This window comes from Nocardioides sp. Z50_6, assembly GCF_058215755.1.
This window is the reverse complement of sequence record NZ_JBZAJB010000002.1, coordinates 556194-612109: the sequence shown is the minus strand read 5'-3', so window position 1 is coordinate 612109 and position 55916 is coordinate 556194. Positions and strand designations below refer to the sequence as shown.

At 73.3% G+C, this 55916-nt stretch carries 53 protein-coding genes and 1 tRNA gene (2 of these 54 cut by a window edge); 23 read left to right on the top strand and 31 right to left on the bottom strand.

The window, feature by feature from the left end; genetic code table 11:
* Both AC4BGE_RS07665 and AC4BGE_RS07660 read right to left on the bottom strand, forming a co-directional pair.
* Positions 1 to 910 carry the 5' portion of a Gfo/Idh/MocA family protein gene (locus tag AC4BGE_RS07665; RefSeq protein ID WP_490572066.1) on the bottom strand. The gene continues 44 nt to the left of window position 1, outside the view, so 910 of the gene's 954 nt are visible here — the first part of the coding sequence; its start codon is at positions 908 to 910; its stop codon lies off the left edge, out of view.
* Between the two features lie 74 nt (positions 911 to 984).
* Entirely contained in the window at positions 985 to 2319 is a 1335-nt protein-coding gene (locus tag AC4BGE_RS07660; protein WP_490572065.1) for a hypothetical protein, read from the bottom strand.
* Between the two features lie 36 nt (positions 2320 to 2355).
* Here AC4BGE_RS07660 and AC4BGE_RS07655 point away from each other — a divergent pair, with 36 nt between their 5' ends.
* On the top strand, positions 2356 to 3261 hold the full coding sequence (locus AC4BGE_RS07655) for a glycosyltransferase family 2 protein (RefSeq protein ID WP_490574874.1): 906 nt from the start codon (positions 2356 to 2358) through the stop codon (positions 3259 to 3261).
* Here the strand turns inward: AC4BGE_RS07655 and AC4BGE_RS07650 are convergent.
* Genes AC4BGE_RS07650 through AC4BGE_RS07635 form a run of 4 tightly spaced genes read right to left on the bottom strand, consistent with a single transcriptional unit; the run spans position 3244 to position 8670 of the window.
* Positions 3244 to 4548 carry a glycosyltransferase family 2 protein gene (locus AC4BGE_RS07650; protein ID WP_490574873.1) on the bottom strand — a complete coding sequence of 435 codons (1305 nt, stop codon included), beginning with the start codon at positions 4546 to 4548 and terminating at the stop codon, positions 3244 to 3246. The genes AC4BGE_RS07655 and AC4BGE_RS07650 overlap by 18 nt on opposite strands.
* A 21-nt stretch (positions 4549 to 4569) precedes the next feature.
* Positions 4570 to 5145 (bottom strand): SACE_7040 family transcriptional regulator, encoded by a 576-nt coding sequence (locus tag AC4BGE_RS07645; RefSeq protein WP_490572062.1) that lies wholly within the window; start codon positions 5143 to 5145, stop codon positions 4570 to 4572.
* Between the two features lie 56 nt (positions 5146 to 5201).
* Positions 5202 to 5915 carry an SWIM zinc finger family protein gene (locus tag AC4BGE_RS07640; RefSeq protein WP_490574872.1) on the bottom strand — a complete coding sequence of 238 codons (714 nt, stop codon included), beginning with the start codon at positions 5913 to 5915 and terminating at the stop codon, positions 5202 to 5204.
* A 7-nt stretch (positions 5916 to 5922) separates the two neighbouring features.
* Complete coding sequence (locus AC4BGE_RS07635) at positions 5923 to 8670, bottom strand: DEAD/DEAH box helicase (protein WP_490574871.1); 2748 nt, start codon at positions 8668 to 8670, stop codon at positions 5923 to 5925.
* 51 nt (positions 8671 to 8721) lie between these two features.
* Between AC4BGE_RS07635 and AC4BGE_RS07630 the strand changes: the two genes are divergently transcribed.
* Entirely contained in the window at positions 8722 to 9213 is a 492-nt protein-coding gene (locus AC4BGE_RS07630; protein ID WP_490574870.1) for a glutathione peroxidase, read from the top strand.
* Between the two features lie 57 nt (positions 9214 to 9270).
* Positions 9271 to 10833, top strand: a complete 1563-nt coding sequence (locus AC4BGE_RS07625; protein WP_490574869.1) for a DHA2 family efflux MFS transporter permease subunit — start codon at positions 9271 to 9273, stop codon at positions 10831 to 10833.
* 74 nt (positions 10834 to 10907) lie between these two features.
* Here the strand turns inward: AC4BGE_RS07625 and AC4BGE_RS07620 are convergent, their stop codons facing one another.
* Positions 10908 to 13076, bottom strand: coding sequence for a RecQ family ATP-dependent DNA helicase (locus AC4BGE_RS07620; protein ID WP_490572057.1), 2169 nt, complete (start codon positions 13074 to 13076; stop codon positions 10908 to 10910).
* 335 nt (positions 13077 to 13411) lie between these two features.
* Here AC4BGE_RS07620 and AC4BGE_RS07615 point away from each other — a divergent pair, with 335 nt between their 5' ends.
* Positions 13412 to 13921 (top strand): hypothetical protein, encoded by a 510-nt coding sequence (locus AC4BGE_RS07615; protein WP_490574868.1) that lies wholly within the window; start codon positions 13412 to 13414, stop codon positions 13919 to 13921.
* A gap of 12 nt (positions 13922 to 13933) precedes the next feature.
* Here AC4BGE_RS07615 and AC4BGE_RS07610 read toward each other — a convergent pair whose 3' ends face one another.
* Positions 13934 to 15889 (bottom strand): M13 family metallopeptidase, encoded by a 1956-nt coding sequence (locus AC4BGE_RS07610; protein ID WP_490572055.1) that lies wholly within the window; start codon positions 15887 to 15889, stop codon positions 13934 to 13936.
* Between the two features lie 63 nt (positions 15890 to 15952).
* Between AC4BGE_RS07610 and AC4BGE_RS07605 the strand changes: the two genes are divergently transcribed.
* On the top strand, positions 15953 to 16390 hold the full coding sequence (locus AC4BGE_RS07605) for a hypothetical protein (RefSeq protein ID WP_490572054.1): 438 nt from the start codon (positions 15953 to 15955) through the stop codon (positions 16388 to 16390).
* 38 nt (positions 16391 to 16428) lie between these two features.
* Here AC4BGE_RS07605 and AC4BGE_RS07600 read toward each other — a convergent pair whose 3' ends face one another.
* On the bottom strand, positions 16429 to 17883 hold the full coding sequence (locus AC4BGE_RS07600; protein ID WP_490572053.1) for a sensor histidine kinase: 1455 nt from the start codon (positions 17881 to 17883) through the stop codon (positions 16429 to 16431).
* A gap of 4 nt (positions 17884 to 17887) precedes the next feature.
* On the bottom strand, positions 17888 to 18613 hold the full coding sequence (locus AC4BGE_RS07595; protein WP_490572052.1) for a response regulator transcription factor: 726 nt from the start codon (positions 18611 to 18613) through the stop codon (positions 17888 to 17890).
* Between the two features lie 171 nt (positions 18614 to 18784).
* On the opposite strand from AC4BGE_RS07595, the gene AC4BGE_RS07590 reads away from it, so the two are divergent.
* Positions 18785 to 20536, top strand: coding sequence for a CotH kinase family protein (locus AC4BGE_RS07590; RefSeq protein ID WP_490574867.1), 1752 nt, complete (start codon positions 18785 to 18787; stop codon positions 20534 to 20536).
* A gap of 57 nt (positions 20537 to 20593) precedes the next feature.
* Here the strand turns inward: AC4BGE_RS07590 and AC4BGE_RS07585 are convergent, their stop codons facing one another.
* The 6 genes from AC4BGE_RS07585 to AC4BGE_RS07560 all read right to left on the bottom strand — a co-directional run bounded on the left by AC4BGE_RS07585 (position 20594) and on the right by AC4BGE_RS07560 (position 25991).
* On the bottom strand, positions 20594 to 21571 hold the full coding sequence (locus tag AC4BGE_RS07585) for an NADPH:quinone oxidoreductase family protein (RefSeq protein ID WP_490572050.1): 978 nt from the start codon (positions 21569 to 21571) through the stop codon (positions 20594 to 20596).
* Positions 21572 to 21647: 76 nt separating this feature from the next.
* A complete protein-coding gene (locus AC4BGE_RS07580) occupies positions 21648 to 22064 on the bottom strand; it encodes a DUF3592 domain-containing protein (RefSeq protein WP_490572049.1) in 417 nt (138 codons plus the stop codon).
* A 29-nt stretch (positions 22065 to 22093) separates the two neighbouring features.
* Positions 22094 to 23299, bottom strand: coding sequence for a M15 family metallopeptidase (locus AC4BGE_RS07575; RefSeq protein ID WP_490574866.1), 1206 nt, complete (start codon positions 23297 to 23299; stop codon positions 22094 to 22096).
* A gap of 83 nt (positions 23300 to 23382) precedes the next feature.
* Entirely contained in the window at positions 23383 to 24147 is a 765-nt protein-coding gene (locus AC4BGE_RS07570; protein ID WP_490574865.1) for an ABC transporter permease, read from the bottom strand.
* The gene (locus AC4BGE_RS07565) at positions 24144 to 25199 is read right to left on the bottom strand and encodes an ATP-binding cassette domain-containing protein (RefSeq protein WP_490574864.1); all 1056 of its coding nucleotides are present in this window, start codon (positions 25197 to 25199) and stop codon (positions 24144 to 24146) included. The genes AC4BGE_RS07570 and AC4BGE_RS07565 overlap by 4 nt, the downstream gene beginning before the upstream one ends.
* Before the next feature lie 153 nt (positions 25200 to 25352).
* The gene (locus AC4BGE_RS07560; protein WP_490574863.1) at positions 25353 to 25991 is read right to left on the bottom strand and encodes a PadR family transcriptional regulator; all 639 of its coding nucleotides are present in this window, start codon (positions 25989 to 25991) and stop codon (positions 25353 to 25355) included.
* A 65-nt stretch (positions 25992 to 26056) separates the two neighbouring features.
* Here AC4BGE_RS07560 and ppgK point away from each other — a divergent pair, with 65 nt between their 5' ends.
* The gene (gene ppgK / locus AC4BGE_RS07555; RefSeq protein ID WP_490572039.1) at positions 26057 to 26818 is read left to right on the top strand and encodes a polyphosphate--glucose phosphotransferase; all 762 of its coding nucleotides are present in this window, start codon (positions 26057 to 26059) and stop codon (positions 26816 to 26818) included.
* A gap of 1 nt (position 26819) precedes the next feature.
* Here ppgK and AC4BGE_RS07550 read toward each other — a convergent pair whose 3' ends face one another.
* The gene (locus AC4BGE_RS07550) at positions 26820 to 27668 is read right to left on the bottom strand and encodes a siderophore-interacting protein (protein WP_490574862.1); all 849 of its coding nucleotides are present in this window, start codon (positions 27666 to 27668) and stop codon (positions 26820 to 26822) included.
* A gap of 114 nt (positions 27669 to 27782) precedes the next feature.
* On the opposite strand from AC4BGE_RS07550, the gene AC4BGE_RS07545 reads away from it, so the two are divergent.
* The 4 genes from AC4BGE_RS07545 (at position 27783) to AC4BGE_RS07530 (ending at position 31540) form a co-directional block, all read left to right on the top strand.
* On the top strand, positions 27783 to 28748 hold the full coding sequence (locus AC4BGE_RS07545; RefSeq protein WP_490574861.1) for a siderophore ABC transporter substrate-binding protein: 966 nt from the start codon (positions 27783 to 27785) through the stop codon (positions 28746 to 28748).
* A 77-nt stretch (positions 28749 to 28825) separates the two neighbouring features.
* On the top strand, positions 28826 to 29722 hold the full coding sequence (locus tag AC4BGE_RS07540; RefSeq protein WP_490572036.1) for an ABC transporter permease: 897 nt from the start codon (positions 28826 to 28828) through the stop codon (positions 29720 to 29722).
* A complete protein-coding gene (locus AC4BGE_RS07535) occupies positions 29712 to 30725 on the top strand; it encodes an iron chelate uptake ABC transporter family permease subunit (protein WP_490574860.1) in 1014 nt (337 codons plus the stop codon). Before AC4BGE_RS07540 ends, AC4BGE_RS07535 begins: the two co-directional genes overlap by 11 nt.
* Positions 30722 to 31540: an iron ABC transporter ATP-binding protein gene (locus AC4BGE_RS07530; protein ID WP_490574859.1), complete on the top strand. Its 819-nt coding sequence runs from the start codon at positions 30722 to 30724 to the stop codon at positions 31538 to 31540. Before AC4BGE_RS07535 ends, AC4BGE_RS07530 begins: the two co-directional genes overlap by 4 nt.
* Here the strand turns inward: AC4BGE_RS07530 and AC4BGE_RS07525 are convergent, their stop codons facing one another.
* Positions 31541 to 32143, bottom strand: coding sequence for a MarR family winged helix-turn-helix transcriptional regulator (locus AC4BGE_RS07525; protein WP_490574858.1), 603 nt, complete (start codon positions 32141 to 32143; stop codon positions 31541 to 31543).
* Between the two features lie 109 nt (positions 32144 to 32252).
* Here AC4BGE_RS07525 and AC4BGE_RS07520 point away from each other — a divergent pair, with 109 nt between their 5' ends.
* Entirely contained in the window at positions 32253 to 34418 is a 2166-nt protein-coding gene (locus AC4BGE_RS07520; protein ID WP_490574857.1) for an MMPL family transporter, read from the top strand.
* 35 nt (positions 34419 to 34453) lie between these two features.
* The gene (locus AC4BGE_RS07515; protein WP_490574856.1) at positions 34454 to 34777 is read left to right on the top strand and encodes a GNAT family N-acetyltransferase; all 324 of its coding nucleotides are present in this window, start codon (positions 34454 to 34456) and stop codon (positions 34775 to 34777) included.
* Between the two features lie 31 nt (positions 34778 to 34808).
* Here AC4BGE_RS07515 and AC4BGE_RS07510 read toward each other — a convergent pair whose 3' ends face one another.
* From AC4BGE_RS07510 to purU, 6 genes are all read right to left on the bottom strand, one after another.
* Positions 34809 to 35303, bottom strand: a complete 495-nt coding sequence (locus AC4BGE_RS07510; RefSeq protein WP_490572030.1) for a glutathione peroxidase — start codon at positions 35301 to 35303, stop codon at positions 34809 to 34811.
* Between the two features lie 38 nt (positions 35304 to 35341).
* A complete protein-coding gene (locus AC4BGE_RS07505) occupies positions 35342 to 35752 on the bottom strand; it encodes a nuclear transport factor 2 family protein (RefSeq protein WP_490574855.1) in 411 nt (136 codons plus the stop codon).
* 27 nt (positions 35753 to 35779) lie between these two features.
* Positions 35780 to 36430, bottom strand: coding sequence for a maleylpyruvate isomerase family mycothiol-dependent enzyme (locus tag AC4BGE_RS07500; protein WP_490574854.1), 651 nt, complete (start codon positions 36428 to 36430; stop codon positions 35780 to 35782).
* Positions 36431 to 36439: 9 nt separating this feature from the next.
* Entirely contained in the window at positions 36440 to 37501 is a 1062-nt protein-coding gene (locus AC4BGE_RS07495; RefSeq protein ID WP_490574853.1) for an enoyl-CoA hydratase/isomerase family protein, read from the bottom strand.
* 241 nt (positions 37502 to 37742) lie between these two features.
* A tRNA-Leu gene (locus AC4BGE_RS07490) sits at positions 37743 to 37826 on the bottom strand.
* 65 nt (positions 37827 to 37891) lie between these two features.
* On the bottom strand, positions 37892 to 38758 hold the full coding sequence (gene purU / locus AC4BGE_RS07485) for a formyltetrahydrofolate deformylase (RefSeq protein ID WP_490574852.1): 867 nt from the start codon (positions 38756 to 38758) through the stop codon (positions 37892 to 37894).
* 388 nt (positions 38759 to 39146) lie between these two features.
* Between purU and AC4BGE_RS07480 the strand changes: the two genes are divergently transcribed.
* The 7 genes from AC4BGE_RS07480 to pknB are packed head-to-tail and all read left to right on the top strand — an operon-like array spanning position 39147 to position 48032.
* On the top strand, positions 39147 to 39866 hold the full coding sequence (locus AC4BGE_RS07480) for an FHA domain-containing protein (RefSeq protein ID WP_490572025.1): 720 nt from the start codon (positions 39147 to 39149) through the stop codon (positions 39864 to 39866).
* Positions 39867 to 39870: 4 nt separating this feature from the next.
* Positions 39871 to 40335, top strand: coding sequence for an FHA domain-containing protein FhaB/FipA (locus AC4BGE_RS07475; protein WP_490572024.1), 465 nt, complete (start codon positions 39871 to 39873; stop codon positions 40333 to 40335).
* Positions 40336 to 40343: 8 nt separating this feature from the next.
* Entirely contained in the window at positions 40344 to 41735 is a 1392-nt protein-coding gene (locus AC4BGE_RS07470; RefSeq protein ID WP_490572023.1) for a PP2C family protein-serine/threonine phosphatase, read from the top strand.
* A 21-nt stretch (positions 41736 to 41756) separates the two neighbouring features.
* On the top strand, positions 41757 to 43160 hold the full coding sequence (locus AC4BGE_RS07465; protein ID WP_490572022.1) for an FtsW/RodA/SpoVE family cell cycle protein: 1404 nt from the start codon (positions 41757 to 41759) through the stop codon (positions 43158 to 43160).
* Positions 43157 to 44623, top strand: coding sequence for a peptidoglycan D,D-transpeptidase FtsI family protein (locus AC4BGE_RS07460; protein ID WP_490574851.1), 1467 nt, complete (start codon positions 43157 to 43159; stop codon positions 44621 to 44623). Before AC4BGE_RS07465 ends, AC4BGE_RS07460 begins: the two co-directional genes overlap by 4 nt.
* Positions 44620 to 46236 carry a serine/threonine protein kinase gene (locus AC4BGE_RS07455; RefSeq protein ID WP_490574850.1) on the top strand — a complete coding sequence of 539 codons (1617 nt, stop codon included), beginning with the start codon at positions 44620 to 44622 and terminating at the stop codon, positions 46234 to 46236. Before AC4BGE_RS07460 ends, AC4BGE_RS07455 begins: the two co-directional genes overlap by 4 nt.
* Positions 46236 to 48032: a Stk1 family PASTA domain-containing Ser/Thr kinase gene (gene pknB, locus AC4BGE_RS07450; protein ID WP_490574849.1), complete on the top strand. Its 1797-nt coding sequence runs from the start codon at positions 46236 to 46238 to the stop codon at positions 48030 to 48032. Before AC4BGE_RS07455 ends, pknB begins: the two co-directional genes overlap by 1 nt.
* Before the next feature lie 41 nt (positions 48033 to 48073).
* Here the strand turns inward: pknB and AC4BGE_RS07445 are convergent, their stop codons facing one another.
* The gene (locus AC4BGE_RS07445; RefSeq protein WP_490572018.1) at positions 48074 to 48826 is read right to left on the bottom strand and encodes a DUF881 domain-containing protein; all 753 of its coding nucleotides are present in this window, start codon (positions 48824 to 48826) and stop codon (positions 48074 to 48076) included.
* A gap of 49 nt (positions 48827 to 48875) precedes the next feature.
* Between AC4BGE_RS07445 and AC4BGE_RS07440 the strand changes: the two genes are divergently transcribed.
* On the top strand, positions 48876 to 49343 hold the full coding sequence (locus AC4BGE_RS07440) for a cell division protein CrgA (RefSeq protein ID WP_490572017.1): 468 nt from the start codon (positions 48876 to 48878) through the stop codon (positions 49341 to 49343).
* Between the two features lie 155 nt (positions 49344 to 49498).
* On the opposite strand, the gene AC4BGE_RS07435 is transcribed toward AC4BGE_RS07440, so the two are convergent.
* A complete protein-coding gene (locus tag AC4BGE_RS07435) occupies positions 49499 to 50437 on the bottom strand; it encodes a rhomboid family intramembrane serine protease (RefSeq protein ID WP_490572016.1) in 939 nt (312 codons plus the stop codon).
* 22 nt (positions 50438 to 50459) lie between these two features.
* Positions 50460 to 50972, bottom strand: a complete 513-nt coding sequence (locus AC4BGE_RS07430) for a peptidylprolyl isomerase (RefSeq protein ID WP_490572015.1) — start codon at positions 50970 to 50972, stop codon at positions 50460 to 50462.
* Between the two features lie 145 nt (positions 50973 to 51117).
* Between AC4BGE_RS07430 and AC4BGE_RS07425 the strand changes: the two genes are divergently transcribed.
* Positions 51118 to 51792, top strand: coding sequence for a hypothetical protein (locus AC4BGE_RS07425; RefSeq protein ID WP_490574848.1), 675 nt, complete (start codon positions 51118 to 51120; stop codon positions 51790 to 51792).
* Positions 51793 to 51875: 83 nt separating this feature from the next.
* Here the strand turns inward: AC4BGE_RS07425 and AC4BGE_RS07420 are convergent, their stop codons facing one another.
* Genes AC4BGE_RS07420 through AC4BGE_RS07405 form a run of 4 tightly spaced genes read right to left on the bottom strand, consistent with a single transcriptional unit; the run spans position 51876 to position 55126 of the window.
* A complete protein-coding gene (locus AC4BGE_RS07420; protein ID WP_490574847.1) occupies positions 51876 to 52901 on the bottom strand; it encodes a 1-acyl-sn-glycerol-3-phosphate acyltransferase in 1026 nt (341 codons plus the stop codon).
* Between the two features lie 10 nt (positions 52902 to 52911).
* The gene (locus AC4BGE_RS07415) at positions 52912 to 53736 is read right to left on the bottom strand and encodes a patatin-like phospholipase family protein (protein WP_490574846.1); all 825 of its coding nucleotides are present in this window, start codon (positions 53734 to 53736) and stop codon (positions 52912 to 52914) included.
* Positions 53737 to 53742: 6 nt separating this feature from the next.
* Positions 53743 to 54156: a DUF3817 domain-containing protein gene (locus AC4BGE_RS07410; RefSeq protein WP_490572011.1), complete on the bottom strand. Its 414-nt coding sequence runs from the start codon at positions 54154 to 54156 to the stop codon at positions 53743 to 53745.
* A 10-nt stretch (positions 54157 to 54166) separates the two neighbouring features.
* Positions 54167 to 55126 (bottom strand): SURF1 family cytochrome oxidase biogenesis protein, encoded by a 960-nt coding sequence (locus AC4BGE_RS07405; RefSeq protein ID WP_490574845.1) that lies wholly within the window; start codon positions 55124 to 55126, stop codon positions 54167 to 54169.
* A gap of 167 nt (positions 55127 to 55293) precedes the next feature.
* Between AC4BGE_RS07405 and AC4BGE_RS07400 the strand changes: the two genes are divergently transcribed.
* Positions 55294 to 55916: the 5' portion of a sulfite exporter TauE/SafE family protein gene (locus AC4BGE_RS07400; RefSeq protein WP_490574844.1), read on the top strand. Its footprint extends 322 nt past the window's final position; 623 of the gene's 945 nt are visible here — the first part of the coding sequence; its start codon is at positions 55294 to 55296; its stop codon lies off the right edge, out of view.

The window sequence follows — 55916 nt, the reverse complement described above, 5'->3', positions numbered from 1 at the left end:
GGAGGATCGAGTCGCGCTCGGCGTCGACGTCGCCCTCGCCGCGGACCAGGGTGACGAAGTGGGCCAGCTGGCTGGCCAGCGGCTCCGCGCCGATCACCTCCGGCACCTCGATCTCGGTCATCTGGCGGAAGCCGTCGCGCCCCGGGTCGCCGGCGATCGAGGAGTGGCGGTAGGCGGTGACACCGCGGCGCAGCAGGTCGACCTCGATCATCCGGTCGATCTCCTGGACCACCAGCTGGCGCACCTTGCGCTGCCCCAGCCGGCTGGCCGAGACCGACGCGATGCCGCCGTCCTCGAAGCGCAGGGTGGCCTCCACGATGTCCTCGGCACCCTCGACCGAGTCGGGGTGGAAGTGGCCGACCTGCACGTCGGCGCGGCCCGGGCGGTCACCGCCGAAGGCGCGGACCACCAGGTCGACGTCGTGGACCAGCAGGTCCCAGGCGACGCCGGTGGCGATCCGCGGCACGTACGGCGAGTGCCGCTCGGCGCGGACGTAGAGCGGCGCCTCCATCATCTTCATCGCCACCACGACGGCGGGGTTGAAGCGCTCCAGCAGGCCGCACATCAGGGGGGTGCCGGCGCGCTCGGAGGCGGCCACCACCTCCATGGTCTGCGCCAGCGAGGGGCAGACCGGCTTCTCCACCAGCAGCGGCAGCCCGGCCCCGATGATCTGCAGGGCCAGCGTGTGGTGCTGCTCGGTGGGAGCCGCGATCACGGCCGCGTCGACGTCGCCGAGGCCGTCGAGGTCGCGTGCCCAGCGGGCACCGTAGGCGTCGGCCACCTTGCGGCCGTTCTCCTCCAGCGGGTCGACGACGACAGCCAGCTCGGTGTCGGGGCCGGCCGCGATGGTGCGGGCGTGGTTCAGGCCCATCGAGCCGGAGCCCACCAGGGCGAGACGCAGGACGGACAACGGAAGACTCCTCGTTCGGGGCGACAGCGGACACAGACTAGGTGCTCAGGCCGCGAAGCGCTCCGGAAGGCGGCTCATAGCGCGAGCGACTGGGCGAGGCTGACCGACCAGGCGACCGCCGCCAGGGCGGCGAGCGACCACTGCATCGCGCGGCCGCGGCCCAGCGCCAGGGCGAGCGGGGCCAGCAGCAGCACCATCAGCGGCAGCCCGTAGCGCGGCTGGGTGCCGGTGGCGCCGTGGACGATGAAGAAGGCGGTCGGCAGCAGCACCACGGTGAGCAGCCAGGCGCCGAGTCCGGTGAGCGCGAGCACCCGCACCGGCGAGGTCAGCGGCCAGCGCGAGGAGAAGGCGACCAGCGCGGCGCCACCGAGGAAGAAGATCTGCAGCCCGGAGGCGAGGGCGCCCAGGAAGGGCGAGGAGTTGAAGGAGAAGAAGGTCAGGGGGGCCATCAGCGCCTGGGCGGCGCCCAGGATCTCGCCCCACAGGTCGCTCTGCGAGGCCAGCGACTCGCCCATCCCCCCGTCGGGGGAGGCACCGGCGGGCAGGCTCGCCGACCGCCACTCGGTGATCCCCAGGGTGGCCACCGCGAGGAGGGCCGCGGCGCCGGCCAGCAGCGCCGTACGACGCAGCAGCAGGCCGCGGTCCAGCTCGCGGGGAGTCCAGGGGCGGCCCACGCCGGGCCACAGAGCCGCCAGCAGCAGCACGTAGCAGGCGATCGGGACGTAGCTGAGCTTGACCTGGGCGATGACCAGCGCGAGGCCGAACGCCCACGCCATCCGCCGCCCCCACGAGCCGGCGACCCACGGGTGCCGCACGGTGACCAGCAGCAGCCCGGCCGCGCCCGCCAGGAGCGCCGCCCCGTCGGGGGTGACCGTCGCGCCCTGCCAGAGCACCGCCGGCACGCTGACCAGCAGCACCGGCAGCGCCACCGAGAGAGGCCCGGGCGCGCCGAGACGCCGCAGCGCCAGCGTGGTCAGCGCCGCGCCCAGGGCGAAGAGGAGGGCGATGCTGAGCCTGGCCGACTCGAAGAGGGAGAGCGGGGAGAGCGCCTCGAGGACCAGGGCGCTGCCCGCCAGGCCGGCGTAGAAGAGCGGGGAGTAGCTGAGCACGTAGGAGACGCCGGCCGGCGCGATCTCCCGGACGTCGCGCAGCTCGGGGCAGATCGGGTCGAGCTCGGTCTCGGGCAGGTAGAGCCCGCGGCACGACATCTCGCGCACCGTCTCGCGGCCGTAGAGGTCGCCCACCCTGGGCAGGTCGCCCGAGCGGGCGATCCGGGCGCTGTAGTCGAAGTGCGCCTGCTCGTCGTAGGGGGAGACCCGCTCGAAGGAGAGCGCGGTGACCGTGGCCAGCACCAGGCTCGCCACCAGGGTGAGCAGACATGCGAGTGCCGTGCCGCGCCTGGTTCGCATGGGAGGGAGCCTAGCGACGCTCGATAGGGTGCGCCCATGCCGGTCCCACCCCTCAGCTTCGCGATCCCCTACTACGCCGGCCGGGACTACCTGCGCGAGGCGATCGAGTCGGTGCTGGCCCAGACCCACGACGACTGGGAGCTGCTCGTCGTCGACGACCGTGGCCCCGAGCCCGCCGCCGACCTGGTGGCCGAGTACGCCGACCCGCGGATCCGCTACGTGGTCAACGAGGAGAACCTCGGGCTCGCCGGCAACTGGAACGAGTGCGTCCGGCTGGCCCGCGCCCCGTGGGTCACCCTGCTGCACGGCGACGACCGCCTGCTGCCGGAGTACGCCGAGCGGGTGCTGGCCGCGACCTCCCGGGTCGCCGACGACGTCTCGGTGGTCTTCACCGACGCCGCCGTCATCGGCGCCGACGGCAGCCCGACCAGCACCCCCGCCGACGTCGCCAAGACCGTGCTGCGCGGCCGCGGCGGCGACCACGACGTGCGTGGCGACGCCGGCCTGGCCGGCCTGCTGCGGGGCAACTACATCGTCTGCCCGACGATGTGCCTGCGCCGCTCCCTGCTCGGGGAGGCGCCGTTCACCACCCGGTGGCGGTTCGTGCCCGACTGGGAGCTCACCTGCCGCCAGCTGCTCGAGGGCCACGCCCTGCACAGCATCCGCACCCCGCTGCTGGAGTACCGCCGGCACGGGGGCAGCCAGACCTCCCTGCTGACCGCCGACGCCTCGAGGTTCGCCGAGGAGCTGGGGTTCCTCCAGGAGATGGCCGACGCCGCGGGCCGGCGGGGCTGGCGCCGCTCGGAGCGTGCCGCCCGCCGCCGGCCGGTCACCCGGGCGCACCTGGCGCTGCAGGCGTTGGCCGACGTGCTCCGCGGCCGGCTGACGGCCGGCCGGGAGAAGGCCTCGATGCTGCTCGCGGACCTACGCGGTCGTCGCTGACCCGGGCGCTGCGCCGGTCGCTGTGCCGGTCGCTGTGCCGGTGGTGGGGCCGGCGACGACGGGGACGGGGTCGGTCGGGTGGGGGCCGGTCGGGCTGGGGCGCGAGATGCGGATCCGCAGCAGCGAGATGAAGAGCCCCGCCATCATCGTCTGCGCGCCCAGCACGAGCCCGAGCACCGCGGGCACGCTGAGGCGCACCGAGGTGGAGGTGTCCAGCCGGCCGAAGCCCGCGTCGCCCCAGTTGAGGACGGCGACCAGGGTCATCGCGACGCCGGCGACGAAGAAGGCCAGGCCGACGATGATGCCGGTCTCGAAGTTGAGCCGCTGCTCGAAGGCCCGGAACCGCCGGCTGCCCGGTGGCAGCAGCCCCTCCGCGGCCGCGTACACCCGGGAGAGCACCGAGAAGATCACCCCCTGGTAGCCGACGATCGCGGCTCCCATCCCGAAGAGCAGCGTGCCGACGTCGAGCCCGACCCCGCCGATCCGGACGCTGCCGGTGAGGAGCACGCCGGTGGTCAGCAGCCCGAGCAGCGCCAGCGCCATGCCGGGGTAGAAGAAGAGCCAGCGCGGGCTGTAGAGGAGCAGGAAGCGCAGGTGCCGCCACCCGTCACGCCAGCTGCGCAGGTGGGGCGGACGGCTGCGGCCGTCGGGGCGCAGCGTGGTGGGCGCCTCGCTGACCTTCAGGTCGGCCAGGCTCGCCTTGACCACCATCTCGGAGGCGAACTCCATCCCCGTGGTGCGCAGGTCGAGCGCCAGGATCGAGGCCCGGTTGAAGGCGCGGAGACCGCAGTGGAAGTCCCGCGAGGGGGTCCGGAAGAAGAGCCGGCCGACGAAGGTCAGCACCGGGTTGCCCAGGTAGCGGTGGAGCGGCGGCATCGCGCCCTCGGCGATCCCGCCGAGGAAGCGGTTCCCCATCACCAGGTCGTCACCGGCGCGGAGCCGCTCCAGGAACGGCATCAGCGTCCCGAAGTCGTAGGAGTCGTCGGCGTCGCCCATCGCGACGAAGCGGCCCCGGGCGGCGGTGATGCCGCCGATGAGGGCGGCGCCGTACCCCTTCTCCGGGATCTCGACGACCCGCGCGCCGTTGTCCAGAGCGATCTGCTGGGAGCCGTCGGTGCTGCCGTTGTCGGCGATCAGCACCTCACCGACCACGCCGTGGTCGTCGAGGAACGCGCGCGCCTGCCGGATGCAGGTCTCCAGGGTCTCCGCCTCGTTGAGGCACGGCATCACGATGCTGAGCTCGACGGGCGCGGTCGCGGCGGTGTCCGGCTGGGAGGGTGAAGGCACGGCTGGCATTGTAGGCGTCCCTCATCCGCCGGCCGCGGGGCGCGAGGCCGTCGGCACGCCCAGGGCACCGTGGGCCATCGTGACCAGCAGGTCGCGCATCTCCTCGTCCGGGAGCAGCCGGCTGTGCGGGGTGGAGTTGAGCAGGCCGAACGCCGCGTGCGCCATCGCGCGGGCCCGGTCGGCGCCGAGGTCGCGGTGGTGGTGCCGCAGCTGCTCGGCCCACAGGTCGACGTAGGCGCGCTGCAGCCCGCGGACCTGCTCGCGGGCCTGCGGGGGCAGCGACTCCCAGTCGCGGTCCTGCACCACGATCAGCGCCTGGTGGCGCAGCGCGAAGTCGGTGTGCCACTCGACCAGGGCGGCCACGGCGGCCGCCGGCCCCTCGGCCGACTCGACCCGCTCGCGGCCCACCGCGAGGAGCTCCTCGCTGATCCGCACCAGCATCTCGGCGAGCATCGCGTCCTTGGACGGGAAGTGCTTGTAGAGCGCCGGCCCGCTGATCCCGCAGGCGGCGCCCAGCTCGGCCACCGAGACCCCGTGGAAGCCGCGGGCCGCGAAGAGCCCGGCGGCGGTCTCCAGGATCTGCTCGCGACGGGTCATCGGCACAGGTTAGCGCCGGTTCACCCCGGCGCGGCGGGCGTCGGTGGGACGCGTCCTCACTCGGAGGTGGGGTCCCACTCGGCCAGCGCGACCCGGGCGCGCAGGGCCGCGTCGGTCCCGGTCTCCAGGTCGCTCTCCAGCGGCCCGTCGCTCTCGCCGTCCTCGTCCGGCCACTCACCGGCCGGGGCGCCGCGCCCCGGAGACCGCACGGTCATCGCGTGCACCTGGGCCAGCAGCTCCTCGCGCGGCACCCCGCGCAGGTGCAGCAGCACTAGCGGGTCGGCCTCGACCAGCCAGCCGACCTGGGCCGCGACGGCGACCGCGTGCCGGCACGGGTCGACCCAGTGGTCGCAGCTGCAGGTCCAGGCCAGGTCGCCGGCGTACGGGACCAGCTCGACGCCCACCTCCTCGCAGTCCTCCACCATGTCCAGGGGGAGGTCCCCGGAGAGCAGCGCCGGGATCCGTCCCGTGCTGGCGGCGGCCACCTCGGCGAAGAGCAGCCGGCTCGCCTCGTCCAGGGTCTCCACGGTGCCGCTGACCGTCCACGCGTCGTCCCGCTCGGCGACCGCCGCGAGGTAGCCGCCGACACTCACCGAGATGGCACCCACCGCGCCCTCGCGCGCCAGGCGGCGGCCGCGGGTGAGGTCCTGCTCGCCGTACGCCGCCTCCTCCAGGCTCCGCGCCCAGGCCTTGCCCCACCAGGTGGAGGTCGCCCGGCCGCGCCGCGGCGCCAGCCGGGGGAAGGTGACCGGTGGGGCGGACGCCGTCATCGCCGGCTCACCTGAGGGCCACCAGGTCGCGCAGCTCCTCGTCGCCCAGCTCGGAGAGCGCCGTCTCCCCGCGGGCCAGCACGGCGTCGGCGACCCCGCGCTTGCGGGCGAGCAGCTCCGCGACGCGCTCCTCGACGGTGCCCTGGGTGATCATCCGGTGCACCTGGACGGGGCGGGTCTGCCCGATCCGGTGCGCCCGGTCGGTGGCCTGGTCCTCCACCGCCGGGTTCCACCACCGGTCGAAGTGGACGACGTGGTCGGCGCGGGTCAGGTTGAGCCCGGTGCCGCCGGCCTTGAGGGAGAGCAGGAAGACCGGCACGTGGCCAGGGTCCTCGGGGCCGGCCTGGAAGCGCCGCACCATCGCCTCGCGCTCGGCCACCGGGGTGCCGCCGTGCAGGAACTGGTGCGGGATGCCGGAGCGCGCCAGGTGCTGCTCGAGCAGCCGGGCCATCGCCACGAACTGGGTGAAGACCAGCACCGCGCCGTCCTCGGCCAGCACCGTGCCGATCAGCTCGTCGAGCAGGTCGACCTTCTCCGAGCGACCGGCCAGGTTGGTCGCGGGCTGCTTGAGGAAGTGGGCCGGGTGGTTGCAGATCTGCTTGAGGCCGGTGAGCATCGCCAGCACCAGGCCGCGGCGCGCCTCGGCGTCGGCGCGCTCGATGCGCTCCATCCGGTCGCGGACGAACGCCTCGTAGAGGACGGCCTGCTCGCGGGTCAGCCCCAGCAGGTGGTCGGTCTCGGTCTTGGGCGGCAGCTCGGGGGCGATCCCCGGGTCGGACTTGCGGCGGCGCAGCAGGAACGGCGCGACCAGGTCAGCGAAGCGGGCGGTGAGCGCCGGGTCGACCCCGGCCTCGATCGGGGAGGCCCAGGTGCGGCGGAAGGCCAGCCGGCTGCCCAGCAGCCCGGGGATCGCCCAGTCGAGGATCGCCCACAGCTCGGTCAGGTTGTTCTCCACCGGGGTGCCGGTCAGGGCGACCCGGGCCCGGCTGTCGATGGTGCGCAGCGCCTTCGCGGTGCCCGACCGGGCGTTCTTGACGTGCTGCGCCTCGTCGGCGACGACGAGGTCCCAGTCGACCCCGGCCAGCACCGCCGCGTCGTTGCGCATCGTGCCGTAGGTGGTGAGCACGAAGCCGCCCTCGAGCCCTTCGAGCGACCTGGCCCCGCCGTGGAACCGACGGACCGGGACGCCGGGCGCGAAGCGCTGCACCTCGGCCTCCCAGTTGCCCAGCAGCGAGGCGGGGCAGACCACCAGCGTCGGTCCGCCGACGGTGCCACCAGTGCCCGAGGCGCCCACCGCGGCCTGACCGGTCTCGGCGCGGTGGAGGTGGAGCGCGATCAGGGTCACGGTCTTGCCCAGCCCCATGTCGTCGGCCAGGCAGGCCCCCAGGCCGAGCGAGGTGAGCTCGGCCAGCCAGGTGAGGCCGTGGCGCTGGTAGTCGCGCAGCGTCGCCTTCAGCGAGGCCGGCACCGGGACGGGCTCGCGGGTGGCCGCGGTGCGCAGCCGCTCGCGGACCTTGAGCAGCGAGGCGCCCACCACCACCTCGACGTCCGGGGAGCCACCCTCGGGGCCGGCCTCCACCTGGGTCACCCCGGTCAGCGCCGCGGCGAGGGCGGCGGCGGGCTTGACCGTCCGGATCAGCCGCTTGCGCGCCCGGTCGGCGGTCGCGGGGTCGACGACGACCCAGCTGTCGCGCAGCCGCACCACCGAGGCCGCCGACTCGGCCAGCAGCGACATCTCCTCCTCGGTGAGCGGGTCGCCGTGCAGCGAGACCTGCCACTTGAAGGCGAACAGCGCCTCGGCCCCCAGGGTGGAGCTCTGCAGCGGCTCGTCGGGCGACAGGCGCGGCGAGGTCTGCTCGAGCACCGCCCGTGAGGTCAGCTCGCGGCCCAGCTCGCGGGGCCAGTGCACCTCGACGCCGATCGCCTGGAGCGCCCCCAGGCCCCCGGAGAGCAGGTCGACGACCTCGTCCGCGGCGAGGGTGATCCGGTCGGGGACCCGGACGTCGAGCAGCCGCTCCAGCACCGGCCACGCGTCGGCCGCCTGCCGCAGCGCCAGCCCGGCGTGCACGCGCGCGCGGTCCCCGAAGCCGTGGCTGGCCTCCGGGCCCGACTCCAGCCACAGCTCGGCGGCGTCGGCCACCAGGTGGACCCCACCCTCGGCGTGCACCTGGGGCACGAGCCGCAGCTCACCGGCGTAGAGCTCCTCCTCGGCCGCCTCGACGCGCAGCGAGAGGCGCACCAGCTGGGGCCGCTCGTCGGCCTGGGCCTCCTCCTCCTTCAACCGGGCCAGGCGCTCCTGGAGGCGGCTGGGATAGCTCGGCACCGCAGTCGGGCGGGTGGGGGTGCGTCGCGGCATCGCGTCGACCACCGCCTCCAGGACGGCACGCACGATGCCCTCCGCGGCGGCCGCGTCGAGGTCGCCGTAGGCACGGGAGCGGGCGAGCTGGGTGATCCTGTCCTCGGTGGCGCTGTCGAGCGGGGCGACCTGCCACCAGGGCTGGCTGGGGTGCGGCTCGAAGCGGCCCTCGGCGACCAGGCGCAGCCCCAGGTGGGCCGCGCCGGCGAGCAGGGCGACGCTCGGGTGGACGGGGCGGCCCCCGGTGGCGCCGAGCTCCCGCTGGGCTCGGGCCAGCACCGGCATGGCCGCGGAGATCGGCATCGAGACCGAGCGGCCACCCGTGAACTCGATGGTCGACCGGCGCGGCGGCCTCCCGGCACGGAAGGTCGCGGGGCCGGTGATGGGGACGAAGCTCACCCCACGACGCTAGCCCCCACCTCCCACCGGCCTGCGGCTAGTGTGCCTGGGATGAGCATCCTGGACGCCCCACTCGCCCGTCTCGACGGCACGCCCGGCTCCCTGCGCGACCTGACCGGGGGCCGCCCGGCCCTGCTGGTCAACGTGGCCAGCAAGTGCGGGCTCACCCCGCAGTACGCCAAGCTCGAGGCGCTCCACGAGCAGTACGCGGACCGCGGCTTCACCGTCGTCGGCCTGCCCTGCAACCAGTTCATGGGCCAGGAGCCGGGGACGGCGGAGGAGATCGCGGAGTTCTGCTCCGCCACCTACGGCGTCACCTTCCCGATGGCCGAGAAGATCGAGGTCAACGGCGAGGGCCGCCACCCGGTGCTGGAGCCGCTGGTCGAGCTCGCCGACGACAACGGCCACACCGGCGACGTGCAGTGGAACTTCGAGAAGTTCCTGGTCGCCGCCGACGGCCGGCCCGTGGCCCGGTTCGGGCCCACCACCGAGCCCGACGACCCGGCCCTGGTGGCGGCCGTGGAGGGTCTGCTGGCGGGGTGACGCAGCACACCTCTTAACCAGGTGATCGTTGACCGGGGCAAGCACTAGCCTTCCCCGGTGAGCACCCAGACCGAAGCAACGACCCCGGACCAGCCGTCCGCCGACGACCGGCTCGACAAGAACGTCCTCCTCGTCGCCGGCGTGGTGGTGCTCGGCGCCATCATGTCGATCCTGGACATCACCGTCGTGTCGGTGGCGCTGGAGACCTTCCAGAACGAGTTCGAGGCGACCTCCGCAGAGGTCGCCTGGACGATGACCGGCTACACGCTGGCGCTGGCCTCGGTGATCCCGCTGACCGGGTGGGCGGCCGACCGGTTCGGCACCAAGCGGCTCTACCTGCTGGCGGTCGGCCTCTTCACCGCCGGCTCGGTGCTCTGCGCGGTGGCCGACAGCCTGCAGACCCTGGTGATCTTCCGGGTCCTGCAGGGTCTCGGCGGCGGCATGCTGATGCCGCTCGGCATGACGATCCTGACCCGCGCCGCCGGCCCGCACCGGGTCGGCCGGGTGATGGCCGTGCTGGGGATCCCGATGCTGCTGGGCCCGATCTTCGGCCCGATCGTGGGCGGCTGGCTCATCGAGGCGGCCTCGTGGCACTGGATCTTCCTGATCAACCTGCCGATCGGCGGCCTGGCCCTCGTCTACGCCGTCATCGTGCTGCCCAAGGACAACGTCGAGCCGTCGGAGACCTTCGACTGGATCGGCATGCTGCTGCTCTCCCCCGGCCTGGCGCTCTTCCTCTACGGCGTCTCCTCGATCCCCGAGCACGGCACCTTCTTCCACGCCGAGGTCGGCGTCACCGCGACGCTCGGCCTGCTGCTGGTCGCCGCCTTCGTCCCGTGGGCGCTCAACCGCCGCAACGAGCACCCGCTGGTCGAGCTGCGTCTCTTCTCCAACATGAAGATGACCGTCGCGGTGATCGCGATGGCCTTCTTCGCCATCGCCTTCTTCGGCGCCTCGCTGCTCTTCCCGCTCTACTTCCAGCAGGTCCGCGGCGAGGACGCCCTCGGGGCCGGGCTGCTGCTGGCCCCGCAGGGGATCGGCGCCATGGTCACCATGCCGATCGCCGGGTTCCTGGCCGACAAGAAGGGCCCCGGCAAGGCGGTGCTCGTCGGCATCTCGCTGGTCACCCTCGGCATGGCGATGTTCACCCAGCTCGAGGCCGACACCTCCTACACCTTCATCCTGAGCTCGCTCTTCGTCATGGGCCTCGGCATGGGCGCGACCATGATGCCGATCATGGGCTCGGCGCTGCAGACGCTGACCGACCACAACATCGCCCGCGGCTCCACGCTGATGAACATCACCCAGCAGGTCGCCGCCTCGATGGGCACGGCGCTCTTCTCGGTGATCCTCACCAACCAGATCAAGGCCTCCGACTCCGCCGGCAACTACCTGGGCCTGAAGGGGATGCTCTCGCAGGTCGGCGGCGCCGAGGCCGCCGAGCTGAAGGCCAAGCTGGAGGCGCTGGCGCCGGTCGCCCTGCCGGAGCTGGCCGACGCGTTCGCCACCGTCTTCGTGATCGGCACCATCCTGGTCGGCTGCGTGCTCATCCCGGCGTTCTTCCTGCCCCGCAAGCCCCCCGAGGAGCCGGTCGACCCCACCGCGATGATGGGTCACTGACCCCGGGCGGGCGAGCGTCCGCGGAGCCCGTTCACCCACACCCGCGGGCGACGGCGGGGGCGGCCGGGGCCGGCTCAGCCGTTGACCGCCAGGGTGAGCGGCAGCACCTCGGTGGCGCCGGCCGCCCTGATCGCCCGGGCAGCGAGGGTGAGGGTCCAGCCGGTGACCACCAGGTCGTCGACCAGCAGCACCGGCCCCGCCGGGACGTCGGCCCGCAGCGCGGAGCGGCGGCCGACCGCGGCGACCCGCTGGGCGGAGTTGGCCGCGCCCTTGCCGGCCGGCACCTCGGGGTCGACGATCGCCCAGGCTCCGACGACGGGCACCTTGAGGTAGCGCGAGAGCCCTTCGGCGAGGTCCCGGGTCAGCGTCGGGCGGCGGGCGGACTCGACGAAGACGATGGCCTCGACCCGGGGTCGCCAGTCGTTGAGCACCTCGACCACGGCCCGGACCAGCGGCACGGGCACGGGACCGTCGAGCGCCTCGCCCTCGGGGCCGGTGCGGAAGAGGTCGCGCAGCTGAGAGCCGTAGCCGAGGTCGGTGAGCCGGTTGACCGCCCGGCCGTCGGCGGCGCCGTCGGCGATCTTGCCCTTGAGCTCGATCCCGAGGTTGGCCAGGCCGCTGGGCCACATCTTGCGGGGCTCGATCACCACGCCGGGCCGGGCCAGTCGCTCGTGCGCGGCCTCGACCGACTGCTCGGAGACCGACGTCGAGAGCCGGAGCCCGCCGCAGTTGTCGCAGCGCCCGCACCGCTCGCTCACGTCGGGGTCGTCGAGCTGGTCGCGCAGGAACCACATCCGGCACCTGTCGGTGGTGATGTAGTCGAGCATCGCCTGCTGCTCGCGCTCCCGGGCCGCGGCCACCCGGGCGTAGCGCTCGGCGTCGTAGCTCCACGGCTGGCCGGTGGCGGTCCACCCGCCCTGGACCCGGCGGACCGCGCCGTCCACGTCGAGCACCTTGAGCATCTGCTCGAGCCGGGAGCGGCTCAGGTCGACGTAGGTCTCCAGCGCGGCGGTGCTCAGCGGCCGGTCGGCACCGCCGAGCACCTCCAGGGTCTGGCGCACCAGCTCCTCCCGCGGGAAGGACAGCGAGGCGAAGTAGGCCCAGATGTCGCGGTCCTCGGTGGCGGGGAGCAGCACCACGGTCGCCTCGTCGGTGCCACGGCCGGCGCGGCCGACCTGCTGGTAGTAGGCCACCGGGGAGGCCGGCGCCCCCATGTTGACCACGAAGCCGAGCCGGGCGTCGAAGCCCATCCCCAGGGCGCTGGTGGCGACCAGGGCCTTGACCCGGCCCTCGACCAGGTCCTGCTCGAGCGCCTGGCGCTCGCTCGCCTCGGTCTGGCCGGAGTACGCCGCGACCTGGAGGCCGCGGGAGCGCAGGTAGTCGGCGATCTCCTGGGTGGCGGCCACGGTGAGGCAGTAGACGATGCCGGAGCCCGGCTGCTCGGCCAGGTGGTCGGCGAGCCAGGCGAGCCGCTGCTCGGCGGTCTTGAGCCGGACCACGCCCAACCGCAGCGACTCGCGGTCGAGGGAGCCGCGGAGCACCAGGACGTCGGAGCCGAGCTGCTCGGCGACGTCGGCGGTCACCCGGGCGTTGGCGGTGGCGGTGGTGGCCAGCACCGGGATCCCGGTGGGCAGGTCGCCGAGGAGGGTGCGGATGCGGCGGTAGTCGGGCCGGAAGTCGTGGCCCCAGTCGGAGATGCAGTGGGCCTCGTCGATCACCAGCAGGCCCGCGGAGGCGGCCAGCCGGGGCAGCACCTCGTCGCGGAAGCCGGGGTTGTTCAGGCGCTCCGGGCTCACCAGCAGGACGTCGACCTCGCCGGCGTGGATCGCGTCGTGGATCGGCTGCCACTGCTCGATGTTGGTGGAGTTGAGGGTGACCGCCCGGATGCCGGCCCGCTCGGCGGCCGCGATCTGGTTGCGCATCAGGGCCAGCAGCGGGGAGACGATCACCGTCGGCCCCGCGCCCTGGGCCCGCAGCAGCAGGGTGGCGACGAAGTAGACCGCCGACTTGCCCCATCCGGTGCGCTGGACCACCAGCGCCCGGCGGCGGTCGACGGCCAGCGCCTCGATCGCGGACCACTGGTCCTCGCGGAGCACGGCGTCGTCGCTGCCGACCAGGGCACGCAGGTGACGCTCGGCCTCCGCCCGGACGCCGCGGCGCGCCTCGTCGGACACGGACGGGTCGGTGAGGCTGCCGGCTGGGCTGCCGGTCGAGCTGCCCGCGGGGCTTCCGGTGGGGGTCATGCCCCCTGTCTAGCAACCGTCGCCGACACGTGGCTCCCCAGGACCCCCGTTCCGGGCGAACCCGCACCTCGTCGCGCACCCAGCGCCAGGGCCGGGGGGCGTCGCGGTCATCGGCAGCGCCCTCGAGGTGGAACCGCTTGCCGTGCCAGCGTGGCAGGCCGACCAGGCCCAGCCCGGCCGGGGCCACCCGCTTCAGCGGCGCCGCGAGGTCGGCGTCGTCCTGCCGTGCCCCCTTCTCCAGGAGCACCACCCGATGACCGGCCGAAAAGGCCACACGCGGGGCGTCGGCGGAGTAGACAAGGGGCCACGACCCGCCCTCCCAGGAAGCCACCACCATGACCGCCCTGCCCACGCTGCGCCGCAGCCTGCCCACCATCGCCGTCGCCGGCGCCCTGCTCGCGCTCTCCGCCACCACCGGGGCCAGCGCCGCGTTGGTCGTCACCGGCCAGCACATCAAGGACGGCACCGTCACCACCAAGGACGTCAGGGACGGTTCGCTGACCACCAAGGACCTCCACCGGCGCAGCGCGGCCGCCCTGCGGGGCCGCACCGGTCCGGCCGGGCCCGCCGGGCCGGCGGGGCCGGCGGGGGCACCCGGCGTCACCGGCTACGAGGTGGTCACCTTCACCGGCACGGTCGGCCCCGCGAGCGGCGGGGAGGTGAGCGCCGAGTGCCCGGAGGGAAAGCGGATCCTGGGTGCGGCCAGCTACTTCGACGGGATCCTCGACGGCACCCAGGAGGAGATCGGGCGGGACGGCAAGCAGGCCTGGGCCTACGGCTACAACTCCGACCCCGAGACCCCGGACGTGCTCAACCTGGACCTGGTCTGCGCCCGGGTGGGGTGAGCCCGCCCGGGATCACCAGATCCGGATGCGGTCCTGCGGCTCGAGCCAGAGGCCGTCGCCCGGGGCGGTGCCGAAGACCTCGTGGAACTCGTCGAGGTTGCGCACGATGTTGGCGCGGAACTCCGGCGGCGAGTGCGGGTCGACGGTGAGGTACTGCTGCTCCTGCTCCTTGCGCCGCTTGGTGCGCCAGCAGTAGGCCCAGTTGAGGAAGAGCGTGCGGCGCTCCTCGGGCGTGGCCGCTCCCTGCGTCGCGATCATGTAGGCCTTGTGGCCGATGGTGAGGCCGCCGAGGTCGCCGATGTTCTCGCCCACGGTGAGCGCGCCGTTGACCTTCTCGCCGGGGAGCGCCCGGGGCTCGAAGGCGTCGTACTGGGTGATCAGCGCCTTGGACTTCACCTCGAAGGCGGCCTTGTCGGCGGCCGTCCACCAGTCGTTGAGGTTGCCCTCGCCGTCGTACTGGGCGCCCTGGTCGTCGAAGCCGTGGCCGATCTCGTGACCGATGACCGCGCCGATGCCGCCGTAGTTCTCGGCCGGGTCGGCGTCGGGGTCGAAGAACGGCTTCTGCAGGATGCCGGCGGGGAAGCAGATCTCGTTGGTGCCGGGGTTGTAGTAGGCGTTGACCGTCTGCGGGAGCATGAACCACTCGTCGCGGTCGACCGGCCCGCCGAGCTTGCCCAGCTCGCGGTCGGTCTCGAACTCCGCGACCGCCGCGACGTTGCCCAGCAGGTCGTCGGCCGAGACCTGGAGCGCGGAGTAGTCGCGGAAGCGGTCGGGGTAGCCGATCTTGGGGCGGAAGGTGGCCAGCTTGTCGAAGGCCCGCTGCTTGGTCTCGTCGGTCATCCAGTCGAGGGCGGCGATGGACTGCCGGTAGGCCTCGAGGAGGTTGGCGACCAGGTCGTCCATCAGCTCCTTGGAGCGCGGCGGGAAGTGGCGGGCGACGTACTCGCGGCCCACCGCCTCGCCGATCGCGCCCTCCACGAACCCGACCCCGCGCTTCCACCGCTCGCGCAGCTCGGGGGTGCCGTTCAGGGTGCGGCCGTAGAAGTCGAAGTTGGTCTCGACGAAGTCGTCGGTCAGGTAGGCGGCGCGGGAGCGGAGCACCTTGGCGGCCAGCCACGGGCGCCACCGGTCGAGCGGGACCTCGACGATCACCTTGGCCAGGTGCTCGAGGTAGGAGGGCTGCCGCACGCAGGTCTCGGCGATCAGCCCGTCGCTGCCCTCGCGGCCGCCGGCCAGGGCGCTGATCCACTGCCCCCAGTCGAAGGTGGGCGCCAGCCGGTCGAGCTCCTCGCGGGTGGTGAGGTTGTAGGTCTTCTGCACGTCGCGGGTCTCGGCCCGCTCCCAGTGGCCCTCGGCCAGCCGGGTCTCGAGCTCGAGCACGGCCTTCGCCGAGGCCTCCGGCTCCGGTCGCCCGGCGAGCTCGAAGAGGCGGGTGAGGTAGGCGAGGTACTTGTCGCGGATCTCGGCGAACTTCTCCTCGCGGTAGTAGCTCTCGTCGGGCAGGCCGAGACCGCCCTGGGTCAGGTTGAGCAGGTAGCGGTCGGACTGCCTGGCGTCGGTGTCGACGTAGGAACCGAAGAGACCGCCGCCGCCCAGGCGCTCGAACCCGCCGAGGAACCCGGCCAGCTCCCCCTCCTGGAGGGCGTCGACCGCCGCGAGCAGCGGCTGCACCGGGGCTGCCCCCCGGGCGGCGATCGTCCCGGTGTCCATGAAGGAGGCGTAGAGGGCGGCGATCTTGCGGGCGTCCTCCGGCTCCGCGCCGCGCGACGGGTCGGCGGTCAGCTCCTCGATGATGGCCCGGACCTGGGCCTCCGCGGCGTCGGCGAGCATCACGAACGGACCCCAGCTGCTGCGGTCGCTGGGAATCTCCACGGACTCCAGCCAGGCCCCGTTGACGTGACCGAAGAGGTCGTCCTGGGGGCGGGTGTCGCGGTCCATGCCGTCACGGGCGTCGTCGAGGATGCTCACGCCGCCACCATAACGGCCGGGTCCGACGAGACCTGGCTACCGCGCGTGCGGCACCATGTGCCCATGACCAGTCGCGCCTACTCGCCCCCGACGACGACGCGGAGCAGGGTCCCCCTCCTGCTGCTGGTCGGGGCGCTGCTGCTGCTGGCGGCACTGCTCCCGGCGGCCATGTGGCTGGACCGCGGGCTCGACGAGGACCGGAAGATGTACCTGGACCGCCAGGACATGGCCTGGCTCCAGTACCAGCTCGTCCTCAACCAGGTCGAGCCGGTGGCCCTCGTGCTCGAGGGCGCGGAGGCCGAGATCGGCGCCGCCACCTTCTCGCCGCGCGAGGGGGTCACGGTCGAGGTGACCACCGATACGGACACCGGGGAGGACGGCGTGCCCGTCTACAGCTACTGCGTCCGGGCCGGCAACGAGGAGGGCGAGTGGATCCCCTGGCTCTGCCACGACGCCGCCTACCCGCCGGCCCAGCCGACCGGCGACCCGCTCGCCGAGTAAGGCGCTCGCTGGGGGGTGAGGTCGCGGCGTCGCCCGGGTCACCGCGGAGCCGGCAGGGTGAGGACGAACCTGGTCCGCCCCGGCTCGGAGGTGACCACCAGCTCCCCGCCGTGGCCGCGCGCGATCGCCCGCGCCAGCGCGAGGCCGAGGCCCACGCCGCTGTCGTCGCGTGACCGGGCCGCGTCGCCGCGGGTGAAGCGGGTGAAGACGTCGGGCAGCAGCGCCGGGTCGATCCCGGGGCCGTCGTCGGTCACCGCCACCGTGACCGCCCCGTCGGCCCGCTCGACCGAGGAGACCACGGTGGTGCCCGGCGGAGTGTGCCGCCGGGCGTTGCTGAGCAGGTTGACCAGCACCTGGTGCAGCCGCTCCTCGTCGCCCACCACGGTGACCGCCCGGGCCGGCAGCTCCAGCAGCCACCGGTGGTCGGCGCCGGTGACCCGGGCGTCCTCGACGCACTCCATCACCAGGCGGGTGAGGTCGACCTCGTCGCGGGCCAGCGGCCGCCCGGCGTCGAGCCGGGCCAGCAGCAGCAGGTCCTCGACCAGCGAGGTCATCCGCGCGGCCTCGCCCCGCACCTTGCGCATCGCGTGCGTGAGGGTCTCGGGCTCCGGGTCGCGCAGGCTCAGCTCGGCATAGCCGGTGATGGTGGCCAGCGGGGTGCGCAGCTCGTGCGAGGCGTCGGCCACGAACTGCCGCACCTGCTGCTCGCTGCGCTCCCGCTGGGCCAGCGCCGACTCGACGTGGCCGAGCATGGTGTTGAGGGCGGCGGCCACCTCGCCGACCTCGGTGCCGGAGTCGACGAGCCGGTCCGGGACCCGGGCGGTCACCCCGATCTCCCCGCTGGTCAGGTCGGTGGCCGCGACCCGGCGTGCCGTGGCGGCGACCTGGCTCAGGGGCCGCAGCTGACGACGGACGACGGCGACCGCGACGCCGCCGGCCACCGCCACCACCACCAGGGTGAACAGCGCCTCCCAGCCGACCAGGGTGCGGACCGTCTCGCTGACGCCGCTGGTGGGCAGCCCGGTGGTCACCACGACGCCGCCCACCTCGCTGACCCGCACCCGGTAGTCCCCGGACTCCGGCAGCTCGACCGTCGCCACCTGCTCGCCCGGCTCCAGCCCGGCGAGCACCGCCAGGTCCTCCTCGCCCAGCATGCGCAGCGCCCCGCTCTCCTCGATCACCCAGCCGGAGCTCTCGTCCCCCGACCTCGCCGCGCTGAGCGTGCCCGCGTCCTGGCCGCGCACCTCCGGCCCCCCGCCGGGTCGCCGGTCCCGGGGCGGCTCGCCCGGGGCGCCGGCGGCCAGGGCGCCCACCGCGCGCTCGTGGGACTGCGCCACCTTCTGGTCGAGCTCGTCGGTGAGCCGGTCGTAGATCGCCGCGGTGGTCAGCGCGGAGATGACCACGCTGACCAGCGCGACGAGCACCACCACCGTGGCGGTCAGCCGTGCGGTCAGCGACGACGGGCCGACACCGGCGCGGGAGGGGCGGCTCACGGCGCTACTCCGCCGGCTTCAGCACGTAGCCGGCCCCGCGCATGGTGTGGATCATCGGCTTCCGCCCGGCGTCGATCTTCTTGCGCAGGTAGGAGATGTAGAGCTCCACCACGTTGGACTGACCGCCGAAGTCGTAGTTCCAGACCCGGTCCAGGATCTGGGCCTTGGAGAGGACCCGCCGAGGGTTGCGCATCAGGTAGCGGAGCAGCTCGAACTCGGTCGCGGTCAGGCTGATCTCCTCACCCCCGCGCCGCACCTCGTGGCTGTCCTCGTCGAGCTCGAGGTCGCCGACCACCAAGGTGGAGGTGCTGGTGCGGGCCAGGGCCCCGGAGCGACGCAGCTGGGCGCGGACCCGGGCCACCACCTCCTCGAGGCTGAAGGGCTTGGTCACGTAGTCGTCGCCGCCCGCGGTGAGACCGGAGACCCGGTCCTCGACGGCGTCCCGGGCGGTCAGGAAGAGCACCGGCACCTCGGGGTGGCGCCGCCTGATCCGGCGCATCACCTCCAGGCCGTCGAAGTCGGGCAGCATGATGTCGAGGACGACCGCGTCGGGCTGGAGCTCGTCGGCCCGCTCCACCGCCGTCCGCCCCGTGTGCGCGACGCCGACCTGCCACCCCTCGTAGCGCATCGCCATCGCGAGCAGCTCGGTCAGGTTGGCCTCGTCGTCGACGACCAGGACCCGCAGGGGGCTGCCGTCGGCGCGGGTGAGCGGAGGCGCGCTGTCGGTCACCCCTCCAGGGTGCACCCGATCCGTCCTGCTGCACCTGTCAGAGGGCTGTGCATTTCCTGTGCGCTCAGGCGATGTGGGCTCACAGCGGATCCACAGCCACGACCCAGGAGCCGGACAGCCGGGCGACGCATCGTGGTGGACATCCGAGGACCACACCCACCGAGGAGGGACATGTCCACCCGATCACTGAAGAGGACGACGCTCGCGTCCACCGTCGGGCTCGCCCTGCTGATGAGCGGCTGCCAGGCCGGCAACGCCGCCGGCTCCGGCTCCGGCTCCGCGGACGACGCGGACGTCTTCGACCAGTCCACGCTGCACGACATCGACGTCCAGGTCGACCCCGACGAGGTCACGGCGATGATCGACACCTACCTGCGCGACGGCGAGAAGGAGTGGCTCAAGGCCGACGTCACCATCGACGGCGAGAAGTTCACCGACGCGGGCCTCCGGCTCAAGGGCAACTCCTCGTTGCGCGGCATCGACGCCGACTCCGAGCCCACCGAGCTGCCCTGGCTGATCCGGCTCGACGAGTTCGTCGACGGGCAGTCCCTCGACGGCTTCACCGAGTTCGTCGTCCGCGGCAACGAGACCGAGACCTCCCTCAACGAGGCGGTCGCCCTCGACCTCCTCGAGGAGAGCGGCCTGGCCAGCGAGCACGCGATGGCCACCTCCTTCTCCGTCAACGACGCCGACGAGGAGCTCCGGCTCGTCGTGCAGGACCTGGACGAGACGTGGGCCGAGGAGAACTTCGACGGCGACGGGATCCTCTACAAGGCCGAGTCCGAGGGCGACTGGTCCTACCGGGGCGACGACCCACAGGCCTACGAGGACGTCTTCGACCAGGAGACCGGGGACGAGGACGACCTGACCCCGCTGATCGAGCTGCTCGACTTCGTCAACAACTCCTCCGACGAGGAGTTCGCCGAGGAGCTGCCGGAGCGGCTCGACGTCGAGTCCTTCGCGACCTACCTGGCCTTCGAGGACCTGATCGGCAACGTCGACGACATCGACGGGCCCGGCAACAACGCCTACCTGTGGTGGGACGCCGACGCCGAGCGCTTCACCGTCGTCGCCTGGGACCACAACCTGGCCTTCGGCCTGACCCCGGACGGCCCGGTCGCTCGCGGCGCGGACGACGACCGCGCCGGCTCCGCGCCCGAGGGGATGCCCGAGGCGCCCGAGGGGATGCCGCAGCAGCCGGAGGAGGGAATGCCCCAGCCGCCCGAGCGGCCGGAGGGCGCGCCGGGGATGCCCGAGGGGATGCCCGAGGGGACGCCCGAGACCCCCGAGGGGATGCCCGAGCTGCCGGAGGGCTTCACCCCGGACGGACAGGACGGGCTCGGGGGACCCGGCCAGGACGGCCGGCGCGGCCCCGGCGGCCGCGACAACCCGCTGGTGGAGCGGTTCCTGGAGGTCGAGGAGTTCGCGGACCTCTACGACGAGGCGCGGGAGCGCCTGCAGGCCGAGCTCTACGACAGCGGTCAGGCCACCGAGGTGCTGGACCGGTGGGTCGCGGTGCTCACCGAGCAGGCCGACGACCTGGTCGACCCCGACACCGTGGAGCAGGAGGCGGACGCCATCCGGGACATGATCGAAGGAGCGCAGGAGAGCGCCGACCCGGACCGCGCCGCCGAGCCCGGGGCCGGGCCTGACGCGAGGCCCGGCACGGAGCCCGAGGCCGGGCCTGACGCGAGGCCCGACACCGGGTCCGAGATGAGGCCCGACCAGCCCGGCCGGGAGGACCGGTTCGGCTCGGACGACCGGCACGACCAGGGTCGGGACCGGAGCCACACCGGTCAGGACGACCGGCACGACGACCGACACGACGACCGGCACGACGACCGACACGACGACCGGCACGACGACCGGCACGACGACCGGCACGACGACCGGCACGACCAGGACGACCTGGGCCGCGCCTGAGCCGACGTACGACGTCCCGGGTCCCTCCGCGCGGAGGGGCCCGGGACGTCCCGCGTCTCAGGGACGCAGGTGCACCACCAGCTTGCCCAGCGCCTTGCGGCCCTCGAGGTCGGCGAGCGCCCGGCCGAACTCCTCGAGCTCGTAGGTCGCGCCGACCGGCGGCTTCACCACGCCGCTGGCCAGCATCGGCTCGAGCGCGCGCCACTGCTGCTGCATGAAGCCGGGGCGGGTCATCGCGTAGGCGCCCCAGCCCACGCCCCGCACGTCGACGTTGTTGAGCAGCAGCCGGTTGACCTTGACCTCCGGGATGCCCTGGCCCGCGGCGAAGCCGACGACCAGCAGCCGCCCCTGGGGCGCCAGCACCCGCAGCGAGTCGGTGAAGGCGTCGCCGCCCACCACGTCGAGCACCACGTCGACCCCGCGGCCTCCGGTCAGCTCACTGACCGCGGCCCGGAACCCGTCGAGCAGCACCGCTTCGTCCGCGCCGGCGGCCAGCGCCACCTTGGCCTTCTCGTCGGTGGAGACCACCGCGATCACCCGGGCGCCCATGCCCTTGGCCACCTGGACGGTCGCGGTGCCGACGCCGCCCGCGGCGCCGTGCACCAGCACGGTCTCGCCCGCCTCGAGCCCGGCCCGCTCGGCGAGGGCGAACTGCGCGGTGAGGTAGTTCATCGGCAGCGCCGCGCCCTCGTCGTACGTCGTGTGGTCGGGCAGCGCGAAGACGAAGTCGGCCGGCACCGCGACCAGGTCGGCGGCGCCGCCGTGCGGCAGCACCCCGGCGACCCGTTGACCCACCGCGAACCCCTCGACGCCCTCGCCGAGCGCCGCGACCGTCCCGGCCAGGTCGACCCCCAGGGTGAACGGGGGCTCGGGCTTGAGCTGGTACTCGCCCTTGGAGAGCAGCAGGTCGGGGAAGGCGACGCCGACGCTGTGCACCTCGACCAGCACCTGGCCGGGCCCGGCGGTCGGATCGGGCACCTCGCGGACCTCGACGTCGGCGGGACCGGTGGGGGTGACGACCTGGAGTGCGCGCATGGCGGTCAGCCTAGGCGGAAGCGCGCGACGAGCGGATGGGCATCGAGCCCAGCACTCCTGGGCGCGCTGCCCGGAGTCAGCCCTTGTAGGTCAGGCCGATCACCACCAGGACCCCGCCCGCGAGGAGGAAGGACGCCGCGATGGTCAGCTCCCCCCACAGCGGCGTCGCGACCTCGCTCATCGCGGGGTTCTCGGGGTCGTAGCGGACCCACACCTTGCTCTTGCGCTTGGGCTTGCGGAACCACGGCTCGTCCTGGCCGACGCGCTCCTGCCCGGAGGCGTCGGTGTAGCGGTACTTGACGACGGTGCCGCTGTTGCCGCCCGAGGCCGAGTTGTCCCTGAACCGGACGCTGCCGACGGTGGCCTCGGCGAGGGTCCAGGTCCGGCGTCGCCGCCAGGCGAACTGCAGGTACCAGACCGGGAACAGGATCAGGAAGACGCCGAAGGCGACCGTGATCCAGTTCCATCCCACGTGGGCCAGGGCTTCAGGCATACCGCGACCCTAGTGCCTGAGGCCGGGCCTCAGCGGGGCTCGACCAGGCGGTCCATCTCGAAGTGCATCGGGTCGGTCCACGCCCACCGGCCGCCCCAGGCGAAGCCCCACTTCTCGAAGATGCCGACCACCCGCGGGTCCAGCTCGCCCGGGGTGCCGCGCTGGTTGCCCGGCACGTTGAGGTCGAGCGCGATCCCGAAGGAGTGCAGCGAGAGCGTGCTGGAGCCCGCGATCAGCCGCGGGTGGTAGCAGCCGGCGTACTCCTCGGGGTGGATCTCGTCGGCCAGGCCGCTGGTCTCGACCTCCGTGAGCGCCGCCCGCAGCTGGGGCAGCACCACCCGGTGGCAGGTCACCGAGCCCAGCAGCGGCACCGTCTCGGTGCGGATGTGGGCCGCGACCCACTCCTCGTCGGGCCGGATACGCCCCCCGCCGAGCAGCCGGTAGGAGAAGGAGCCGACCGCCGCCGCCACCGAACCGCCGGTGAGGAACGCCGTCCGGACGGCCGAGACGTCCAGGTCGGGGCCGAGCACCTGCACCGAGACCTCCTGCCCCAGCAGCCGGCCGAGCAGGCGTTCGAGCCGGGGGCGGACCACCTGCGGGGCCGACGCCGCCGTGGAGACCAGGAGGGCGTTGTCCGGCGGCAGGCCGAGGCGCTCCCCCCACCCGGCGTTGAGCACCGCGTCGACCTGCGGCACCTGGGCGGCGTGCGCACCGATCCGCGCGACCGGGGCGTCCTCCTCGTGGCCGATCCGCAGCTCCTCGCCCAGCCGGAGGCGGCGGACGACGCCGGGATCGACCGCGGCGTCGCCGGCGGCCACCCGTTCCCAGACCGCCTGGTGCTGGGCGGTGCGGCGCTCGGTGAACCGCCGGTACTCCGCCGGGTCGACCGCGGCGACCGAGAGGGCCCGGTCCTGGACCCCGACCTGCCCCAGGGAGAGCGCCAGCACGTGGTCGACCCCCGGCACCTCGCCGACGCGGGCGATCTCCTGCGCGCTCAACGAGCGTTGGGCGTGCACGAGCAGGTCGGCGGGGAGCAACGGCGCGGCCAGCGGCCCCGGTGGCGCAGTCGTGGGGGCGGCGGCCTCGCCCGACGGGACGGGACGGCTCTGTCCCACCGCCGGCGAGCTCGGGCCGGACGGAGCCGGCGCCTCCTGCGGCGCCCCCGGCACGGCACCCGCGCACCCGCCCAGCAGCAGGACGGCGACGAGCACTGCGATCGGCGCCGGCCCCCTCACGCGTCCGCTCCGTGGTGACCGCACGCCTCCACGCTACCGAGCGGGCGGGGCCGGGCCCGGGCCACGAACGAGCACCTCTCGGCTCAGGCGTTCTCGCGCCGGAACGTCGCGGTCCCCCACCACAGGGCCAGCGCGCAGAGCACGACCGACCAGCCGACGCCCCAGGCCAGCCCGGAGGAGGCAAGGTCCCCGGCGAAGGTGTCGCGCACGCCGGTGACGACCCACTTGAACGGCATGAAGTCGCTGAGCCGCTGGAGCCAGGCGGCGCCCAGCGTCATCGGCAGCAGGATCCCGCTGAGCAGCAGCACCGGCATCATCACCATGTTGATCAGCGGGGCCATCACGTCCTCGCTCTTGGTGGCCAGCGCCAGGGCATTGGACGCCGCCGCGCAGGCCGCCCCGATCATCAGGGTCAGCCCGATCCCGAGCACCACGCCGCCGACCGGCGCACGCATCCCCATGGCGTAGCCCAGCCCGACCAGGATCAGCGCCTGGACCAGGAACTGCAGCAGGTCGCGCATCAGCCGCCCGACCAGCAGCGCCGACCGGTTGGCCGGGGTGACCCGCTCGGCCTCGATCACCCCCTCGCGCCACTCGGCGATCAGGCCGAAACCGGCGAAGAACGCCCCGAAGATGCCCAGCTGGACCAGCAGGCCCGGCACCAGGAACGTGTACGCGTTGTCCGGGGCACCGGGGAACTGGCCGACGATCGGCTTGAGCAGCGGCCCGAAGAGCACCAGGTAGAGGATCGGCTGCATCACCCCGATCACCACCCAGGCGGGGTTGCGCAGGTTCATCCGCAGCTGGCGCCGGAAGACGATGGTGGAGTCACGGAAGAAGGACGTCATCGCTCGGCCCCCTGCAGGCTGGTGCCGGCACCCGCGACGGGACCGGTCTCCTGCGGCGTGGGATCGCCGCCTGTCTCCGGCCGCTCCCGAGGCGCCTCGGCCTCGCGCAGCGAACGCCCGGTGAGGCTGAGGAAGACGTCGTCCAGCGTCGGCCGGTGCACCTCGATCGAGTCCAGCAGCACGCCGGCCCCGTCCAGGTCGCGCAGCAGCCCGGGGACCGCCCGGCCGGCCCGGCCCACCCGGCCGCTGACCCGGCGCCCGTCCACCTGGACCGACGCCGCGACCGAGGCGAGCTTGTCGCGCGCGGTGGCGACGTGCTCGTCGGCGGCCAGCTCGAGGTCGACCAGGTCGCCGGCCACCTGCGCCTTGAGGTTGTCGGCGGTGTCGCTGGCCACGATCCGGCCCTGGTCGATGATCACGATCCGGTCCGAGAGCGCGTCCGCCTCGTCCAGGTAGTGGGTGGTGAGGAAGACCGTCGCCCCGCGCCGCTCGCGCAGGCCGGCGATGTGCTCCCACAGGTTGGCCCGCGCCTGGGGGTCGAGCCCGGTGGTGGGCTCGTCCAGGAAGACCAGGGTCGGGTCGTGGACCAGGCCCATGGCGATGTCGAGCCGGCGCTTCTGCCCACCCGACATGTTGCGCGGGCGCCGCTTCCACAGGCCCGGCAGGTCGAGCTGCTCGAAGAGCTCCTTGCCCCGGGCGGTGGCGTCGCGTCGCGACATCCCGTAGAGCATCCCGTGGTCGACCACCTCGTCGCCGGCGAGGGCGCCGGAGAAGGTGGAGCCGACCTGGGAGACGTAGCCGATGCTGCGTCGCACCTGCTCGGACTGGGTCACCACGTCGTACCCGGCGACCGTCGCCGTCCCCGCGGTCGGGCGCAGGAGCGTGGTCAGCATCCGCAGCGTGGTGGTCTTGCCCGCACCGTTGGGGCCGAGGAACCCGACTACCTCGCCCTCGGCGATGTCGAGGTCGACGCCGTCGACGGCGCGCACCTCGGTCTTCTTCTTCCCCTGTCCTGTGTGGAAGGTCTGCACGAGTCCCCGTGCCTCGATCATCTGCTCTCCCTCGTCCCTGTGTTCAAACTTGAACAGAGGATCAATGCTCCTCCTCCCGGGACCGCTCGTCAACAGGTTTCCGGGGCGGTGCCTGGCCCCGGCTGACGACGGCCATCGCCGTCGCCACCTCGAGCCCCCGCCCTGGGTCGCGGGTCAGCGACCCAGGAGCGCGCGATACTTCTCCCGGTCGACCTGCATCTGCCAGCCCTCGTCGTCGTCGGGCGGCGCCCAGTCCCACTGGTCCGGCGCGATCCGCAGGGCGCCGGACTCCAGGTCGGCGAGCACCCCGCGCAGCCACAGCAGCTCGGCGATCGCCAGCTCGCGCCACAGCACCAGCCCGCGGCGGGCGTGCGGCGGCCCGGCGTACGGCGAGTGCTGGTCGACGGCGAGCGCCTCGACCTGCCCCTCCAGCCCGGCGGCGCGGGTGCGCAGGGCTCCGACCGCCGTGGCGGTGCCCAGGTTGGAGAGCATCCCGAAGGCCGCCTGGAAGGCGACCCGGTCGTGCAGGTCCACCGTCTCCAGCGCCTCGACCTGGAGCCGTTGCAGCTCGGTGCGACCGGCTTCGGTGATCTCGTAGACCGCGACCTCCCGAGCCCCGTCGAGCACGTCGTTGCGGACCAGCAGCTCCTGCCGGGTCAGCGTGGCCAGGCCGTGGTAGATCGAGCCGGGGTTGACGTGCGCCCACTCGTCGACGTGCCAGGAGAGCAGCTCGCGCCGGATCTGGTAGCCGTTGACGGGCGCGAAGAGGCTCACCGCGCCGAGCAGCAGCATGCGGGTCTCCTGGCCGGCCATGACGCCATCGTAGGTCGGCCCGCGACCACGCCGCGGCGACGCGCACCTGTGGTCTCATGTGCGGCATGGAGACCCGCATCGAGCACCCCTTCGGCATCGACTTCGGCGGCACCGGGATCAAGGGCGCCCCCGTGGACCTCGCCGTCGGCGAGCTCGCCGGCGAGAAGGCCAAGATCGACACCCCGCGGCCGGCCACCCCGGCAGCGGTCTCGGCCGTCTTCCGCCGGCTGGTCGCCGAGTTCCCCGTCTCCTCGGCCGCGGTGGGGGTGACGGTGCCCGGCGTGATGGTCGGCGGCGTCGTCCGGTCGGCGGCCAACATCGACCCCTCCTGGGTCGGCGCCGACGCCGACGCCATCTTCACCGAGGCGCTCCAGCGCGAGGTCCACGTGGTCAACGACGCCGACGCGGCCGGCCTCGCCGAGGTGGAGTACGGCGCTGCGCGCGGCCGCTCCGGCCTGGTCATCGTCACCACCCTCGGCACCGGGATCGGCTCCGCCCTGGTCCACGACGGCGTCCTGGTGCCCAACTCCGAGCTCGGCCACCTGGAGATCGAGGGCCGGATCGCGGAGCGGCACGCGGCCAACAGCGTGCGGGAGCGCGACAGCCTCTCCTGGGAGGAGTGGGCGGCCCGGCTGACCACCTACTACCGGACCCTGGAGCGGCTCTTCACCCCCGAGCTCATCGTCGTCGGCGGCGGGGTCAGCAAGTCCGCCGACAGGTTCCTGCACCTGATCGAGATCGACACCGAGATCGTGCCGGCGGCGCTGCGCAACAAGGCGGGGATCATCGGGGCCGCGCTGGTGGCCAGCCGGGCCGGCGTGCGCTGACTCAGCCGGCCGCCGGGCGACCGGCCGGAGCCCGCGGGCCGGGGCCGGCGCTCCCCTCCTGCGCACCGAGCTCGCGCTTCCACGCCCGGAACTCCTCCTCGGAGCCGCCGCGCCGCCAGTAGCCGGAGATCGACACCTGGTCGCGGGGCAGGCCGCGCTCGCCCAGCAGCCAGGGCCGCAGGCCGCGCATCACCGTCTCGGCCTCCCCGTGCACGAAGGCGTGCACCCGCCCGGCCGGCCACTCCAGCCGGCGTACCGTCTCGAGCAGGGAGCCGGCGCTCCGGTGGACGAAGGTCACCCGGGTCCCGGCCGGGCCTGTCAGGGCCGGCTCGTGCTCGGCCGAGTCGACCTCCAGCACCACCCGGACGACCGCGTCGGGTGCCCGCTCGGCCAGGTCGGCCAGCGCGGCGGTGATCGCCGGCAGCGCCGACTCGTCGCCGACCAGCAGGTGCCAGTCCGCGGTCGGGTCGGGGCGGTAGCCGCCGCCGGGCCCGCGCACCTCCAGCTCGTCGCCCGGCTGCGCGGCCGCGGCCCACGGACCGGCGACGCCGTGGTCGCCGTGCAGGACGAAGTCGATCGCCAGGGTGCCGCGGGCGACGTCCGGGAAGAGCGCGGTGTAGGTCCGCACGCTCTCGCCGAGCACCAGCTTGACGTAGCGGTCGGTGTGCTCGCTGCCCGCGAACGCGGAGAGGTCGTCGCTGCGGAACCAGACCCGGCGCACGGTCGGGGTGAGCTCCTCGGTGCCCGTGACCACCAGCCGGGTCGCGGCGGGCCGGTGCCGGGTCGGTCGTTGGGTGCCGGGTCGGTCGGTGCCGGGTCGGTCGGTGCCGGCAGGGCTGGGTCCGGGCACGGTGCTCCTTCGGCGGGCGAACGGGACCCCGGTATGACCCGGGACTCAGGCCAATATTAACTTAGCCTTGCCTTACCTAAGTCAATCTCTCGGAACGGAACGGAACCACCACTCATGCTGCTGAACCACCGCCGCGTCGCCACCCTCGCCACCCTCCCGCTGCTGGGCCTGGCCCTCACCGCCTGCGGGGACGACGCGGAGGCGGACGACGCCGCCGCGGGCGAGACCATCACCGTGACCGACGCCCTGGGCCAGGAGGAGGTGCCGCTCAACCCCGAGAGCGTCGTGGTCTTCGACATGGGGGTCCTCGACACCCTCGACACCCTCGGCGTCGACGCCGTCACCGGCGTGGCCAAGGGCGGCGCCGTCCCGTCGTACCTGACGAAGTACGACAGCGACGAGTACGTCACGGTGGGCGACCTGTTCGAGCCCGACCTCGAGGCGATCCCGCAGACCGAGCCCGACCTGATCATCGTCGGCGGGCGCTCGGCCGCGATGCACGACACCCTCGAGGACACCTTCGACGGCGTCCCGGTGCTCGACCTCTCCGTCGACTCCGGCGACTACCTGGAGAGCACCCGGGCGAACGTCGAGACCCTGGCCAGCATCTTCGAGAAGTCCGACGAGGCCGCCGACATCCTCGCCGGCTACGACGAGCGGATCGCCGCGGTCGCCGAGCAGGCCGACGGCGCCGGCAAGGCCCTGGTCCTGCTGACCAGCGGCGGCGAGGTCACCGCCTACAGCGTGAACTCGCGCTTCGGCTTCCTGCACGACGTCTTCGGCGTCGAGGCCGCCACCGGCGAGCTCGGCGACGAGGAGTCGCGCCACGGCGAGGCGGTCTCCTTCGAGTTCATCCGTGAGGCGAACCCCGACCTGCTCTACGTGGTCGACCGCGACGCCGCGATCGGCGAGGAGGGCAAGTCGGCCGAGGAGATCCTCGACAACCAGCTGGTCCGCGCCACCTCGGCATGGAAGAACGACAAGGTCACCTACGTCGACGCCGAGGCCTGGTACATCGTCACCGGCGGCCTGACCTCGCTGGGCACCCTCATCGACGACGTCGAGGCCGGCCTCTCCTGAGCCAGACCGCTACCGCGACGCGCCCGGAGCGCACGCGTCGCACCACCCCGCCGGCCGCCCTGGCCGGCGGGGTGGTCGTGCTCCTCCTGCTCGCCGCGGTGAGCATGTCGGTGGGCGTCGCCGACGCCTCCTGGGAGGTCGTCCTGGTCTCCCGGCTGCCGCGGACCGTCTCCCTGGTGCTGGCCGGGGCCGCGCTCGCGGTCTGCGGGCTGCTGATGCAGCTGCTGGTGCGCAACCGGTTCGTCGAGCCCTCCACGGTCGGCACCACCGAGGCCGCCGGCCTGGGGCTGGTGGCGATCACCCTGCTGGCCCCGGGCGCCCCGCTGATGGCCAAGATGGGCACGGCCGCGCTCTTCGCGCTGGTCGGCACCTGGCTCTTCCTGCGGGTGGTCCGGCTGATGCCGGTGCGCGAGACGATCCTGGTGCCGCTGATCGGGCTGATGCTCGGCGGCGTGATCGGGGCGTTCACCACCTTCCTGGCCTTCCACCACGACCTGCTCCAGACCCTCAACAGCTGGATGACCGGCGACTTCTCCGGGGTGCTCCGTGGCCGCTACGAGCTGCTCTGGCTGGTCGCGGCGCTGGTCGTGGTCGCCTTCCTGGCCGCCGACCGGTTCACCGTGGCCGGGATGGGCGAGACCTTCTCCACCAACGCCGGGATCAACCACCGCGCGGTCCTGGCGATCGGGCTGAGCATCGTCTCCCTGGTCAGCGCCGTCGTCGTGGTCACCGTCGGGGTGATCCCCTTCCTCGGCCTGGTGGTGCCCAACGTGGTCAGTGCGATGGTCGGCGACAACGCCCGCCGCGGGCTCCCCTGGGTCGCGGTCCTCGGCTCCGGGCTGGTGCTCGCCTGCGACATCCTGGGCCGGCTGATCCGCTACCCCTACGAGATCCCGGTCGGGACCGTGATGGGCGTGCTGGGCGCGGCGTTCTTCCTGTTCCTGCTGCTGCGGAAGGCTCCCCGTGTCGACTGACGCCCCGCCCCTGCCCGGCGCACCGGTCGCTCGCCGCCGGCGCGGCCTCTCCCCCTGGGCCCGGGTCGGCCTGGTGGCCGTGGTCGCGGTCGCGGTCGTCGCCGGCTTCCTGCTCGCCGACACCGGCGGGTACGCCGAGCTGGTGGTGCCGCTGCGGATCCGGCGGCTGCTCGCGCTGGTCCTGGTCGGCTGGGCGATCGCCCTGTCCACCGTGCTCTTCCAGACCGTCACCGGCAACCGGATCCTCACCCCGGCGCTGATGGGTTTCGACGCGCTCTACGTGCTGGTGCAGACCGTGGTGGTCTTCTTCTTCTCCGCCCAGCTCTTCCGAGACACCGATCCCCGCCTCCAGTTCGCCCTGGAGACGCTGCTGATGCTCGTCTTCGCGCTCACCCTCTTCCGCTGGCTCTTCACCTCGGGCCGCTACCCGCTGCACGTGCTGATCCTGGTCGGGATGGTCTTCGCCACCCTGTTCCGCAGCATCGCGGGCTTCCTGCAGCGGCTGATCGACCCCAGCGAGTTCCAGGTCCTGCAGAACCTGATGTTCGCCTCCTTCACCACCGTCGACGAGGACCTGGTCTGGGTCACCGCGGCGGTGGTCGCGGTGGCGACGCTGATCGTCGTCCGGCGGCTGCGGGTCTACGACGTGCTCGCCCTGGGCGCCCCGACCGCCACCAGCCTGGGCGTCGACCACCGCCGCGAGACCACCCGGGTGCTGGCCCTGGTCGCCGTCCTGGTCTCGGTCTCCACCGCCCTGGTCGGGCCGATCACCTTCTTCGGGCTGCTGGTCGCCCACCTCGCCTACCTGCTCGCCGGCACCCACCGGCACGCCGTGGTGCTGCCGCTGGCCGGGCTCGCCGCGGTCATCTGCCTGGTCGGCGGTCAGTTCGTGCTGGAGCGGCTGCTCGAGGTCACCACCACCCTCTCGGTCGTCATCGAGCTCGTCGGCGGCCTCACCTTCATCGCCCTGCTGATCCACCGCGCCCGGAGGAACCTCGCATGACCACCACGGACCCGGCCACCCCCACCGGCACCGCCTGCACCAGCCTGCCCCGCCCCGGGATCCGGGCCGAGGGCGTCACCAAGCGATACGGCCGCACGGTGGTCGTCGACGACGTCGAGCTGGACCTGCCGCTGGGCGGGGTGACGGCGCTGATCGGCCCCAACGGCGCCGGGAAGTCGACGCTGCTCTCCATCGCGGGCCGGCTGCAGAGCGCGGACGCCGGCCGGGTCACCGTCACCGGGCTCGACGTGGCCACCGCGCCCGGCGACGAGCTGGCCCGGCGGATGGCGGTGCTGCGCCAGGAGAACCACCTCGACATCCGCCTCACCGTGCGCGACCTGGTCACCTTCGGCCGCTACCCGCACTCCAAGGGCCGCCCCGGCCCCGACGACCTGGGCCACGTCGAGAGGGCGCTGGACTACCTCGACCTCACCGAGCTCGCCGACCGCTTCCTCGACCAGCTCTCCGGCGGCCAGCGGCAGCGGGCGTTCGTGGCGATGGTGCTGTGCCAGGACACCGACGTGGTGCTGCTCGACGAGCCGCTCAACAACCTCGACCTGCGGCACGCCGTGGCGATGATGGGACGGCTCCGCGACGCCGCCCGCGAGCTGGAGCGGACGATCGTGGTCGTGGTCCACGACCTCAACGTGGCCTCCTGCTACGCCGACACGATCGTGGCGATGCGGGACGGCAAGGTGGTGGCCTGCGGCCCGCCGTCGGAGATCATGCGGCCCGACCTGCTGGAGGAGATCTACGGGCTGCCCGTCGCGGTCAACGAGATCGACGGCCAGCTGATCGCGACGTACTACCGCTAGCTAGTGACCCTCGGCACCCGGAGCCCGGCCGGTCCCGGTCCCGGTCTCGGTCTCGGTCTTGGTCTCGGTCTCGATGACCGCGTCGAAGGCCGCCAGCACCCCCCGCAGGTAGCGCTCGACGACGTCGCGCTCCTCGGGGGTGAAGCTGCGGTCGAGCCGGTCCAGCGCGGTGAACATCGGCCGCAGGTGGGCGGAGGCCTCGCTGCGCCCCGAGTCGGTCACGTGCACCTCGGTGCGCCGTCGGTCCTCGGGATGCGGGCGGCGCTCGGCATGGCCACGGGCCACCAGGCGGTCGACGATGCCGGTCGAGGCGGCGGTGGAGACGTCGAGGCGGCGGGCCACCTCCGCCGGGCCGAGGGCCTCGCGGCCGAGGTGGGCCATGGCCTCGAGCTCGCGGTCGGTGAGGCCGGTGCGGCGGGCCACCACCCGGCTCAGGTGCGGGGCCCGGTCCAGGACGGCGCGCAGCGCGAGCAGGCTGCCGGTCTGGTCCCACGGCCGGGGGGTTCCCCTCTCGGCGTCGCGGGTACCCGCGGCGGGGGCAGGCGACCGCCCGGGAGCCGTCGTACCGACGGGACTCGGGTCGTGGATCGCTTCCTCGGACATCTGCACCTTCTCGACGTGGTGGGGGCCGGTTTGCTGGTCCGTGGCACGATTGCTAATCTCCCTAGCAATCAACCTTTCTAGTTATCCTACCTCTCAGCCGGAGAACATCATGCCTCCCACCCGCGCCGCCGGCGCTCCCTACCACCTGGCCACGCTGCTCACCCGCAAGGGCGTCGCCTGGGTGGTGGCCCTCGTGCCCCTGATCCTGGCGCTCGGCGTCCTGGGGCTGGTCTCGGAGGGCGAGCGGGAGACAGGCCCCACCAGCGGCATGCCGGTGGGCTTCGACAGCACCGACGCGGCGGCCCTCCAGGCCGAGCTCCCGGAGGAGGACTCCTCGGTCGCGATCGTCCTCTGGACCGCCGAGGAGGGCGAGCTCAGCGAGGAGCAGGTCGACCAGATCGGTGAGCAGGTCGGGCCGCTGATCGCGGAGATGGCCGGCGGCAAGACCGAGGGCGGCGCGAACCAGGACGGCCCCCCGGCGGGTGCCGGCGGTCCCGGTGGCGGAGGCGAGTCCCCCGTGCAGGTCTCCGACGACGGCAGCGCGGCGCTCGCCGTCGTCCCGGTGGTGGCCGCCACCTCCTCCGAGAACGCCGACAGCGTGGGCGACCTGCGCAAGATGCTGACCGAGGAGGTGCCCGACGGGGTCGAGGTGCAGGTGACCGGCCCCGCCGGCATCCAGGCCGACGTCGCCGCGGTCTTCGACGGCGCCAACTTCCGGCTGCTCGCCGCCACCGCCTCGGTGGTGGCGCTGCTGCTGATCATCACCTACCGCAGCCCCGTGCTGTGGATCATCCCGCTGACGGTGGTCGGCATCGCCGACCGGCTCTCCGCGATCGTCGCCACCCAGGTGATGTCGCGCATCGACTACGTCACCTGGGACGAGTCGACCATCGGCATCCTCAGCGTGCTCGTCTTCGGCGCCGGCACCAACTACGCGCTGCTGCTGATCTCCCGCTACCGCGAGGAGCTCAAGCGTCACGAGTCGCGGCACGACGCGATGGCGATGGCGGTCACCCGCACCGCCGAACCGGTCTTCGCCAGCTCGACCACGGTCTTCGTGGGCCTGCTGACCCTGCTGCTCTCGGTCTTCCCCCCCACCCGCGGCCTGGGCCTGGCCTGCGCGATCGGCATCCTGATCGCCGCGACCTTCGTGATGGTGGTGCTGCCCGCGGCCCTGGTCCTCTTCGGCCGGTGGATCTTCTGGCCCCGGACCCCCCACGTGGGCGACACGGCGCTGGTGGACTCCAAGTCGGTGTGGCGCTCGGTCGGCAACACGGTGGCCAAGCGGCCCCGCACCTTCGTCGCCGTCACCCTGGTCGGCCTGGCCCTGATGATGGTCGGGATCACCCAGATCAACACCGGGCTGCGTCCCTCCGACCAGTTCCTGGAGACCCCCGAGGCGATCACCGCGGCCGAGCGGCTCGGCGAGTCCTTCCCCGCCGGCACCACCGACCCGGTGCAGGTCCTCACCCGCGCGAACCCCGACGACGTGGTCGCGGCGGTCGAGGAGGTCGACGGGATCTCGTCGGCCCGGGTCGCCACGCAGGCCGACGGCATCGCCCAGGTCGACGCCGTCCTGGACGCCGCGCCGGGCAGCGACGAGGCCCGCGGGACGGTGCAGGACGTGCGCGACGCGGTCGCCGACCTCGACCAGACCTACGTCGGTGGCGGCGACGCCGAGGCCGTCGACGACAACGACGCCTCCGTGCGCGACCGGCTCATCATCCTGCCGCTGATCCTGCTGCTGGTCTTCGGCGCGCTGCTGGTGCTGCTGCGCTCCGTGGTCGCTCCGCTGCTGCTGGTGCTGGCCGTGGTGGCCACCTACGGCGCGGCGATGGGCGTCTCGTGGTGGATCTTCACCGGGATCTTCGGCTTCGAGGCCCTCGACGTCGGGGTGCCCTTGCTGGCCTTCCTCTTCCTGGTGGCCCTCGGCGTCGACTACAGCATCTTCCTCGTCACCCGCGCCAAGGAGGAGGCCCGCCAGCACGGCACGGGCCAGGGGATGCTCCGGGCCCTGGCGGCGACCGGCGGGGTGATCACCAGCGCCGGGATCCTGCTGGCGGCGGTCTTCGCCGTCCTCGGCGTGCTGCCCCTGGTGGTGCTGGCGCAGCTCGGCGCGATCATCTGCGTCGGCGTCCTGCTCGACACCCTGGTGGTCCGCACGGTCCTGGTGCCGGCGCTGGCGCTCACCCTGGGCGACCGCTTCTGGTGGCCGCGCAAGGTGCGCGAGGAAGCGCCGGCCGAGAGCCGCGAGGAAGTGCCGGCCGGCACCTGAGCCTGCACCACCAGCCGCTGGCTACGGTCGAGGCCATGAGCGACCAGACACCTGAGTCCACCGTCACCGACAACGCCGCCGAGCACCGCTACGAGGTGCACGTGGGGGGCGAGCTGGCCGGCTTCGCCGAGTACGAGCACGCCGACGGGCTCGTCGACTTCACCCACACCGAGGTCTTCGAGCAGTTCGGCGGCCGCGGCCTGGCACAGGAGCTGGCGCGCCACTCCCTCGAGGACGTGCGCAGCCGCGACCTCCAGGCGCTGCCCCACTGCGAGTTCTACGCAAAGTACCTGGCGAAGAACCCCGAGTACGTCGACCTGGTGCCCTCCGAGCGCCGCGCAGAGTTCAACCTGGCCTAGCCGGACCGGGCCGTCTTCGACCGGGTCGAGCTCAGGCGGGGGCGTCTGCGGCCAGCGCCGCCTCGATGTCGGCGGCGATCTCCGCCGGCTTGGTCGAGGGCGCGTAGCGCTTGAGCACCTGCCCGTCGCGCCCGACGAGGAACTTGGTGAAGTTCCACTTGATCCGGTTGCCCAGCACGCCGGACCGCTGGGTGCGCAGCCACTCGAAGACCGGGTGCGCCTGCCGGCCGTTGACGTCGACCTTGGCGAACATCGGGAAGGTCACCCCGAAGCGGCCGGTGCAGAAGGCGGCGATCTCCTCCTCGCTGCCCGGCTCCTGCCCGGCGAACTGGTCGCACGGGAAGCCGAGCACGTGGAAGCCGGAGTCGGCGTACTGCTCCTCCAGCCGCTGGAGCCCTTCGTACTGCGGGGTGAAGCCGCACTGCGAGGCGGTGTTGACCACCAGCAGGACCTGGCCCCGGTAGGTGGACAGGGACTGCTCGGTGCCGTCGATGGTGGGGGCGCCGAAGTCGAAGATCGTGGTCACGCCCCGATTCAACCGCCTCGGTGGTCAGCGGGCGCGCGTCACGCGCCGGTGGCGCGCGCCGCGATCCGGTCGAACCGCGAGGCCATCTCGTCGGCCAGCGCCTGGGCTCCCGACAGCGGCCGCACCATCACCATGAACTCGTCGATCAGGCCGTCGTCGTCGAGGTGCAGGAAGTCGCACCCGGTCAGCTGCCGCTCCCCCACCTTGGCCTCGAAGACCAGCGCGTGGTCGCGGGCCCCGGGGGCGCCGATCTCGGTGCGGTAGACGAAGTCGGAGAAGACGTCGATGACCTCGGTGAGGATCGAGGCGGTGATCGCCTTGCCCGGGTAGGGCTTGTGGGCGACCGGGCTCCGGAAGACGACGTCGTCGGCGAGCAGGGCGATCATCGCGTCGGCGTCGCGCGCCTCGACGGCGGCGCGGAAGGCCTGGGCTGTGTCGGTGCGTGGCATGGCCCGAAGCGTACGGTGCCGGCTGGCTCAGGCGAGCCGCTCGGCCAGCACCTGCCGGCCGTCGCCCTCCAGGTCGGCCAAGGCTGCCGGGCGGCCGGCCATCGCAAGCGCCACCGCCTCGCTGCTGCCTCGCACCGGGAGTCCGGCGCCGTGGGCCCACTCCTGGTCGGTCGTCTCGAACCGGAGGCCGGCGACCCGCGCGGCGGGGACGAGGCCACGGGCGGCGGGCTTGGAGACCAGGAAGTCCAGGCCCAGTCGCCAGGCGTCCAGGTCGGGGCTGACGTCGAGCCCCAGGGGCCGGGCCGCGTCGCGCAGGTGGACGCAGGTGTCGGTCATGGGGCCCAGCGCGCCGACGACCGGCGGCTTGAGACGGCGGTCGGCGCGACTGCGGAGCAGCGCCACGATCTCCTCGGTCGGTCGCGCGGCGCCCTGCTTGGCCGTGTCGTCGACCATCCGGTCGAGGTCGCCGCGGTACTTCCACAGCGAGCGGAGCAGGAAGCCCACGGTGAACCCGCCCTCGGGGGGCACCAGGTGCGCGGCCACCTCGCGGACGGTCCAGCCGGCGCAGAGGCTCGGGGTGCGCCACTGCTCGGCGTCCAGCCCGGCGAACATCTCCGCCGCCAGGAGCCGGTTCCTGGTGGCGGCGGCGTAGACCTGCTCGAGCTGCTCGGCATCCACCACCCCAACCTAGGAGGAGGCGCCCCCGGAGCGCCAGGGCGACGGGGCGCCGGCCGTCTGCGCGGGAGCCCACCGCGGCGCCTGGTCCTTGTCGACGAGGACGGCGCGGACCCCCTCGAGGAAGTCGTGGCTGACGACGACCCGGCGGGCGGCCTGCCGCTCCGCCGCCAGGCAGGCGGCCAGGTCGTGCTCGCGGCCCCAGGACAGGAGCCGGTCGGTCACCTCGAGGCTGGCCGGCGAGGCGGCGGCGAGCAGGTCGAGCGTGCGGCGGGCCCACGACGCCGTCGCCCCGTCCGCCGCTGCCCCGTCCGCCAGCCCGCGCAGCCGGGCCACGACGTCGTCGAGCCCGGGCGCCCCGAAGGCCCAGTCGATCTGGGGCCGGCGGGCCCACAGCTCCGAGCCTTCGAGCAGTCCCGTCGGCCCGGGGTCGAGGGAGCGCAAGACGGTCTCGACGCTCTCGTCGCTCTCCGAGAGCAGGGCCGCCAGGCCGGGCAGCCGGTCCGGCTGGGCCAGGTGGGTCGCCAGGCCGCAGGCCAGGGCGTCCCCCGCCCGGAGGCGGACGCCGGTCAGGCCCAGGTAGCGGCCGACCGCGCCGGGCAGGCGGGGCAGGAAGTGGGAGCCGCCCACGTCGGGGAAGAAGCCAATCCCGGTCTCCGGCATCGCGAACGACGCCCGGGGGGTCACCAGCCGGTAGGGGCCGTGGACGGAGAGCCCGAGTCCCCCACCCATGCAGATGCCGTCGACGACCGCGACCACCGGGACCGGGTAGGAGGCGAGCGCGAGGTTGACGGCGTACTCGGCGGCGAAGAACTCGTCGGCGCGCTCCGGGTGCCGGTCGAGCACGTGCTGGCGCACCGCACGGATGTCGCCGCCGGCGCAGAAGGCCTTCGGCGACGTGCTCTCGACGAGCACGGCCCGCAGGCCGGCGTCGCGCCACTCCTCCAGCGCCGACCCGATCGCGCGGACCATGGCGAGGGTGAGCGCGTTGAGGGCGCGGGGCCGGTCGAGCAGGATGCGGCCGACCCTGCCCTCGACGCGGGTGAGGACCTCCGGCTCGTCGGCGGGGGTCATGGCTGGTGGCTCCTGGTCTCGCCGGCGCGCGGCGTCGTCGGCGGGGTGGATCCGGCGGCGGCGGCCTCGGCCGCCGGGGGCCGGCCCACCATCTCCGGCCTGGTCACCCTGACCCTAGTGCTGCGCCTGCTCGACGCGTGGCCGCGCCACCCGGAGACGAGAAGGGCCCCCGGCCGCGTCTCCGCGGACCGGGGGCCCTTCCTCCTGCTCAAACCGCTCGGCCGGACTCGACCGACCTACGTGCGCGAGGGGGGAGTTGAACCCCCACGTCCTTTCGGACACACGGACCTGAACCGTGCGCGTCTGCCTATTCCGCCACTCGCGCGAGAAGCGGGCTCAGGCTATCCCACGCCGGGCCGGGGCCCCAAACCGGGGCGCGCCGGGCCCGGGTCAGGAGAAGACGACAGTGCGGTGGCCGTTGAGGAGCACCCGGTGCTCGCAGTGCCAGCGCACCGCCCGGGCCAGCGCGCGGGACTCGGTCTCCCGCCCGAGCGCGACCAGGTCGGGCACGCTCGCGGCGTGGTCGACCCGGGCCACGTCCTGCTCGATGATCGGGCCCTCGTCGAGGTCGGAGGTGACGTAGTGGGCGGTGGCCCCGACCAGCTTGACCCCCCGGTCGTGCGCCTGGCGGTAGGGGTTGGCGCCCTTGAAGCTCGGCAGGAACGAGTGGTGGATGTTGATCGCCCGCCCGTCCAGCTCCTTGCAGAGGTCCGCGGAGAGGATCTGCATGTAGCGGGCGAGCACCACCAGGTCGATCTCCATCGACTCGCACAGGTCGAGCAGCTCGCGCTCGGCCTGCGGCTTGGTCTCCTTGGTGACCGGGATGTGGCGGAACTCGATGCCGTGCCACTGCGCCAGCGGCGCCAGGTCGGGGTGGTTGGAGACGATCACCGGGATCTCGACGTCGAGGTTGCCGGCCTTCCAGCGGTAGAGCAGGTCGTTGAGGCAGTGGTCGAACTTCGAGACGAGGATCGCCACCCGCGGCTTGACCTGGAGGTCGTGCAGCGCCCAGTCCATCCCGAAGGTGTCGGCGACACCGGCGAACCGGGTGCGCAGCTCCGCCGGCTCGGGGGTCTGCGGCGCGGTGCGCATCTGCACCCGCATGAAGAAGCGGCTGGAGACGGGGTCGCCGTACTGCTGGCTCTCGGTGATGTCGCAGCCCTGGTGGTAGAAGAAGTCCGCCACCGCCCGGACGACGCCGGGGCGGTCCTCGCAGGACAGGGTCAGGACGAGCTCGGTGGTCTCGGACTCGGTCACGGTTCGCGATCCTCTGGTTCGTGGGGCTCCGGTGCTGTGGCTCTCGTTCGGCCGGCTCGGTCCCGGGGGGTCGGGACGAGACCTGCGAACGCGCCGGGAGGATTCGACCCCGCGGGACCAAACGGGTCCGACACCGGGTCCCACATCGGGTCCCACATCGGGCCCCACACGGGCCTCACCTCGGGTTCCGCACGGGATCCGCCACCGGGTCCCCCGGCCGCCCCGGCGGCGTCCCGGGGAGCGGTCCGACACCCGCTCGCGGACCGGCGGCGCGCCGTGGCACCCGGCCGCCGACCTGCCTCCCCGATACGATCACCTGAACCCGCCGCCGGCGGGCCACGTCGCAGCAGCGGCACGGCGACGTCCGACCCGATGAGGAGGAGTACGCGTGAGCGGGTTCCAGCGCTTCGAGCAGCGGCTCGAGCAGCTGATCTCCGGAGCCTTCGCGCGGGCCTTCCGCAGTGCGGTGCAGCCGGTGGAGATCTCCGCCGCCCTGCAGCGAGAGGTCGACAACAACGCGCAGATCCTCAGTCGCGAGCGGCGCCTGGTGCCCAACGACTTCCAGGTCGAGCTCGCCCAGACCGACCTCGACCGGCTCTCCCCCTACGACAACGCGATGGCGCGCGACCTCGCCGACCAGCTCCAGGACCACGCCGACTCCCAGGGCTACGTCTTCCCCGGGCCGGTGCACATCGGCTTCGAGGCCGCCGACGACCTGACCACCGGCCGCTTCCGGATCCGCAGCCGCGCCCAGGCCAGCGTCACCGGCGAGGACCACCACACCCGCCACCGCGCGCCCAAGGTCCAGCTCGACGTCAACGGCACCCACCACCCCCTCCTGCCCCCCGGCGTGGTGGTCGGCCGCGGCATCGAGGCCGACATCCGGATCAGCGACCCCGGCATCAGCCGCCGCCACGTCGAGTTCCTGGTGGCCGACCGCCCGGACGGGTGGGCCGACGTCTCCGTCCGCGACCTGGGCTCGACCAACGGGATGCTGGTCGACGGCAGGAAGATCGACCGCGCCCCGGTGGGCGACGGGACCGTCGTCCGCATCGGCAACACCGAGCTCACGGTCAGGGTCGTGGGCGACGACACGGACGGGAGGTGAGTCGATGTCGGAGCTGACGCTGTTCCTGATCCGCTTCGCCTACCTGGCGGTGCTGTGGATCTTCGTGCTCTCCGCGATCTCGGTGATCCGCTCCGACATGTTCGGCGCCCGGGTCCCCGAGACCCGCGGGTCCAAGAAGAAGGCGGCCAAGCAGGCCAAGCCCGTGCGCCGCCGCGGCGCGCCCACCCACCTCGCCGTGGTCGAGGGGGCCAACGCCGGCGAGCGGGCCGACCTGGCCAACGCCCCGCTGCTGATCGGTCGCGGCTCGGACGCCGCGATCCGGCTCGACGACGACTACGTCTCCACCCGGCACGCCCGGGTCGCCGCCTCCGGCGACCAGTGGTACGTCGAGGACCTGGGCTCCACCAACGGCACCTACGTCGGGGCTGCCAGGATCACCCAGCCCACCACGATCTCCCTCGGTACGCAGGTGCGGATCGGCAAGACGATCCTCGAGCTCCGGAAGTAGGCCCGTTCGTGACCGACCCCGAGAACGACACCGTCGCGCGTGACCCGTCGCTGGTCCGCACGCCGCCCGTCGTCGAGCCGAGCGACACCGCCGAGCGCGGCGCCGGTCCCGCCGGCCGGGCGGCGATGCGGCTCAACTACGCGGCGCTCTCCGACGTGGGCCGGGTCCGCAAGGACAACCAGGACAGCGGCTACGCCGGGCCCTGGCTGCTCACGGTCTGCGACGGGGTCGGCGGCGCCGCCCGCGGCGACCTCGCCTCGAGCACCGCGGTCTCGGTGCTGCGCCGGCTCGACGAGCCGCCCGCCGGCGCCGACGGCGAGGCCCTGCTGAGCCGGGTCGCCGGCGCGCTGCACCGCGCCCACGACCGGATCGCCGAGCTGGTGGAGGAGGACCCGGCCATCTCCGGGACCAGCACCACCGCCACCCTGGCCGCCTTCGACGGGCAGGTGCTGGGCATCGGGCACGTCGGCGACAGCCGGGCCTACCTGTGGCGCCAGGGCCAGATCAGCCAGCTCACCCACGACCACACCTTCGTCCAGGGGCTCATCGACGAGGGCCGGATCACCGAGGCCGAGTCGCGGGTCCACCCCCACCGCAACCTGATCCTCAAGGCCCTCGACGGCGTCCACGACCCCGCGCCCGACCTGTTCACCGTCCAGCTCCAGGAGGGCGACCGGGTGCTGCTGTGCAGCGACGGCGCCTCCGGGGTCCTCGAGGACCACCGGCTCGGCGAGATCCTCGGCTCCGGCACCCCCGACTACGCCGCGGTCGAGCTGGTGCGTGCCAGCCTCGAGGCGGGCAGCTCCGACAACGTCACCTGCGTGGTCGCCGACGTGGTCGCCGGCACCGACCCCGCCCCCGACGAGCTCACCCCCCTGCTGGTCGGCGCCGCCGCGGAGCTGCCGCGGCGCAGCTCCGGCGGTGTGCCCCACACCCCGGGTGCCCCCGCCCCCGGAGCCCCGGGCGCCGAGGCCCACCCCGGCGGCGCGCCGCGGGGCCCCGCGACCGGCACCGCGACCATCGAGCGGGCGGCCGCCGAGCCGATCGACGTCGAGGCGGTCCGCTACGCCCCCCGGGCGCCGCTGCGCTTCGTGTGGCTGCGACGCCTGCTGGTCGCCATGGTCGGCGTCGGCGCCGCGTGGATGATGCTGGCCGCCTCCTGGCACTGGAGCCAGCAGCAGTACTACGTCAGCGAGCACGACGGCGTGGTCACCATCTTCCGGGGCGTCAACGCCGACATCCCCGGCCTCGACCTCTCCAGCCCCTACGAGACCACCGACATCGAGATGGAGAACCTCTCCGACTACGACGCCAAGCTGGTCCGCGAGGGCATCGAGACCGACGACCTGGCCAAGGCCGAGCAGACGGTCGACAACCTCGCCGCCCAGCAGGTGGGCTGACGACGTGACGGAACGTCCGAGATGAGCCAGACAGGTGCCCTGATGGGCTTCGTGCACCGCCGCCGGCGGGGCGCGGAGCTCTTCCTGCTCGTGCTCGCGCTCGTGGTGGGCATCGGCGCCTACGCGGCTGTCGGCCTCGGCGTCGACGGCGAGGTCCCGGTCAACCTGGTCGGCTACGGCGGCTGGCTGACCGTGCTGGTCCTCGCCGCGCACTTCACCCTGCGCTTCTTCGCCCCGTACGCCGACCCGGTGCTGCTGCCGGTGGTGGCCGCCCTCAACGGGCTCGGCCTCGCGGTGATCTACCGGCTCGACCTGGCCAAAGAGGCGGCCGGCCGGTCCCACGACTTCGCCCAGCAGCAGCTGATCTGGATGACCCTGGGGGTGGGCCTCTTCGTCGCCACCCTGGTGCTGGTCCGCGACCACCGGGTGCTGCAGCGGTTCACCTACACCAGCTCGCTGGTCGCGGTGATCCTGCTGCTGCTGCCGATGGTGCCGGGGCTCGGCCGGGAGATCTACGGCGCCCGGATCTGGATCCGGCTCGGCCCGCTCAGCTTCCAGCCGGGCGAGGTGGCCAAGGTGCTGCTGGTGGTGGGGATCGCCGGCTACCTGGTGCTGCACCGCGACGCGCTCGCGCTGGCCGGTCGCCGGCTGCTCTTCCTGGACCTGCCCCGCGGCCGCGACCTGGGGCCGATCCTGATGATGTGGCTGGTCAGCCTGGGGATCCTGGTCTTCCAGCGCGACCTGGGGTCCAGCCTCCTCTTCTTCGGCCTCTTCCTGGTGATGCTCTACGTCGCGACCGAGCGGCCCGGGTGGCCGATCGTGGGCATCGGCCTGTTCGCCGTCGGTGCCTTCGCCGGCTACCAGCTCTTCGGTCACGTCCGGAACCGCTTCAACATCTGGCTCGACCCGATGGCCTACTACGACAAGACCCCCGGCTCCGGACAGCTGGTCGAAGGGCTCTTCGGGATGGGCTGGGGCGGCCTGATCGGCCGCGGCTTCGGCGAGGGCCGGCCCGACCGCATCCCGCTGGCGGAGTCGGACTTCATCATCGCCGCGATCGGCGAGGAGCTCGGCCTGACCGGCGTGATGGCCGTCCTGGTGCTCTACGGCCTGATCGTCGAGCGCGCCCTGCGCACCGCCCTGATCTGTCGCGACGGTTTCGGCAAGCTGGTCGCCACCGGCCTGGCCTCGATCTTCGCGCTGCAGGTCTTCGTGGTCGTCGGCGGCGTCACCGGCCTGATCCCGCTCACCGGCCTCACCACCCCGTTCCTCTCCTACGGCGGTTCGTCCCTGGTGGCCAACTGGGTCATCATCGCCCTGATCGCCCGGATCTCCGACCAGGCCCGGCGCCCTCCGCCGGACCTCTCCCCGCAGGCCGCGGGAACCGGTGACGACGACGCGACCCAGGTGGTGAGACTGCGATGAACAAGCCCATCCGGACCGTCGCGGGCTTCTGCCTGCTCCTCTTCCTCGCACTGCTGGTCAACGCCAGCTACCTCCAGTACTGGCGCGCCGGCGAGCTGGCCGAGGACCCCCAGAACCGGCGCATCATCGAGGCCGCCTTCTCCCGCGAGCGCGGCGCGATCCTGGTCGGCCGGCAGGCGATCGCGGAGTCGGTGCCCTCCGACGACAAGTACGAGTTCCAGCGGGTCTACCCCAAGCCGTTCCAGTACGCCCCGATCACCGGCGCCTTCACCTACTTCAGCCAGACCGGGCTGGAGCGCAGCGAGAACGACGTGCTCTCCGGCGAGGACTCCCGGCTCTTCGTGACCCGGCTGATCGACATGCTGAGCAGCACCGAGCCCCAGGGTGGCAGCGTCCAGACGACGATCAACCCGGCCGCCCAGCAGGCCGCCTTCGACGGCCTCTCGGCGCTGCCCGGCGACGTGGAGGGCGCGGTGGTCGCCCTGGAGCCGTCGACCGGCAAGGTGCTGGCCATGGTCTCGCTGCCCACCTACGACCCCAACCTGCTGGCCAGCCACCGGCTCGGCGAGGTGACCGCGGCCCAGAAGGAGCTGCAGGAGGCCCCGGGCGACCCGCTGCTCAACCGGGCCACCAGCACCCGCCTGCCCCCCGGCTCGGTCTTCAAGCTGGTGACCGCCGCGGCCGCGATGGAGCACGCCGGCTACACCGCCGACTCGAAGGTCCCGGGCGGCGCGACCTACCAGCTGCCGCTGACCAGCGACGAGACCGGGCTGATCGGCAACGAGGGCCGCTCCTGCGGCACCGGCCCGATCCCCTTCACCCAGGCCATGGAGAACTCCTGCAACACCACCTTCGCCGCGCTGGCCGTCGAGGTGGGCGCCGAGGGGATGATCGAGCAGGCCGAAGCCTTCGGCTTCAACAAGAAGTACCTGGAGGACCTGCCGCAGGCCACCTCGGTCTTCCCCACCCAGCTCGACGAGGCCCAGCTCGGCCAGACCGGGATCGGCCAGTTCGAGGTCGCGGCCACCCCGCTGCAGATGGCGATGGTGGCCGCCGGGATCGGCAACGGCGGCTCGGTGATGACCCCCTACCTGGTCGACAAGGTCAGCTCCCCCAGCCTGCAGGTGCTCGACCAGACCGAGCCGAAGGAGCTGAACAAGGCCGTCTCCTCCTCGACCGCGCGGGACCTCACCGAGCTCCTGGTCGCCACGGTCGACAGCGGCACCGCCTCGCCGGCGGCGATCCCGGGTGTCTCGGTGGCCGGCAAGACGGGGACGGCCCAGAGCGGCCAGCCCGAGGTGCCGCCGTACGCGTGGTTCGTCTCCTTCGCCCCGGCCGTGGATCCCCAGGTCGCGGTCGCGGTGATGATCCAGAAGGCCGACATCCCGCGCGGCGAGATTGCAGGCGGCCGCCTCGGCGGGCCGATCGCGAAGGCAGTGATGGAAGCGGTGATCACCCAGTGAGCGACCACGACGAGCCCCCCACCCAGAGCATGGAGGGCCCGGGCGGTCCCGGCCCGGAGCGCTGGGTCGACGACGCGCACCGGTACCGCCTCGACTCCCGGATCGCCACCGGCGGCATGGGCGAGGTCTGGCGGGCGACCGACACGGTGCTCGAGCGGCCGGTGGCGGTCAAGCTGCTGAAGGCCGAGTACGCCGACGACGCGACGTTCCGGTCCCGGTTCGAGACCGAGGCCCGGCACGCCGCGTCCCTGGCCCACCAGGGCATCGCGGCGGTCTACGACTTCGGCGAGGCCGGCACCCGTGACGGGTCGGGCGCGGCCCGCCCCTTCCTGGTGATGGAGCTGGTCGAGGGCCAGCCGCTCTCGGCGCTGCTCCGCTCGGGGGTCCCCCTGGATCCCGACGTCACCCGCGACCTGCTCGCCCAGGTCGGCGACGCCCTGGGCGTCGCCCACCGGGCCGGCATCGTGCACCGCGACGTGAAGCCCGCCAACCTGCTGGTCACCCCCGACCGCCGGGTCAAGGTCACCGACTTCGGCATCGCCCGGGCGGCCGAGGGGATGGCGCTGACCCAGACCGGCCAGGTGATGGGCACCCCGCAGTACCTCTCCCCCGAGCAGGCCGAGGGGGGCCGGGCCACCCCCGCCTCCGACGTCTACTCGCTCGGCGTGGTCGCCTTCGAGTGCCTGGCCGGACGCCGCCCCTTCGAGGCCGACAGCCCGGTCGCCACCGCGCTGGCCCACCTCAGGCAGCCGGTCCCCGAGCTGCCCGAGGACGTGCCGCGCCCGTTGGCCGCGGTGGTGCGCCGCGCCCTGGCCAAGGACCCCCAGGACCGGTTCGCCGACGGGGCGGCCTTCGCCGCCGCGCTGCGCGACCCGGTGGCCTACGCCGGCACGGTGCCCGTCCACGAGCCGCTGACCACCGTGCTGCCCCCGCCGGGCGACGTCGCCCCGACGGGGGTGCTGCCCGCCACCACCGCGACGACCGTGGGCCCGCCGGCGACCGGGGAGCTGCCCGCCCAGCCGGAGCAGGGGCGCCCCTCGTGGCCGCTCGCCGTGGCCGGGGTGCTGCTGCTGGCCCTGCTGGGGGGAGCCGCGTGGTGGTGGCTCACCCAGGACGAGCAGGAGCCCGAGGAGCCGGTCCGGCCCGCCCGGTCGCAGAGCCCCTCGCCGACCCAGGAGCCCACCGAGGACGAGTCGGTCGTGGTCCGGGCCTCCGACTACGTCGGGCGCGACGTGCGCGAGGTGGCCCGCGAGCTCTCCCGGCTCGGGCTGCAGGTGGTGCGCGACGAGCGGACCAACCCCGGCGAGGAGACCGCCGGCGAGGTGATCTCGGTGAACCCCACGGGCTCGCTGGCGCGCGGCGACCGGGTCACGGTGGCCTACTGGGGCTCGGCGCCGGAGCCGACGCAGGAGCCGACTCCCACCCAGGAGCCCACCCCGACCCAGGAGCCGACGCCCACCCCCACGCAGCAGCCCACGCCCACGCCCACCCCGACCCCCACGCCCGAGCCGACCCCGACGCCGACCCCGACGCCGGAGCCCACGGCCCCCACCGCTGAAGAGACCCCCGCGTCGCCGGACGACGCGTTCGACCCCACCCCGAGAGGCGATTGATGAGCAAGGCAGGGCCGACCGTCGTCGGCGGCCGCTACGAGCTGGGCGAGCTGCTCGGCCGCGGCGGCATGGCCGAGGTCCGCAAGGGCACCGACACCAGGCTCGGCCGCACCGTCGCGGTCAAGAGGCTGCGCACCGACCTGGCCAGCGACGCCACGTTCCAGGCCAGGTTCCGCCGGGAGGCGCAGTCGTCGGCCTCGCTCAACCATCCCTCCATCGTCAGCGTCTACGACACCGGCGAGGAGTGGACCGAGGACGGCTCGCCCGAGGGCGGGGTCTCCCAGCCCTACATCGTGATGGAGTACGTCGCCGGGCGCACCCTGCGCGACATCCTGCGCGAGGGCCGCAAGATCCTGCCCGAGCGTGCGCTGGAGATCACCAGCGACGTGCTGGGTGCCCTGGACTACAGCCACCGGGCCGGCATCATCCACCGCGACATCAAGCCGGGCAACGTCATGCTCACCCCCAGCGGCGACGTGAAGGTGATGGACTTCGGCATCGCCCGGGCCGTCTCGGACGCCGCGAACACGATGACCCAGACGGCGGCGGTGGTCGGCACCGCGCAGTACCTCTCCCCCGAGCAGGCCCGCGGCGAGACGGTCGACTCCCGGTCCGACGTCTACTCCACCGGCTGCCTCCTCTACGAGCTCCTCACCGGCCGGCCGCCGTTCGTCGGCGAGAGCCCGGTCGCCGTCGCCTACCAGCACGTCCGCGAGCCGGCCCAGCCCCCGTCGGTCCACGACCCCGACCTGACGCCCGAGATCGACGCGATCGTGCTCAAGGCGCTGGCCAAGCGGGTCGAGGACCGCTACCAGAGCGCGGCGGCGATGCGGACAGACATCGAGCGCTACCTCGCCGGGCAGGCGGTGCAGGCGGCGCCGGTCCCGGCAGCGCCCACCGCCCCGGTGCCCGCGACGACCGCCCCGACCGCGGTGGCCCCGGCCCCGCCCGGCCTCCCGCCCCAGGCCTCCCGCACCCGCAAGGGGCCCCTGGTGGTGATCGCGCTGGTCGCCCTGCTGGTGATCGCGCTGGCCGCCTACGTGATCCCGAGGCTGTTCGCCGACGAGACCGAGGAGGTGCGCGTCCCCGACCTGATCGGCCTCAGCGAGTCCGAGGCCCGCGCGGAGATCCGCGACGCCGGCCTGGTGGTCGGCAGCGTCGACCACGAGCCGTCCACCGACGCCGCGGCCGACGAGGTGATCCGGCAGGAGCCCAACGACGTCTACGTCGAGGAGGGGTCCACGATCAGCTTCGTGGTCTCCACCGGTGCCCCGATGGTGGAGGTCCCCTTCCTGGTGGGCCAGGACCGGCGGGAGGCCCGCGACGTGCTGCGCAACCGCAAGCTCAAGGTCAAGTTCGAGGAGCGGGAGTCCGACGAGCCGGCCGGCCAGGTGGTCGAGATCAGCCCGGCCGCCGGGGAGCAGGTCCCCGAGGGGACCGTGGTCACCCTCTTCTTCTCCGACGGGCCCGAGCAGATCCCCCAGCTGGTCGGGATGCGCCGCCGCGCGGCCGAGAAGGTGGTCATCGACACCGGGTTCGTGCCGGAGGTCGTGGAGACCACCGAGACCACCGAGCCCCGGGGCACCGTGGTGCGCCAGACCCCCGAGGCGGGTCGCGAGGCGCCCGAGGGCAGCACGGTCGTCATCTACGTCTCGGTCTACGAGGAGCCGGTCGAGGAGCCCACCCCCACCCCGCTGCCGCCGACCGAGATCCCGACCGAGGTCCCGACGCCGTTGCCGCCCACCGAGGTCCCGACGCCGACGCTTCCGCCGCCGCCCGAAGGTCCGACCGGCTAGCCAACGAGTCCTACGTCGAGCTCGGCCACGCCGGTTCCGGGTCAGTCGACGATCGGCTTGGCGTAGTTGAGGTCGAGGAGACCCTCGTAGGCGGGGGCGGTCTTGAAGTCCTCGACCTTGACGTCCCAGCCGACCAGGACCGACGGGTCCTGGGCGGCGGAGCGGTAGGCCTGGAGGTAGGCGTCGCCCTCCAGGGCCCGCAGGATGTCGAGCTGGTCGCCGATCGCGGTGATCACGTAGGGCGGGGAGTAGGGCACGCCCTGGAGCTGGACGGTGTTGCCGCTGCACTTGATGCCGGTGGTGGAGATGATCCGCTGACCCTGGAGGGTGACCGCGGTGGCACCGCCCTTCCACATCGCGTTGACCACCGCCTGGAGGTCCTGCTGGTGCACCACCAGCTCGTCGACCGTCTCGGTGGTGGCCTGCTCCAGCAGCTCGGGCGGCGCGTCGTCGAGGACGACGGTCACCGCGGGCCCGGAGCGGGGCGTCAGGCCGGCCGGGTCCTCGAGGAGGTCGATCTCGGCGTTGTAGCGGTTGACCGTCCGGTCGCCGAGGCTCTGGGTGAGCGCCTCGTTCTCGGCGGTGAGCTCGGCGAAGCGGGCGGTGAGCGCGTTGGCCTCGTCGGACTCCGCCTCGACGAAGGAGGCGAGGTCGGTGTAGCGGGAGGGACGCAGGTCGGCACCCTCGCTGTTGCCCGCGCTGACCGCGAAGAGCACGCCGCTGAGCAGGATGACCAGGGGTGTGCCGACCCGCCATCCCCGCCGCTCGGGGGACTCGTCGGTCCTGGGCTCCATGGCGACTACGCTAGCCTCGCCCACCAACAATCCACGAGGAGCACCCACGGTGTCCAAGACCAACGCCAACCGGCAGTCGACCGACGAGCGGAAGGGCCGATCCGTCCCCTGGGCCTTCATGCTCGCGATCCTGCTGGTGGCCGGCGGCATCGCCTGGATCGCCTACTACTACGTGGTGGTGCGGGTCGACCCGACTGCCGTTCCCCCCGCCGAGCCCGGCGGCCCGGCCTTCCTCGCCGACCTGGGCAAGTGGAACTACGCGATCGGCTTCGGCGCCCTGATGCTGGGTCTCGCGCTGGCGTCGTCCCCCTCCTCCCCCCTGGGCCGCGGCAACGGCGTGGTGGTCGGGATGCTGACCTGCTTCCTGCTCGGCCTGGTCTGGATCTGCGTCTTCTACATCTTCAGCGGCGACAAGCTCTCCGACCTGTGGGTGCTCAACGACCTGGGCAACTACAACCTGATGGTCGGCATCGCCTTCATGGCGGTGGGCTTCACCTACGCCACCAAGTGGGAGTGACCGGCCTCCTGGCCGAGGCCGCACCCGCGGCATGAGCGCAGCACCCGGGACCCCGTGGGGGTCCCGGGTGTTTCCACATCTGGGGAGAGACCTGTGGAGAGTTACACGCGTGTAGTTATGCACAGGTTCTCCCCACCTGTGGAGAGAGCGGGACCTCAGCCGAGCACGGCCGCGCGGGTCGCGAAGGCGACCGCCAGAGCCACCAGGATCAGCCCGACGCCCGCCCACTGCCACGCGGCGCGGCGCGGGCCTCGGGGGGCCCAGATGAAGACGGCGGTCGCCAGCGCGCCGCCGGCGAGCCCGCCGAGGTGGCCCTCCCAGGAGATCCCGGGGAAGGTGAAGGTGAAGACGAGGTTGAGCGCCAGCAGGGTGAGGACGCCGCGCAGGTCACCGCCCACCTTGAAGGAGAGCACGGCGAGCGCGCCGATCAGGCCGAAGACGCCGCCGGAGGCACCCAGGGTGCTGCCGCCGGGGTCGGCCAGCCAGAAGACGGTGGCGCCCCCGGTCAGCGTGGAGAGCAGGTAGACCGCCAGGAAGCGGACCCGGCCCAGGGCCGCCTCGACCGCCGGCCCGAGGACCCACAGCCCGAGGCAGTTGAGCGCCACGTGCCAGATGTCGATGTGGACGAAGCCGTGGGTCACCGCCATCCACCACGCCCCGTCGGCGAGTCCGGTGGCCCAGAAGGTGTCGGGCACCGACGCGCACGCGTCCTCCCCGACGCCGCGGAAGTAGCTGGTGGGCGACCCCTCGAGCGCGCAGCGCCCCTGGGGCAGCAGCATCAGCCGGGAGGCCAGCCACGAGTCCCGCCCGCCGGTGACCAGCACGCTGACCCAGACCGCGAGGTTGATGCCGATCAGCACCAGGGAGGTCTGGGCCGGGTTCGCGGAGCGGCTCCCGCCGTAGGCGGCCCGGCCGCTGCGGGTCGACTTCGCGCCCTCGGCGACGCACTCGGGGCACTGGAAGCCCACGGCCGCGTCCCGCATGCAGTCCGGGCAGATCGGGCGATCGCACCGCTGGCACCGGACGTAGGTCTCGCGACCGGGGTGCCGGTAGCAGACGGGCACCCCGGTCGCGGGGACGGACGGCTCGCTCACAGTGGGGAGGTGGCCGGAGTCGTCAGCGCGAGATCTCGACCGACTCGATGACGATCGGCTCCTTGGGGCGGTCCATGGCCCCCGTGGGAGCCTTGGCGATCGCGTCGACCACGTCGCGCGAGGCCTGGTCGGCGACCTCGCCGAAGATGGTGTGCTTCATGTTGAGGTGCGGCGTGGGGGTCACGGTGATGAAGAACTGCGACCCGTTGGTGCCCGGCCCGGCGTTGGCCATCGCCAGCAGGTAGGGCTTGTCGAAGACGAGCTCGGGGTGCACCTCGTCCTTGAAGGTGTAGCCCGGACCACCCGTGCCGCGGCCCAGCGGACAGCCGCCCTGGATCATGAAGCCGTCGATGACCCGGTGGAAGGTCAGGCCGTCGTAGAAACGCTCGCCGGAGCGGCCGGCGTCGTCCCGGTACTCCTTGGTCCCCTCCGCGAGCCCGACGAAGTTCTCGACGGTCTCCGGGGCGTGGTTCGGGAACAGGTTGATGACGATGTCACCCTTGTTCGTCTTCAGGGTGGCCTTCAGGTCAGCCATGACTGCCTCTCGCTCAAGTGGGTACACATGGAGTTGCTGCCCGATCTTCCCACGCCCCCCAAAGGGTCCGAGGCGCGACCAGAGCCCTGGCCCCGTCCACGGCGGGCATGGTGAGATGGGAAAACACCTCAGAAAGGTTGATCACATGCACATCCGCAGGCAGAAGACACTGCTGGAGAAGGCCCAGATCAAGGCCCAGGACGTCGCCGAGCAGGTCCGGCCCCAGGTCGAGGCGGCTCTGGTGACCGCCCGCACCACGGCCCAGGACGCGCGGACCCAGGCTGCGCCCTACGTCACCCAGGGCAAGATCGTCGCGGCCGACAAGGCGGTCGTCGCTGCGGAGAAGGCCCAGGTCGCGGCCGGCAAGGCCTCGGTCGCCGCCGGCGCCGCCGCCGCCCGGGCGGCCGCGTTGGCCGCCGAAAAGGCGGAGTCCGTCAAGCAGGTGGCCGGTGAGAAGTCCGCCGCGCTGCGGGGCGAGCAGCCCAAGAAGGGCGGCAAGCTCAAGAAGCTGCTGCTGGTCTCGCTGGTCCTGGCGGCCGGCGGCGCCCTCTTCAGCAAGCTGCGCGGGGGCAAGGAGGAGAAGTGGCAGAGCTCCTACGTGCCGACCCCGCCGCCGTCCCCGGCCGGCGCGTCCGGTGCGGCCGGCGTGGGTGCGGTCGGCGGCGCGCACGCCGCCGGCGAGGGTGAGGACGTGGCCGGCTCCGAGCCGGGCGAGGCCCTGGCCGACGCCTCGGCCGAGCCGCACGCCGCGACCACCCCGGACGCCCCCGCCGACGTGGTCGACCTCAGCGACGTCCCCGGCGACGCCCCCCGTCCCTGACGCCTCCGGGACGCAGGTCGCAGGCGGGCTCCGGCTCGTCGAGGCGGCCGTCCCGACTTCCGCAACGCCCCGCTGAGCCCGGCTCAGCGGGGCGTCGGCGTCCGGTCCCCGGGGCGGTTCTCCTCGACCCACTCATCGATCCGCTCCCACCAGGCGAAGAGCCACTCGATCCGCGCCTCGTGCTCGGTGGGGATCTCCTCGCGCGGCACCTGCCACCAGCGCATCACGATCTCCTTGTCCATCGGCAGCTCGCGCCACACGTCGCCGACGGTCAGCAGGTGGTCGAGCCCGGTGTGGGCGACCATCAGGACGTCGGCCTCGGGGGCGGCGTCCAGGGCGGCCAGGAAGCCGCCGGGGCGCGGGGCCAGCACGTGGATCATCGCCTCCGCGCGAGCGGCCATCCGGTGGAGCCCCAGCCCCTGCAGCCGGGCGATGGCCTTCTCCCGGCGCGCGGGGGTGAAGTTGCCGCCCTCGGGGAAGATGACGAACGCGTCGTCGACGTCCAGGTCGCGGGCCAGCGCGGCGACCTGCGCCTCGGACTCGGCACCGCCCCCGGTGGAGATGAAGCGCGCGGGCAGCCGGTGCAGCAGCACCGAGATCGCTGGGTCCCAGGCCAGGGTGTCCTTGAGCACCACCCGGGGCTCGCGGGCGTACCAGTGCATCAGGGCGTACATCAGGGTGAAGGAGTCGCCGGGTCCGGCGTGCCGGCAGCAGACCAGCACCGGGGCGTCGGGCGACCGGGAGGGGTCGGGGCCGTCGGTGCGGATGCGCAGGGCCAGCACCCGCCGCGCCTCCCGGAAGAGCACGACCAGGAGCCCCTCGACGAGCTCGTAGTGGATGCCCGCCCAGTAGGGCGAACGGATGGTGCGACCCAGGCCGCTGGCCAGCCAGAAGGCCAGCAGCACCACCAGCAGCAGCGCCTCGGCGCTGAGGTAGAGCAGGGCGAGCCAGGCGATCCGCAGCAGCCGCCACCGGCCCGGGAGCAGCGGTGAGAGCATCGCGGCCGCGATCAGCCACAACGGCAGCGAGATCCAGGCCAGCACGGCGGCGCCCACCACGACGGGGGCGACCAGGAACCGCTGCAGCACCCAGGCCCGACGGGGGCTCATCGGCGCGTCCTCACGCGAGCTTCTGGGCGAGGTAGTCGCGCGCCGACTCGTAGGTCGCGGCGATCCGCGCCTCGACACTCGCGAAGTCACGGTGGGCCAGCATCGAGTCGTCGCGCGGCGACGTCCCGGCCGCGGGCAGCACGTGGGCCTCCACCCCGTCCGGCAGGGCGGCCATCTCGCGCACGAAGCGGTGCCGCCGGGCGATCTCGAAGGAGACCCGGGCCACCTCGAGGGCGGTGGAGGGCGCGGTGAGCGGCCGGTCGAAGCGACCGACCTGGAGCACGAAGACGCGGGTCGCCCCCAGCTCGACGGCCCGGCCGACCGGGACGGAGTTGACCAGGCCGCCGTCGAGGTAGTGCTCCTCGCCGATCCTGGCCGGGGGCAGCAGCCCCGGCACCGCGGCGCTGGCGACCACCGCGTCGACCACCGGGCCGGAGTCGAACCAGTGCTCGGCCGCGCTCTCGATGTGGGAGGCGCACACCTGGAACCTGACGGGGAGCTCCTCGAAGGTGACCTCCCCGAGCTCCTCGCGCAGCAACCGGGCCAGCGGCCGGGAGGAGTAGACGTGGGTGCGGGTGACGAGGGCCCGCCGGACGGTGCGCAGCGGCCGGTCGCCGTAGACCTCGCGGTTGCGCGCGGCGGCCACCCACAGGCGGGTGAGCCGCTCCACGACCGGCGGCGTCGGATCCTGCGCGACCAGCGCGCCGTTGAGGGCGCCGATGCTGGTGCCGACCACCAGGTCGGGGACGATCCCGCGCTCGAGCAGGGCGCGGAGCATCCCCACCTCCACGGCGCCCAGCACCCCTCCGCCCCCGAGCACGAACGCCGTGGTCACCGCCGGCTAACCGACCCGCTCGCGGGGCGCCGGCGGTGCGGCGAGCTCGTCGGCGAACTCGGCCCGGACCTTGGCCGTCGCCCGGCGCTCGGACCAGAAGGAGAGCACCGGGACGGTGCCCATCAGGAGCGTCACGACCATGAAGCCGAGGCTCCAGTTGGCCTTGCGCGCCAGCGAGAAGGCGAAGATCAGGAAGATCATGTAGAGCCAGCCGTGCAGGGTGCCCAGCCAGCCGGTGATGAACTCGCCGAGCTCGTCGGCCCGGCTGCCCTCGTCGAACCAGTTGGGCGTGGTGGGGACGAACCCCCACATCGAGGTCCCGTCGAAGTTGGACAACGGGACACCCACCAGGCACAGGACGATCAGGAGGACGCCGACGACCCAGGCCATGACCCGGTAACGCGTGAGTGCTGCTTTCACGGTCCCGAGATTACCGGCCGCCGGCAAGGGTGCCGGAGGCCTCTTCGCCGGGTCCGCCGACGGGTCCCACGCCCGGCTCGCCGCCGGTGTCCCCGGACTCGGGAACGGTCTCGGAGTCAGGCTCGGGGCCGGTCTCGGAGTCAGGCTCGGGGCCGGTCTCGGGGCCGGTCTCGGGGCCGGTCCCGGGGCCGGTCCCGGGGTCGGTCCCGGGGCCGGTCCCGGCGGCGCGCGCCCGGGCCACCTCGTCGGCGCACCAGCGCCACCAGATGAACGCGGCGAAGGCCGCGAAGACCCACCACTCGATGCCGTAGAGCAGGTTGCGCAGGCCCGTCGTCCGGGCGGTCTCGGGAAGCTGGGCGAGGTCGGCCGGGACCAGGCCCTGCACCGCGTCGCTCGGCACCTCGCCGGAGTGGTCCAGGACCAGGAAGGCGCCGTAGAGGTCCTGGTCGACGTGCTGGATGGCGTCGGCGATCCGCAGCTGGGGCAGGACGTCGTCGGTGCGGTCCTCGTCCGTGACGCCGGTGCTGCCCTCGGGCGGCTGGAGCCAGCCAGTGAGCTCCGCGCGACCCCGGGGAGGGTCGGGGAGCCGGTCGAGGTCGGCGAACCACCCGCGCACCACCAGGAGCGCCGCGGGGTGGTCGGCATCCTCGACCGCGAGCGGGGTGACCGCCCAGAAGCCGTCCTCCCCGTCCTGGCGCCGGTCGGAGACCACGACCGTGCCCTCGGGGACCCAGGTCCCCTCGACCTTCACCGGCCGCCCGACCTCGGACTTGGGGAAGGGCTGGTCGGGTCCCAGGGCGTCGGCCAGCGGCACGGGCGCCAGCTCGGAGCGCCCCACGGCGGCGTCGCTGCGCTGCTCCTGCCAGGACCCCATCTGCCAGAGACCGAGCCAGACCGCGGTGGCGACCAGGACGACGGCGAGCAGGTGAGCGCCCCACGCGACGGGGCGCAACAGCGGGTGGGAGAGCACGTCACGAGCGTAGGCGGCGGGCGGAAGCGCGGCTTTCGCCGGGCTCGAAGGGGCCCCGCAGGCTGAGACCGAGGCCACGCCTCGCCGGGCCGCGGGGAGTGGACGTGCGACCACCAATCAGGCACACTCTAGTGAGTTAATGGACTTTGCTTGAAAGGCATCCCTTCATGCTCCTCATCGCCGCCTTCGCCGTCGCAGGTGCCCTCGCCCAGCTGGTCGACGGCACCCTGGGGATGGGGTTCGGGGTCACCTCCGCCACGGTCCTGCTCTTCCTCGGCGTCGCGCCGGCCACCGCGAGCGCGGCGACGCACGCCGCCAAGCTGCCCACCACCCTGGTCAGCGGGCTCTCCCACTGGCAGGTCGGCAACGTCGACAAGGGCGTCCTGGTCCGCATCGCCCTGCCCGGCATGGTCGGCGGCTTCCTGGGGGCGGTGGTGCTGACCAACATCAGCCTCGCCTCGGCCAAGACCTGGATGGCGGGGCTGCTGATCTTCTTCGGTGTCCTGATCTTCTTGAAGTTCGGCTTCGACCGCAGCGTCATCCGCACCCCGAAGAACGGGAGCACCGCCCGCTGGCTCTCCCCGATCGGCCTGCTCGGCGGCTTCGTCGACGCCACCGGCGGCGGTGGCTGGGGCCCCGTGGTCACCCCGAGCCTGCTCACGGTGACCTCCCACGAGCCGCGCAAGGTCGTCGGCACGGTCAGCCTGGCGGAGTTCATGGTCGCCATCTCGGTCTCCGCCGGCTTCCTGGTCGGCATCGCCCACCAGGACATCCCGTGGCTCTACGTGCT

What these genes read in the sequence shown, in the direction of transcription:
- AC4BGE_RS07660 (WP_490572065.1), bottom strand. Translation starts at nt 2,319, where the DNA reads ATGCGAACCAGGCGCGGCACGGCACTCGCATGTCTGCTCACCCTGGTG.
- AC4BGE_RS07655 (WP_490574874.1), top strand. Translation starts at nt 2,356, where the DNA reads ATGCCGGTCCCACCCCTCAGCTTCGCGATCCCCTACTACGCCGGCCGG.
- AC4BGE_RS07645 (WP_490572062.1), bottom strand. Translation starts at nt 5,145, where the DNA reads ATGACCCGTCGCGAGCAGATCCTGGAGACCGCCGCCGGGCTCTTCGCG.
- AC4BGE_RS07640 (WP_490574872.1), bottom strand. Translation starts at nt 5,915, where the DNA reads ATGACGGCGTCCGCCCCACCGGTCACCTTCCCCCGGCTGGCGCCGCGG.
- AC4BGE_RS07630 (WP_490574870.1), top strand. Translation starts at nt 8,722, where the DNA reads ATGAGCATCCTGGACGCCCCACTCGCCCGTCTCGACGGCACGCCCGGC.
- AC4BGE_RS07620 (WP_490572057.1), bottom strand. Translation starts at nt 13,076, where the DNA reads ATGACCCCCACCGGAAGCCCCGCGGGCAGCTCGACCGGCAGCCCAGCC.
- AC4BGE_RS07615 (WP_490574868.1), top strand. Translation starts at nt 13,412, where the DNA reads ATGACCGCCCTGCCCACGCTGCGCCGCAGCCTGCCCACCATCGCCGTC.
- AC4BGE_RS07605 (WP_490572054.1), top strand. Translation starts at nt 15,953, where the DNA reads ATGACCAGTCGCGCCTACTCGCCCCCGACGACGACGCGGAGCAGGGTC.
- AC4BGE_RS07590 (WP_490574867.1), top strand. Translation starts at nt 18,785, where the DNA reads ATGTCCACCCGATCACTGAAGAGGACGACGCTCGCGTCCACCGTCGGG.
- AC4BGE_RS07585 (WP_490572050.1), bottom strand. Translation starts at nt 21,571, where the DNA reads ATGCGCGCACTCCAGGTCGTCACCCCCACCGGTCCCGCCGACGTCGAG.
- AC4BGE_RS07580 (WP_490572049.1), bottom strand. Translation starts at nt 22,064, where the DNA reads ATGCCTGAAGCCCTGGCCCACGTGGGATGGAACTGGATCACGGTCGCC.
- AC4BGE_RS07570 (WP_490574865.1), bottom strand. Translation starts at nt 24,147, where the DNA reads ATGACGTCCTTCTTCCGTGACTCCACCATCGTCTTCCGGCGCCAGCTG.
- AC4BGE_RS07565 (WP_490574864.1), bottom strand. Translation starts at nt 25,199, where the DNA reads ATGATCGAGGCACGGGGACTCGTGCAGACCTTCCACACAGGACAGGGG.
- AC4BGE_RS07560 (WP_490574863.1), bottom strand. Translation starts at nt 25,991, where the DNA reads ATGGCCGGCCAGGAGACCCGCATGCTGCTGCTCGGCGCGGTGAGCCTC.
- ppgK (WP_490572039.1), top strand. Translation starts at nt 26,057, where the DNA reads ATGGAGACCCGCATCGAGCACCCCTTCGGCATCGACTTCGGCGGCACC.
- AC4BGE_RS07545 (WP_490574861.1), top strand. Translation starts at nt 27,783, where the DNA reads ATGCTGCTGAACCACCGCCGCGTCGCCACCCTCGCCACCCTCCCGCTG.
- AC4BGE_RS07530 (WP_490574859.1), top strand. Translation starts at nt 30,722, where the DNA reads ATGACCACCACGGACCCGGCCACCCCCACCGGCACCGCCTGCACCAGC.
- AC4BGE_RS07525 (WP_490574858.1), bottom strand. Translation starts at nt 32,143, where the DNA reads ATGTCCGAGGAAGCGATCCACGACCCGAGTCCCGTCGGTACGACGGCT.
- AC4BGE_RS07520 (WP_490574857.1), top strand. Translation starts at nt 32,253, where the DNA reads ATGCCTCCCACCCGCGCCGCCGGCGCTCCCTACCACCTGGCCACGCTG.
- AC4BGE_RS07515 (WP_490574856.1), top strand. Translation starts at nt 34,454, where the DNA reads ATGAGCGACCAGACACCTGAGTCCACCGTCACCGACAACGCCGCCGAG.
- AC4BGE_RS07505 (WP_490574855.1), bottom strand. Translation starts at nt 35,752, where the DNA reads ATGCCACGCACCGACACAGCCCAGGCCTTCCGCGCCGCCGTCGAGGCG.
- AC4BGE_RS07495 (WP_490574853.1), bottom strand. Translation starts at nt 37,501, where the DNA reads ATGACCCCCGCCGACGAGCCGGAGGTCCTCACCCGCGTCGAGGGCAGG.
- AC4BGE_RS07475 (WP_490572024.1), top strand. Translation starts at nt 39,871, where the DNA reads ATGTCGGAGCTGACGCTGTTCCTGATCCGCTTCGCCTACCTGGCGGTG.
- AC4BGE_RS07465 (WP_490572022.1), top strand. Translation starts at nt 41,757, where the DNA reads ATGAGCCAGACAGGTGCCCTGATGGGCTTCGTGCACCGCCGCCGGCGG.
- AC4BGE_RS07460 (WP_490574851.1), top strand. Translation starts at nt 43,157, where the DNA reads ATGAACAAGCCCATCCGGACCGTCGCGGGCTTCTGCCTGCTCCTCTTC.
- pknB (WP_490574849.1), top strand. Translation starts at nt 46,236, where the DNA reads ATGAGCAAGGCAGGGCCGACCGTCGTCGGCGGCCGCTACGAGCTGGGC.
- AC4BGE_RS07445 (WP_490572018.1), bottom strand. Translation starts at nt 48,826, where the DNA reads ATGGAGCCCAGGACCGACGAGTCCCCCGAGCGGCGGGGATGGCGGGTC.
- AC4BGE_RS07430 (WP_490572015.1), bottom strand. Translation starts at nt 50,972, where the DNA reads ATGGCTGACCTGAAGGCCACCCTGAAGACGAACAAGGGTGACATCGTC.
- AC4BGE_RS07425 (WP_490574848.1), top strand. Translation starts at nt 51,118, where the DNA reads ATGCACATCCGCAGGCAGAAGACACTGCTGGAGAAGGCCCAGATCAAG.
- AC4BGE_RS07420 (WP_490574847.1), bottom strand. Translation starts at nt 52,901, where the DNA reads ATGAGCCCCCGTCGGGCCTGGGTGCTGCAGCGGTTCCTGGTCGCCCCC.